Source organism: Paraburkholderia sp. GAS38 (assembly GCF_050434965.1).
Classification (GTDB): Bacteria; Pseudomonadota; Gammaproteobacteria; order Burkholderiales; family Burkholderiaceae; genus Paraburkholderia; species Paraburkholderia phenazinium_A.
Map to the genome: position 1 here is coordinate 286035 of NZ_JBNDJO010000006.1, position 56917 is coordinate 342951.

Below are 56917 nucleotides of genomic sequence, written 5' to 3' on the forward strand. Positions count from 1 at the left end.
GCTCCAGTTCCGCGCCATAGTCGGATAGCGCCAGTATCCGGGGCGGCGGATTGGCCCGCAGGGCGTCGGCCGCCGTGTCGATCATGCGCCGCATCGTGTCGGCAGGGTGAGGGTCGGTGCGCGGCACCGGACAGAGAATCTGCACGGCGTCCGCGCCTTCGATCGCTTTGGCGACGGATGCGCGATCGGTGAGATCGGCAAGGACGATCTCACAGCCGAGGGCGGCAAGGTAGTCGCCTTGCTTCTCACGGCGAACCACGGCGCGCACCGCGCGACCGGCCTGGCGCAGGCGGACTGCGGTGGCGTCTCCAACATTGCCTGATGCTCCAAAAACGACGAACACGGTGTGCTCCTTGTGGGTAGGGTGTCCCCATCATAGAAGGCCATCGCGGGCGCAACGCGCAGGGATGGATGGCCGTGAGCAGATCCGGATGACGGTTTTTGCGCGCTCGGACGACGCGGGCGGCACGTCATGCAAGACCCCGGAAAACGACGCACAATGCAGGCACGTCTGCCGTCAATCGAGAGGGTCCGCCATGAATGCTGTGATTCCGATTCCCAAACCCCACTCGGGCACCCGCATCAGTTTGCGATCGAGCGCGGCCCTGGGCTGGCAAGGCTTCGGCGCGGAACTGGTCAGTGTGGCCGCGGGGGTGCATCGGATTCCGGCGCAGCCGCACCACCGGGTCGGCATTCATGTGGGCGCGCCGGTCAAGGCGCATTGCCTGTGCAACGAGCGGCGCCACGTCCGCCTGCAATCTCCCGGCGACACCGATGTGATTCCCGCAGGGCTCGACGGTCAATGGGCGGACGACGCCAATTGCACGATCTTTAGCGTGTGGTTCGCCGATGCGTTGGTGCGAAAGACCTTCGAACAGATGGCGTTGCGCGCGAGCGAGGCGCACATCCGGCCGCAGTTTCAGATGCGGGATGCGCGTTTCCAGCATCTGGCGTGGGCATTGCGCGCCGAGCTCGAAGCCGACGACGCGTCCGATCCGCTTTACGCCGAAAGTCTCAGCACGGCGATGATCGTGCGTCTGGCCGAGGGGGCGCCCGCGCTGGAGGGTAAGCGCAGCAAGCGGCTCGCGCCGCGGACCGCCGCGCGGGTGGTGGAGTTTATCGAAAGCAATCTGGAGCAGCGTCTCACCTTGAGCGAACTGGCGGCGCTGGCGGACCTTAGCGTGCCGCATTTCAAGGTGCTGTTTCGGCAGACGCTCGGCGTGCCCGTGCATCAGTATGTGGTGCAGCGGCGTGTCGAGCGGGCACGGGCGCTGTTGTTGCAGGGTACGTTAAGCGCGAGTCAGGTGGCGCTGGAGACCGGCTTTGCGCATCAGAGCCATATGGCGCACTGGATGAACCGGTTGTTGGGGGTGACGCCGCGGGAGTTGGTGAGGGGCGCTACGAGTGATGCGGCGGCAGACTCGCAGCGCGGCGGAGCATTGCGGTTGATTCAACCATAGGCCACAGGCACACCGGGGGCGTGTGCGGCCCGGCAAACCCGCATCACCCTCCCTTCGCCGCCGTCAACTGCGCATACACGTCATGCGACAGCTGCAGCAAAACCTTGCGGTCGATCCCGCCCGACACCGCATAGCCATAATCCCCATCCACCCAGTAGAACACGTTCACCGGACCGTCCTGATACAGCTTGAACGCGGTGGTGTTCGAATTCACCTTGCGATGCGAGATGCACAGCGTCACCCGCTCGTCGCCTGGGCCGCGGTACATGAACTGCGCAACCGGACCGTCCGCACCGGGCAAGATGCGCCCGCCGCTCAGCTCAAAACCGCTCTTGTTGAGCAGCGGCGCATGCACATCGGTGCCGAGCTTGTTCGACAGCCATTGCACGAAGTCCCGATCCTGATCGGTACCGACGCTATCCGGCACCTGCACAGCGGGCATATACACCACGTGCGCGATCGCAGCCTGCCGCGCCAGCCCATCCGAGGCGTCCGCGCTGACGGGCCGCGTATCCGAATGATCGCTGCCCATGCCCAGCGGGGATGCCGTCGTGCCCGGCACATCCTTGCCCATCTGCGTGCCCACGCCGATACCGACGCCCAGCACAAGTGCCGCCGCCATCCCGGCGAACTGCGGCCAGTTCGCCGCGTCGAGCCAGCGCCGCTTCGGCGCCGGCGGTTGCAGCCGCTTGGGCACCGGCTCGCTCAGCACGCGGTCGTAGCGATCATGAAACAGGTTGTTCAGCGAGAAATAGTCGCTGACCCGCACGGCCAGTTCCGGGTTCTGCTCGAGCGCACGCTCCACCTGGGCGCGGCGCTCGTCGGACAGCGTGCCGTCCACGTACGCGTGCAGCTCTTCTTCGCTGATCGGAGTGAGTTGTTCGTTCATCGCACCACCTGTAATTTCGCGCTGGGCTGCGTGCCCGCCATCAAAGCCCTAAGCCGCTCGCGTCCGCGTGATAGCCGCGACATCACCGTGCCGATGGGGATGTCCAGCGCGAGCGCCACGTCGGCGTAGCTCATTTCCTCCAGTCCGACCAGCAGCACTACTTCCCGCTGCTCGGTGGGCAAGCGCTGCAAGGCGTAGTCGAGATCGCGCATTTCCAGCGAACGGGTCTGATCCGACGCCACCGCGAATTCGCTCTCGGCGATGCTGTCGTCGTCCACGGACACGTGAACCGCCCGCACGGACGCTTTGCGCGCCTGGTTCGCGAACACGTTGTGCATGATCGTAAACAGCCATGCGCGCAGATCGGTGCCGGCCTGGAACAGTGCCGTGCGCCCCAAGGCGCGCTCCAAGGTGTCCTGCACCAGATCGTCGGCCAGGTCCCGGTTGTTGATCAGCGCCCTTGCGTAGCGCCGCAACCGCGGGACGTGCTCCATTAACTCGTCACGGATGTCCATTGCCCTTACCAGTAAGTGCTTTCCAGCCTGTCGCTGCGCGCCGGGCTGCCCACGCGGGGCAAGAGAACCGCGGGTGGCCCGCGGTTTTCCAGGAGGAGAGACTGCGTCGCCCGCCCACAGGGGCGCACGACGGCGTTTCAGATGCAAACACGGTTGAGCGCATTTTATTCCCGCGCTCAATCGCGAACCTAAAATAAGTCGCTTCTACGGCCTTTGCTCACCGCATCGTCATGAGGTCGGCGGCGCGCATCAGGCCGTGCGCGTCGGCCGCGCCGGCCAGCACGTAACGCTGCTGGCCGGCGCTCCAGCTCAGCAGCCGCAGCGTGCCCACACGCCGCGCACTCCACTGCGGCTGGGCGGTCATCGAGCGCGAGCGGGCCACGAGCAGTACCACGGGCTGGTTCTCGGCGTTCAGGTAGACGTATTCGGTGGCGCGTGCCACCGGGCCCAGCCTGCGGGTTTGGGCGCTGACCAGGTGCATGCCTGCTGCGCTGAGATCGGGGGCGTCCGGGGCGGCGATGAGCGGGGCGGGCGCCAATGTCGCCGCCGCAGGCGCCGTCATTGCACTACGGCTCGCGGCGGTGGCCGTCGTACCGGCCCGCGCCTTGACACCGCCCGCAGACCCGGGTGCCGTACCGGCCGCCGCCTTCACACCACCCGCAGACTCGACCGCGGCGCCGAAATGGCCGCCGCTCGCCTGCGCCAGCGCCATCACCGCGGCGTTGTTCAGCGCTTCATCGGACACCTGCGACGCCGCCATCCAGCCGCTGGCGGCGAGCAAGGCCAGCGCCGCCGCGAGAACCAGTGCCAGCAAGGCGCGCAACGGCCGCAGCCTGGCCGCCCGGAGGCGCCGGCCCAGCCACCGGCCCGGCACACTGCGGGCGAATGCGTTGCTCGAGGCGAGAGCCGGCAAAGGCTCGTCGGTCGGCAGGAAGGCATGCTGGATCTGCTGGTTCAGCTTGCCGTAGAAGGCCACCCGGCGAGCCTCGCCCGGCCGCTTGCCGAGGTACTGGCGCAAATGGGCGGCGCGTTCGGGCGCAAGAAGACCATCGGCATAGGCCTGGATATCGGTCTCGGAGAGCGGCGGGTCGCGCCGCGGGTCGTTCGGTTTCATGTGGGTCGAGCCAAGAGATTGCCTGTTCACCGGCTAACACGATCCTGTAGGCGTTTATTCCATGCTGGTGGATGACGCTCACCCACGAATTCGGCTCCATCAGGAATAAACCTTTGCACGCTGTGTTTGCCGCCAGGTAGACCGCCTCAACAGTCAAAGGAGTTCTTGTGAAACAGCCTTCATTCCCACCGCCCGCAGCCATTTGCGTGCCATGCCGGCTCGCTGCGATCGGCGCCGTCGTGTTGGCCATGGCCGGCGGCTTCGCCTATGTGGCCGGCTGGCTCACGCCGCAGCGCCCGACCACGCATCGCATCGTCAACGCCTTTGAAGCGGACAACGGCCAGCATCCGGGCTTTCGCCGCAATCATGCCAAGGGTGTGTGCGTGACCGGCTATTTCGACAGCAACGGCAACGCGGCGGCGCTCTCCAGTGCCGGCGTCTTCGAGCTGGGACAGACGCCGGTGATCGGCCGTTTTGCGATTCCGGGCGGCAATCCGTCTGCGCCCGACACCAGCGTGCCGATCCGCAGCCTCGCCCTGATGTTCACGCAGCACGACGGCGAGCAATGGCGCACCGGCATGAATTCGGTGCCGGTGTTTGCGGTTCGGACACCTGAGCAGTTCTATCGGCAACTGGTCGCAGCGAAACCCGATCCGGCGACCGGTAAACCGGATCCGGCCGCGCTCAAGGCCTTTTATGCCGCCAATCCCGAAACGCAGCCGTTTCAGGCGTGGTTGAAGGGGCATCCGCCGTCGTCCAGTTTCGCCAACGGGTCGTACTACAGCGTGAATGCGTTCCGCTTCGTCGACGCCAGGGGCGAGGTGCACGCGGTACGCTGGGCCATGGTCCCGGAGACGCCGTTCGCGCCCATTAATGACGCGCAAAAGGCCGCGAAGAATTTTCTGGACGCCGATCTCGATCAGCGCCTGCAAAGCGGTCCGTTGCGCTGGCATCTGATCGTGACAGTGGCCGCGCCCGGAGACCCGACCGACGACGCCACGCAGTCGTGGCCCGCCGACCGGCAGCAGATCGATGCCGGCACGCTTGTGATCGACCACGACGCCTCGCAGGACGACGGCCCGTGCCGCGACGTCAACTTCGATCCCACGGTGCTGCCTGCTGGCATCCAAACCTCGGACGATCCGCTGCTGGCCGCACGCTCGGCGGCGTATTCGCTCTCCTATAACCGGCGCACTCGCGAAGAAGCGCTCAATCCCAACCTGCATCGTCCGCAGCCGCACGGAGACCGCTCATGACGCCGACGCATTCCCATTTCAGCCCCGTCCAGCGCCTGCTGCATTGGACCATGGCGCTCGCGATTCTCGCGATGCTGTTCGTCGGCGTCGGCATGGTCGCGACGGTCTCGCATGCGCACAGCGTGCTGATCGCGCTTCACCGGCCGCTCGGCATCGCGATTCTGCTGCTGGTGCTGCTGCGGATCGCCGTACGGCTCAAGCGTGGCAGTCCGCCGCTGCCGGACGATCTGCCTGTGCTGCAACGATTCGTCGCTAAGCTCTCGCACCTGGTGCTGTATGCGCTGATGCTGGCCCTGCCGCTGATCGGCTGGGCGATGCTGTCGGCGGCTGGGTATCCGGTGACGATGTTCGGCGCCATCCATTTGCCGCCGATCGCGCCGCACGACGTCCGGCTCTATGCGTTGCTGCGGGCGTTGCACACGTACCTGGCTTTAGCGCTGTTTCTGACGGTGCTGGGCCATCTCGCGGCTGCGCTGTTCCATGGGCTTATCCGCCGCGATGGGGTGTTGTCGAGCATGGCGCGCGGCGCCAACTAGCTTTTCACCCGTTCCGAACGCGGATCGTATGGCGCCTTCAGATGGACGGTAGCCGGCAACAACTCACCGGCGACGTCGATCTCATAGCGGCCGCTCGTCAGATACGCCGTATCGGCCACGCCGTCCGGATGGTTGATGTACCCCATCGCCACCGGACAGCCAAACGTATGACCGAAGGCCGCCGAGCTGACGAAGCCCACCGGCTTGCCGTCGCGCAGAATCGCTTCGCCGCCCCACAGCATGCGATCGGCGGCGCCGTCGGCGGTGAGCACGACCATGCGCCGGCGCAGCGGCTCGGCGCGCAGTTTCAGCAAGGCTTCGCGGCCGCGGAATGGAATCGGTTTGTCCAGCTTGCAGGCGAACGCCAGCCCCGCTTCGAACGGGTTCGAATCCGGTGTCAGCTCGCGGCCCCATGCACGGTAGCCTTTCTCGATCCGCAGCGAATCGATGGCGTAGTAGCCCGCGTTCAGGAGCCCGAACGGTTTGCCCGCGGCATGCAGGGTCTCGTAGACGCCCGCGGCGAATTCGACCGGCACGTAGAGTTCCCAGCCCAGTTCGCCGACATAGGTGAGCCGCGTGGCGCGGACGGTGGCATAGCCGATGTCCACTTCGCGGCTCTGGCCGAACGGGAACGCCGCATTGCTCCAGTCGGCCTTCGAGATGCTCTGCAGCAGCTCGCGCGAGCGCGGTCCCATGACCGCCAGCACCGCGTACTGGCCGGTGACGTCGACCAGGGTGCAATGCTGGTCGTGCGGGATCGACTTCTCGAGGTAGTCGAAATCGCGCGTGCTTTGTGCGGACCCCGAAACGATCAGGTATTGATCGTCGGCGAGGCGGGTCAAAGTGAAGTCCGACTCGTAAGTGCCGCGCTCGTTGAGCATGCCCGTGTAGACGGTGGTGCCGGTCGGCACGGCGACGTCGTTGGTGACGATGCCTTGCAGCACGCTCTCGGCGTCGCGGCCTTTCACGAGGAATTTCGAAAACGACGTCATGTCGAACAGCGCCACGCCTTCGCGGCAGGCGCGATGTTCGGCGCCGCTCCAGGGCAGCCAGTTCTGCTGGCCGAAGGCGTACTCGATCTTCGCCTGTTCCGGGCTCGGTGCGAAGAAGTTCGGCCGCTCCCAGCCCATCTTGCTGCCGAAGCTCGCACCTTCGTCGCGCAGCATGGCGTAGAGCGGCGAGCGGCGGAACGGCCGCGCGCTGTCGAGCTCGCGGTTCGGCCAGGGCATGGCGTAGTGCAGCCCCAGCGTTTCCTTGACGCGGTCGTGCAGCCAGGTGTCGTTGCCGTTAAAGCGCGCAAAGCGGCGGATATCCACCGGCCACAGATCCATGGTCGGCGTGCCGGCGACGATCCATTCGGCCAGCGCCATGCCGGCGCCGCCGGCCGAAGCGATCCCCATGGAATTGAAGCCCGCGCCGACGAAGAAGTGCCGCAGCTCGGGCGCTTCGCCGAGGATAAAGTTGTTGTCCGGCGTGAACGACTCCGGTCCGTTATAGAACTGCCGGACCTGCGCGGTTTCGAGCGCGGGCACCCGTTGCAGGGCGTTTTCCATCAGGATCTGGAATTGATCCCAGTCGTCGGGGAGCAACTGGAACTCGAAATTCTCGGGGATGCCGTTCATGCCCCAGGGCTTGGCGTTCGGTTCGAAGCCGCCCATCACGAGGCCACCCACTTCTTCCTTGAAGTAGATGAAACCGTCCGGGTCGCGCATTACCGGCAGATCGGGATGCACGCCGGCAATGCGCTCGGTGACGATGTAGTAGTGCTCCGCCGAATGCAGTGGCACGGTCACGCCGCATAGCCGGCCCACGGCCTTCGCCCATTGACCCGCGCAGTTCACGACGATCTCGGCGTCGATCGTGCCTTCGGCCCCGTCCTTGTTGCGCCACGCGAGGCCGCTCACTTCACGGCCGCCCGGCGTCGGCCGCGTGTGGATGGCGGTGATGCGCGTGTTCTCGACGATCCGCGCGCCGCGCGTACGGGCGCCGCGGGCCAACGCCTGGGTGAGGTCGGTAGGGTTGGCTTTGCCGTCGCCCGGTAGCCAGACTGCGCCGAGCAGGTCGTCGGTGCGCATCGCCGGCCACAGGTCGCCGGCTTCCTGCGGACCGATGACGTCGCACGTCACCCCGTAGGCCCGGGCGACAGCGGCAGTGCGCTTGAGCTGCGTCATCCGTTCCGCCGTGCGCGCCACCGAGAGCGAGCCGCATTGCTTCCAGCCGGTGGCGAGGCCGGTGTCCGCTTCCAGCTCGGCGTAGAGCGCGGTGGAATAGCGGATCAGTTTCGTCATGCTTTCCTGGGCGCGCAATTGCCCCACCAGACCGGCCGCGTGCCAGGTCGTACCGCAGGACAGTTGCCCCTGTTCGAGCAGGACGACGTCGGTCCAACCCAGCTTCGTCAGGTGATATGCCACCGAGCAACCGACAATGCCGCCACCGACGATGACGACCCGGGCGTGTTGGGGAACAGGTGTGGACATGACTTGGACTCTGTCTGGTGAATGTTGATATACGTGGAAATATGTGGCGAATAGTGCAACAAAAGGTCGGAAAACGCAATGCTGTCACGTAAAATTCACTGAATTGCGGAGCGGGAGGAAGCCGAGGGTGAGGCGTTGATAGGCCGTAACGTGGGCCTTGGAGCGTTCCAGCGCGTTCCCGGACTGAACCGTGTTGATTGATTTGGAAATCTGTGGAAATGACTTTCCCTGCGCTAGTCCCTTTGCTAGACTGGCCGCACCTGGATCATCCCGCTCTCCGTATGTTTTCAACCCAACGTCAATCCGAAATCCTGCGCCTCGTGCGGGCGCAGCAGACCTGCACGATCACCGAGCTGGCCGAAGTCTTCGCCGTGTCCGACGAAACTATCCGCCGCGACATCAAGCCGCTGATCGCAGAAGGGATGCTGCTCAAGGTGCACGGCGGGGTGATGCTGCCGGACCGGCTCGACGAGCCGCCGTTTCAGCGCCGCCTGCAGGAGAACCTCGAAGCGAAGCGGGTGATTGCGGCGCGCGTGAGCGAGCTGGTGCGCGACGGCGATTCGCTGATTCTCGACGGCGGCACGACCTGCGTGCATATCGCCAGCGCGCTGTGCGTCCGCTCGCGCCTGACGGTCGTGACCAATTCCGCGGAGATTGCCCGCACGCTCGCGCCGCGCAACGGCAACCGCGTGTTCATCGCGGGCGGCGAAGTGCGCGCCGACGACGCCGCGGCGTTCGGCGAAAGCACGTTGGCGTTCATCCGCCAGTTCCACGTGCGCTACGCGATCGTCTCGGTGACGGCGATCGACGCGCAAGGCCGCTTCATGGATGCGCAACCCGACGACGTGTCGTATTCGCTGGCGGCGTTTGCACAGGCCGAGCGGTGCGTCGTGGTGGCGGACCACGCCAAGTTCGGGCATAGCGCGCTGGTGCACGCGTTCGGCTGCGACGCCGTGGACCTGTTGATCACGAACGAGGCGCCGTCGCCGGCACTCGCGCAGGTGTTTGCCGCCGCGGATGTCGAAGTGAGCTTTGGCGCGCCGGCCTCCGGGGCGCCGGTGGATGATCCGGCGGGCATAACCGCCTGAACTGCGTTTTGCGTTCTGTGCGAGCGGCGGGCGTCGTCATACGCATGCACCCCAATTTGGGATAACCACGCCCCAACGACTATTTTCGACCCATGCGAAAATAGCCGGCTATCAGCGGCAGACGCAGCGCGAAAAGAGCACGGCTGGCCATCGGCGGGGATGCCGGGCTTGTCGGATCCCGCAACCTGCAGCGTCGCCGCACGCCTGAATACGCATGGATGGGTCACCCGGATGTCGTCAGTTTTCTACGATCGAGAAGATATAACGAAGTGGCTCGGGGCCAAGACCGTCGCCAAGGCGCGCGAGTACGTCAGCGCGGTCTCCAACCTGCACTGGGAAAACAACACCCTGAGCGGCGAAGTGCAGGGCACGCAGCGCCATCCCTATGTGGTGGACGTCAAGTTTCACGACATTGGCGACGACCTGTGGGTCGAGGGCGATTGTTCCTGCCCGGTCGGTTTTCAATGCAAGCACATGGCGGCGCTGCTGATGGCGGGTCTGGAAGACGCCGGGGCGCAGTCGGGCGTGCGTCCCGAGCTGGTCAGATGGCTCGAGACGTTCCGCGCCCATGCCGGCTCCGACGCACCCGGCAGAGTCCCTGCAAACGCCGCGGCCAGTCACGCGCTCGCTTACCGGCTGGGCTGGTCGCGCTATCAGCAGCGTCATGAGATCCAGTTGTTCAAGGCCCGGCTCGGCGTCGACGGCGAGATCCGCGCCATCGATGAACCATGGAGCAATGTCGAAGCGGCCCTGATCAAGCCGCCCAAGTTTGTTTCGGACGACGATCTGGTGATCTTGCGTAGCCTGTGGCTCGGCCATTCCCGCGAGAATCACGGGCATTTCATCTTGCGCGGCGCCAACGGCGGCGACGTGCTGCACAAACTGATCGCGAGCGGCCGGCTGTTTCCCGCGCTGACCGGAGACGGCGCCTCGCGAGACGTGCCACGCCCGCTGTCGATGGGGGCGGCGCGCGCGGGGCGGATCGAGTGGGAGGCGCAGTCCGACGACCGGCTGCGGCCGGTGTTGCGCACCGAACCGGCGGCCGCGATGGTGCTGGCGACCGAGCCCGTCTGGTACGTCGACGCGGACGCCGGCGAAGCCGGCATCGTCGAACTCTCGTTGCCGTTCCAGCAATTGCCGGATTACCTGTCGATGCCGCCCATTTCGCTCGCGGAGGCGCCGCTGGTCGCCGCGGTGCTGCGCGAGGTCGCGCCCGATCTGCCCTTGCCGCCTGCGCTCGATACCTCCAAGGTGCGCGTGATCGACACAGAACCGGTGCCGGTGCTGGCGCTCAACACCTTGCCGATGGCGTCGCTGGGCGTCGGCAAGCACGCCCAGCGCAACCACCTGCTGGATTTTGCCGCGGTCAGCTTCGACTACGAAGGCGTCAGCATCAAGGCCGAAAGCAGCGCGACGCTGGTGCCGCTGCCCGGCGGCAGCGTGATCCATATCCGGCGCCGCTACGACACCGAAAAGCAGCGCCTGCTCGAACTGCGCAAGACGGGCTTGCAGGTGGTGCCGGCGAACGGCGTGTATTCGCGGCACGCACTGCCGGAGACGCTGCTGGCGCTGTCCGACGTCGACGCATGGCCCGAGTTCGTCGACGAGGCCTTGCCTGCGCTCGACAGCAAAGGCTGGCGCGTGACGATGGCGCCGACGTTCCGTCATAACGTGATTGAAATCGACGCGATCGAAGGCACCGCGCGCCAGGCCGGCGACGGCTGGTTCGACCTCGAAATGGGCATCACGCTGGGCGATCGCACGGTTCGCCTCGAACCGCTGCTGGCGGGGCTGTTCCGGCGCGACCGGCGCTGGCTGGGCGGCGCGCTCGAAACGATCGACGACGCAGAGGACATCGAACTGACCACCGACCGCGCCGAGCGCCTGCGCCTGCGTGCCGGGCGGCTCAAACCCGTGGTGCGCGTGCTGGTCGATCTGTTCGACGGCCTGGGGAGCTGGAAGGGCGACGACAACATCAGGATTCCTGAGCTTGATGCGGGACGCCTGGCGGCGCTGAACGACACGGGCCGCTGGGAGTTTCAAGGCGACGACTCGATCCGTCAACTGGCCCAGCGTCTGCAGAACGGCGCCGGCGTGAAGGAAGCGGCGGTGCCGCGCGGGCTGCGGGCCGAGTTGCGCGAGTACCAGCATCAGGGGCTGAGCTGGATGCAGTTTCTGCGCGAGCACAACCTGGCCGGTATCCTCGCCGACGACATGGGCCTCGGCAAGACGGTTCAGACGCTGGCCCACGTGCTGGCCGAGAAGGAAGCCGGGCGCCTCGACCGTCCCGCGCTGATCGTCGTGCCGACCACCCTCGTGCACAACTGGCGCGAAGAAGCGCGCCGCTTTGCGCCGGATCTGAAGGTGCTGGATCTGAACGGACCGCAGCGCAAGGAGCGCTTCGCGTCGATCGGCCAGCACGAGCTGATTCTCACCACGTATGCGCTGTTGTGGCGCGATCATGCGGTGCTGTCCGAGCACGAGTATCACCTGCTGATTCTGGACGAGGCGCAGTATGTGAAGAACGCCACCACCAAATCGGCGACGGCGGTTCGCGACCTGCGGGCGCGGCACCGTCTGTGCCTCACCGGCACGCCGCTCGAGAACCACCTCGGCGAATTGTGGTCGCAGTTCGATTTTCTGCTGCCGGGTTTTCTCGGCACGCAGAAGGACTTCACCAGGCGCTGGCGCAATCCGATCGAGCGCAACGGCGACGGCGTCCGGCGCGAACTGCTGGCGCGGCGGATTCGTCCGTTCATGCTGCGTCGTCGCAAGGACGAGGTGGCGAAAGAACTGCCGCCGAAAACCACCATCGTGCGTACGGTGGATCTGGAAGGCGCGCAGCGCGATCTCTACGAAATCGTCCGCACGGCCATGCAGGCCAAAGTGCGTGCGGCCGTGAATTCGCAGGGGCTTGCCCGCAGTCACATCATCGTGCTGGATGCGCTGCTCAAACTGCGCCAGGTGTGCTGCGATCCCCGTCTCGTGAAGCTGGAGAAAGCGGCGCGCGTGAAGGAGTCGGCCAAGCTCGAATTGCTGATGGCGATGCTACCCGAACTGATTGAAGAAGGGCGGCACGTGCTGCTGTTTTCGCAGTTCACCGGCATGCTGGACCTGATTGCGGACGCGCTCGATCATGCGACGATCCCGTACGTCACGCTGACCGGCGACACGACCGATCGCGCCACGCCCGTGCACCGTTTCCAGTCCGGCGAGGTGCCCTTGTTCCTGATCAGCCTGAAGGCGGGTGGTGTGGGGCTGAATCTCACGGCGGCGGACACGGTGATTCACTATGACCCGTGGTGGAACCCCGCAGCCGAGAATCAGGCGACCGACCGCGCGCACCGGATCGGCCAGGATAAGCCCGTGTTCGTCTACAAGCTCATCGCGGCAGGCAGCATCGAGGAGAAGATCGTGCGGCTTCAGGAGAAGAAGGCGGCGCTGGCCGATAGCATCCTGTCCGAGGACGCGGCGGGAACAGTCAAATTCTCGGATGACGATCTTGACGCGTTGTTCGCACCCATGCCGGACATTGCGAGGGCAGCATCATGACTCGCTATGTAGCGCTGCTACGCGCCGTGAATGTCGGCGGCACAGGCAAACTTCCGATGGCCGAGCTTCGCGCCATGTGTGAGTCCCTTGGCTTTGCAGACGTGCGCACCTATATCGCAAGCGGTAACGTGGTTTTCACCAGCAAGCTGGCGGAAAAGGCGCTCAAGACTAAGCTGGAGCGCGCGCTCGAGACATACGCCGGCAAGCCGGTCGGTGTGGTGATCCGCACCGCTGCGGAACTGGCCGCCGTGCTTGACGCCAATCCCTTCAAGTCCGCTGCACCAAACCGAACGGTGGCCATCTTTCTCGACGCGCCGCCGCCTGCGGATACCCTGGCCGGTGTGAGCGGCCAGCAGGCCGAAGAAATCGCGCTCGGAGTGCGCGAAATCTACGTGCATTACGGCGACGGAATCGCGAACTCCAAACTGAAGATCGCGGCCGCCAAGGCTGGAACCGCTCGCAACATGAACACGGTGGCTACGCTCGCCGAGTGGGCCGCTGCGCTTACCCCACCTCCCGCAAAGGCGAGTTCGCCGTCGGCAACCAGATCGTAGAGGTAGCCTCATCGAACTGCTGCGGTCCAGGCTTTGGCGGCCAGACGCGAGGCGAGCGCCACTCAGTCTGCGGCGCCGGATTGAAAAAGTTGTAACACGAACACCACACCGTTGCCGCCCAAGCGCCGCGATAACCCGCGTGATCGTCGCCGCAAAAGCCTTTGCGGCCTTCAGAACATGCCTGCTCGCGCCGTTACTCACAGATCGAAACCGATCTAACAATCTTTAAACGATTTAAATTGAGACTGTTCTTATACTGTCCCGGCAGATTGTAAATATTTGTCGATGTTCGGGCGCAGGGCGTCACGAATCATTATGCAAATTGCATCGCGCTGGGCGGCAATGGCGTGACAGATGCTGTGCCGCTTAACGAGGGATTGGATGTTTTTCAGACCGCGCACGACGCGTATTCCGTTCCGGGCGAACGAGCAGAAACGCAAGGCGGGACAGCGCCTGCAACGTATCGAGCTCGATCTGACAAGCGACCGTCACGCGCGCGCGGCGATCGAAGCCTACGCGGATTCGTGTGCTGCCGACATGCCGTGGCTCGCCGAACTGCTGCGCGAATCGGCGGCGCACGGCACGAACGAACTGAGCGCGTGTGCGGCGACGGTGCGTCGCGTGTTCGGACTCGCGCAGGATTGGGCGGCGGCGCAACCCGACTACGCGCACGGTGCCTGGGAGCATGTGCGGATTCATCTCGAGGCGGCGTTGAACCGTCAGATGAAGCAGCCGGAAGACGAAGAGAACGACGAAGGTGAGCACGAGGCGTAGCGCCTCGCGCGCACCCGGACAGGTAAGACGGGGCCAGTGTAAATGCGTGAGCGAGACCTGCTGTACAACCCGTTGATGGCCCCCAGAGGCCGGATAAAGAACCTGAGAGACAGGCTCACGCGTTTGAGCCGATGCCGGATGGCAGGAGGATGGCATTCGGAAGGGGATGGCCGTTTTCGATTATGATGAAAATGCCTTTTCACGTGATGTGACTGGGCGAATTGCGCGCCATTTTTGAGATATATCGGATACCTGTTTTAAACAGGTGTTTCCGGCGCGACTAATAATCGATAAATAGTGTTGTCGATGGAGGAGTTCGTTACCCGACAGTCAGCGTGCTGAACGTGCGTGTGACCAGAAGGCAAACGGGGCGTCGCAGTCCGGTGTAAGGGGACTGCGCGCCGGATCGACTCGATGACCGGCCATCCAGATACGAATAACGGTGTTGCATTGCGGGGTGTTATGAGAATTGCAGTCCTGGATGACGATCCGGCTCAGGCCGATCTGGTGTGTCAAACCCTCTCGGCCGCTGGCCACATCTGCCATGCCTATGCCGAAGGCCGCGCGCTGGTGCGCCAACTGAGGCGCCAGACTTTCGATCTGCTGGTGCTGGATTGGAACGTGCCGGACATGTCCGGCGAAGAGGTGTTGCGCTGGGTGCGCGAGAGCCTGTCCGAGCGCTTGCCGGTGCTGTTCATGACGAGCCGCAGCCGCGAGACCGACATCACGTCGATCCTCAACACCGGCGCGGACGACTACGTCGTCAAGCCGGTGTCGGCGGGCGTGCTGCTGGCGCGCGTCGGTTCGCTGTTGCGGCGCGCCTACAAGCTCAACACGACCGCCCTCAAGGAAGTGTTCGGCGAGTACGAGTTCGATCTGAGCGCGAAGCACGTGCTGGTGCGCGGCACCGCCGTGGCCGTGACGCAAAAGGAATTCGACCTCGCGCTGCTGTTGTTCCAGCATCTGAGCCGGCCGCTGTCGCGCGCGCATATTCTCGACGTGATCTGGAAGCAGGCCACCGAAATCCCGTCGCGCACCATGGATACACACGTGTCGATGCTGCGTAGCAAACTGGGTTTGCGGCCTGAAAACGGCTATCGCCTGACGCCGATCTACGGCTATGGATACCGGCTGGAGCGCATCGAAAAGGGGGATGCGTGAGGGTGTCTGGGTCCACGCTGCCGGCCCGCTTGCCGGCAGCCGGCGCGCGCCGTGCGCTGGCGGCGCTCGTGCCGTGCGTACCGTACGTCCTCGCGGCGCTTGGGCTCGCGCCCGCGCTGGCCGACGCGCAGAAGGGCAAAAGTACGCCCATCGTCACCGTGCCTTATACGACCGCCGCGGGCGATACGCTGTACGCCATCGCCGCGCGCTACCTGCGCGATCCGCACGACTGGACAGTGCTGAGCCGTTTGAACAAGGTGCCCGCGCCGCGCCATCTGCAAGCCGGGCTTCAACTGAAACTGCCGGCCGCGCTGTTGCGTCAGGACCAGGAGTCCGCGCGCGTGCTGGCGACCAGCGGTCCGGTCGAGCGGGCCTTCCGCACGGGACCGTACACGCCGCTGGCGCCCGGCATGATGCTGGGCGAAGGCGATCGCGTGCGTACCGGTCATGACGGTTTTGCGACGCTGGAACTGGTGGACGGTTCGCACGTGAGCGTATCGCAGGACGGCATGGTCGAGATCGGCAAGCTGCGTCAGACAGTCTTGACGGGCGCCTCCGATCGCGTGCTCAACCTGCAGCACGGCGAGGTCGATAGCGAAGTCACGCACGCCACGAAGAAAGACGACCGCTTCCAGATCCGTTCGCCGTCCGTGGTCGCAGGTGTGCGCGGCACGCGCTTCCGGGTGAATTACGATGCCGGCCAGCAGCAAACGGCCGTCGAAGTGCTGGAGGGCGCAGTCGGCGTGGATCCGGGCAGCGCGCCGGCGCCGGCCCCGGGCGTGCCGCTGCAGGCCTCGGAGCAGCTCGTGTCGGCGCACTTCGGCAATGTCTCGGGCGCAAGCGGAGCCATCGGCGCGCCGATCGAATTGCTGCCCGCGCCGTCCTTGAGCGACCCCGGCAAGATCCAGGACGGCAAGACCGTCGCGTTCGATCTCGTGCCGGACAGCCACGCGGCAGGCTATCGCGTGCAGATCGCGCGCGACGCGGACCTGCTCGACCTGATCCGCGATCTGCCGGTGAGCGCGCCGCATGCCGACTTCGGCGACATGCCCGACGGCACCTACTTCGTGCGTATCTCGGCGGTCGATCACAACGGCCTTGAAGGCCTGCCGCAGATCTATGCGTTCGAGCGGCGCCAACTGGGTCTGGCCGCCTCGGCGACGCCGCGCCCCGGCACGCGCGACTATACGTTCCGCTGGTTCGCGAGCCGCCCGGGCGTGGAGACGCACTTCCGTTTTGTCCTCGGCGCCACGCCGGACCTGCGCAACCCGATCCTCGACCGTCCCGACCTGCCGGCCGGCGAGATCGTGGTGACGGACTTGCCGCGCGGCGTTTATTATTGGACCGTGATCGCCGAGCAGTTCGAAAACGGCCGGTTCTATGAGAAGGGCAGTTCGATCCGCTCGTTCACGCTTGCCCGTTAGAACTCTAACCTCCACGCATGAGCCTTGATCCGCGTGCACGACTTGGGCGGCCGGCTGGCCGACGCTTCCTGTTCGAATGGGGCGCGCTCGGCTGCCTCGGCATTGCGGTCGTCCTGCTGAGTGCGCTCGGCCGCTGGACGTCGGGCATCGATCATCTGGTCTACGACCGCTTCCTCGCGCTGCGTTCGCAGCCGGCGCTCTCCGATATCGTGGTGGTCGAAATCGACAACGCCAGCGTGGCGCGGCTCGGTCACTGGCCCTGGCCGCGCAGCGTGCATGCGAGCCTGCTCGCGCAACTGGCCAAGGCGAAACCGGCGGCGGTGATCTACGACGTCCTGTTCACCGAGGCCGCCGCGGACGACGCGCAACTCGCCCACGCCATCGCCCTGAGCCCGACCTATCTGCCGGTGCTGCTGAGCCCCGAGGACAGCGACGGCGAGCGGGCCGTCATCAAGCCGGTGGCGCCGCTCGCGGCCGCCGCGGCCGGGCTGGGCCACATCAATCTGGAAGTGGACGGCGACGGCATCGTCCGCAGCGTCGCGCTGTTCGAGGGCGACGCGCATTCGCGCTGGCCGCAGTTGATGGTGCCGGTCTGGCGGGCCATCAGGCAAGGCGCGCTTCAGCTCTCGCCGCCGCTCACGAGCCTTGCCGGCGTGCGCGATCGCACGCTGGAGAAGCTCGACGAGGCGCGTTTTCTGATTCCGTTCGGCCTGAATGCCGCGCGCTATGCGCATGTGTCGTTTGCCGATGTCGTGGCGGGCGAGGTGCCGCCCGAGCAGTTGCGCGGCCATGTGGTGCTGATCGGCGTGACCGCATCGGGTCTGTACGACCGCTTCGCGACGCCGGTGTCGGGCGAGCTGGGGCCGCTGCCCGGCGTCTATATTCATGCGAACGTGCTGGATACGCTGCTGACCGGCCGCGCCATCGATCCCGTTACGGCAGTGCCGCTGGTCCTCGTGTCGCTGGTGCCGCTTGCCGCGCTGCTGGCCGGTTTCCTTGTGCTGTCGCCGCGGCGTTCGTTGTTGCTGACCGCCGGCCTGTGCATTCTGGTGGCCGGCGGCAGCGCCGCCTTGCTGTACGGCGCGCGGCTCTGGATGTCGCCGGCGCCGGCGGTGGTCGGGATGATCGTGGTGTATCCGATCTGGAACTGGCGGCGGCTCGAAATGACCATGGCCTATCTGCGCAAAGAGTTGCAGCGGCTCGCCGACGAACCGCATCTGCTGCCGGAAACGCCGCAGCGCCGTCGCGAGTTCGGCGGCGACGTGCTGGAACAGCACATGGCGCTGATGGCGCAGGCCGCGCAGCGCGTTCAGGACATGAAGCGCTTCGTCTGGGACAGCCTCGATAGCGTGCCCGAGCCGATTCTGGTGAGCGACGTGCACGGTGTCGTGCTGATCGCCAACCATGCGGCGACCGCGCACTTTGCGCGGCTGGGTTCGCTGATGCCGCAAGGCCGCCTGATGCGCGAGGTGCTGGGCGATCTGGCCTTCGTGAAGACCATCGATGCCGGCACCGAGGGCGACGCGGAACACGACACGCGGGCGCGCACGCACTGGCCGGCGATTCTCGATCCGGCGCGGCTCGAATTCGCCGACCTGATGGCGCAAGGTATCGAAGTGCGCGACCTGGCCGAACGCGACCATCTGCTGCGCTACGCCCGGTGCACCAACGAAGAAGGCGAGGTGACCGGCTGGATCGCGGGCCTTGTCGACGTGTCGGCCTTGCACGCGGCGGAGCGGCAGCGCGAGGATGCGTTGCGGCTGCTGTCGCACGACATGCGCTCGCCGCAGGCCTCGATTCTGGCGCTGGTGGAAATCGAACGGGCGCGGATCGAGTCGGACCACGTGCATGAGCTGCTCGAGCGCATCGAACGGTACTCGCGGCGTGCGCTGACGCTCGCCGACGATTTCGTGCAACTGGCGCGCGCGGAGTCGCAAGCCTATGTGCTCGAACCCGTCAGCCTCAGCGAATTGACCATCGATGCCAGCGACGAAGTCTGGCCGCAGGCGCACGCCAAGCAGATCCAGATGGAGACGACGGCCGAGGGCGACGACGGTTGCTGGATCTGCGCCGACCGCTCGCTGATGACGCGAGCGCTCGTCAACATCATGAACAATGCCGTCAAGTACAGCCCGCCCGAGTCGCGCATCATCTGCACGATTGGGCCGGTGACCGGCCTGCCGGCGCGTGTGCAATGTACGATTCGCGATCAGGGCTATGGGATTCCGCTGGAACAGCAGAGCCGGCTGTTTCAGCGCTTCCGGCGCTTTCACGAGGCCGAGCAGCCGGACACCGGCGGCGCGGGTCTCGGCATGGCCTTTGTGAAAACCGTCGTGACGCGGCATGGTGGCGATGTGCAGGTGGTCAGCGCACCGGGCGAGGGCACCGCCTTCACGGTGCTGCTGCCGGCCCTCGACGACACGCAGCTTGCGCAGGCCTGATAGGCAGGCCGCATTTTTTGGCATATTTAGACGCGAAACAAGGGAAAGGGACGACGATGAGAGCCACGCTGATATGCGCTGCGCTGATCGCAGCAAGCCTGGGCGTAAGTCTGACGGGATGTGCCGGTGTCAGCACGGATGTGCGGGCGTCGCCAACGGCTACCCCGATGGAAGGCGAGCACAGTTATACACTGGCACGCTCGCCGTTGCAGGACGGCAACCCCGATCATACGGAATACGAAACATTGATCCGGACCGAACTCGGCAAGTATGGATTTGCCGACGTTGCCCAGCAACGCGCGCACTATCTGCTGTCGATTGCGTATGACACCCGGCTTGCGGGCGTCGGCGTCGGCTCGGCGGATTGTGCGCAACAGGCGGGTTGCGGCAGCCCCGGCGAAGCCTCGTTTTCGCTGTTTGGCCGCCGCTCGTACAAGCACTCGCTGACGCTGCGCTTCTTCGAGCAGACCAACGGTCACGAGGTCTACAAGGTAAGCGTCGTGAGCCAGGATCATGACGCCGATCCGCTGCACGCGATTCCGTATCTGGTGAAAAGCGCGCTCGCGCAATTCCCCTTTGCCGACCATCCCGACTGGCGCGTGAAACTGCGCGCCGACGCGACGGGCGGCGCCCCGACGGTGGTGTCGGTGAAGCCGGTGCAACCCTGATGGGTCAGGACTGTGCGCCGGTGTTCGACGCGCCGTGACGCCCGGCGCTCAGTTCATGGCAAGGTCGACCGATGCGCGGCGCCGTTCTTCGACCATTGCTTCGATCAACGAAGCAAGGTCGTCGGTAGCGGGATCGCGAACCCCCGATGAGCGGTGCAGTTCGAGATCGGCCGGCGGCAGCGGCGGCAAGCCTTCCGCCGCGCCGAGCACACGCCACGCCGCCGGCAGCGTGCAGCGGTCGATGATCGTCACGGCGGCGCCGTGGTTCACCGCCACCTTGATGCCGGTCGGGCTCTGGCTCGTGTAGATCACGTGATAGGGCCGGTCGAGCGCGGCCAGTGCTTCCAGACCGCGCTGCCGGTAGCAGCAGGTCTCCGGAAACAGCGCGAGCGGCACCGAGGCCCTGGCGTCCAGCACGAAGTCCTCGTGAGCCGCCCACACCACTTCCTCCCGCCCCAGATGCCGGCCGCCCGTCTGCGAGCCGTGCCGCACCACTAGCGCCAGGTCCAGTTCACCCGCTTGCAGGCGTTCGAGCAATTCGAGCGACATCCGGCAATGGATGTGCGGTCGCGCGCCCGGCCGCAGCTCGTAAAACTTCTTCAGCAGATCCGGTAACCAGAGTTCCGCGTAATCCTCAGGCAGTCCAAAACGGATCACGCCCTCGCGGCTGCTCCGGTTTAGTGCGGCGATCGCCTCGTTTTGCACCTGAATAATGCGCCGGGCGTGGATCAGAAAGTTTTCGCCGTCACGCGAGAGTGCAAGGCGCCGGCTATTGCGCAGGAACATATGCGTCTCGAGCCGCTCTTCGAGCGTGCGGATCCGCAGGCTGATCGTGGATTGCGTGCGATGCAGCTGTTTCGCCGCGGCCGTAAAGCCGCCGCTGTCCACGACGGCGACGAATGCACGCACCAGTTCGGGGTCCAGTGAGCTGAGTTTGGACCAATCGGGTCCGCTGATGGCAGCCATCGGAATTACTCGCTTTCCAAAGGAATTTGGTGATCGAAATATGGGGACGTCGATGAGCTGATTGTTGTCGAAAACAATTCGGCTCACAAATCCCCGTTCAAACCACGAATCTGGAGCCACACCGTGTCAGCCAGCCTGCCTCTTGCCGACGCCGAATGTACCGATCTGAGCGATATCGTCGATACCGAGCGTTATCCGTTGCACGATCCGGACCACCCCCGCATGCGCGAGCTGGTGGCGAGCTGCCGGGCCCACCTTGCCGGCAACGGTAGCGCCGTATTGCACGGTTTTTTACGGCCGGCCGCCTTGGCGCAGGCGCGTGCCGAAGGCGTCGCGCTCGCCGGCAAGACCTACTTTTCGAGTCGTAAGGTGAACGCATATTTCACGGCGGACGATCCTTCGTTACCCGAAGCAGATCCACGCCGCGTCTTCATGGACCGCACCAGCGGTTTCGTCACGCGCGACGTCATTCCGGCGGACGCCATCATTCACCGGATCTATGTGGCGCAGGCGATGAAGCGCTTTGTCGCCACCTGTCTCGGCGAGGAACGCGTGTGGGAATACGCCGATCCGTATGCGGGACTGGTGCAGAACGTGATGCCGCCGGGCACCGAGCAACCGTGGCACTACGACACCAACGAATTCATCGTCTCGATGATGACGCAGCAGCCCGACGCCGGCGGCGACTTCGAGTACTGCCCGAACATCCGTTCTCCTCAAGGTGAGAACTATGGTGGTGTCGGCGCTGTGGTGCGCGGCGAAACGCGCGAACCGATCAACGTGATCACGTTGCAGCCCGGCGATCTGCAGCTCTTCAAGGGGCGCTTCTCGTTGCATCGCGTGACCCAGGTGAAGGGCGCAATCGACCGTCATACCGCTATCTTCGCCTACTCGCAAAAGCCTGGCGTGATTGGCCGCCTCGAGCGCACGCGCCAGCTCTACGGCCGCGTGTCGGAAATGCATCTGGAAGCCGAACAGCGGCTGGTGCGTGCCGACAATCTGGTCGATTGAGGCGACCCGTAAGCCGAGACTACAGCTTGAAGATTGAAGCTGCATTGAACCTGCAATTGCTGTTGCTCCTGACTCTTATAACGTACCCCACACACACCATGACGATTCTTCGCCCGACTCATCGCCCGGAAGACTGCGAACCGACTGCGCAGGAAATTGCGCAGATCCAGCGTGACCGGCTCGCCGCCGTGCGCCGCGAACTGAAAAAGCGCGATCTGACCGCCGCGATCCTGTTCGACCCGACTCATATGCGCTATGCCACAGGCTCGCGCAACATGCAGGTGTATTCGATGCGCAACCCGGCACGCTATGTGTTCGTGCCGGCCGAGGGCAAGGTGGTGCTGTTCGAATACGCGGGCTGCGATTTTCTCGCCGACGGACTCGATACGGTGGATGAAGTGCGTCCCGCGACGGCGATCTCCTATTACTTCTGCGACGACATGCTGGGCCGCGTGACCGAACGCTGGGCCGACGAGATCGACGATCTGGTCAAGCAGTGCGGCGGCGGCAAGAAGATTGCGATTGAAAGCGCCACCTCGGCGGCGGCGTTCGCGCTGCAGGCGCGCGGCTATCAGATCTCCGATGCCCAGGAGCCGCTCGAACGGGCCCGTGCCATCAAGGTGCCCAACGAGATCAAGATGATCCGTTCGTCGCTGCGCGCCGCGGAAGAGGGCGTGCGCAAGCTGGAGGCGGCACTCGTGCCCGGTATCAGCGAAAACGAACTGTGGTCGCATCTGCACAAGCACATCATCGAAACGGATGGCGATTATGTGGAGACGCGTCTGATCAGTTCAGGTCCGCGCACCAACCCGTGGTTCCAGGAAAGCAGCCCGCGCAAGATCCAGGCGGGCGAACTGGTCGGACTCGACACGGACGTGGTGGGACGTTTCGGCTACTACGCGGATTTCTCGCGCACCTTCCTGTGCGGCGATGGGCCGGCCACGCCTGCGCAAAAGAACCTCTACCGGCTCGCCTACGAACAGGTCCATTCGAACATGGAGAACGTGCGGGCCGGCACGACCTTTCAGGAGTTCATCGCCAGGGCGTGGAAGATCCCCGGTCCCTATCAGGCGCGCCGTTACTTCGCGCTGGCGCATGGCGTCGGCATGACGGGCGAGTATCCGTACATCGTCCACCGCGAAGACAACGAGGCGAAGGGGTATGACGGCGTGATCCAGCCGGGCATGACGCTGTGCATCGAGAGCTATATCGGCCATGAAGACGGCGGCGAAGGCGTCAAGCTCGAAGAGCAGGTTTACGTACGCGACGACGGCCAGGTGGAATTGCTGTCCGACTATCCGTTCGAAAAACGCCTGCTCGCCTGATTCATACCTCGCAGCGTCACGCGCAACGTTTCCTGCTTTCGAATTCAACGTATGTCCAAAGCTCAAGGATGAACGACCATGCAATTCAGACGACTCCGGGTGGCGCTCGTCGCCGCCGCGCTGACTTTGACCGGAACGGCAGCTCACGCAGCCGACAACTGGTGTACGCAAGGCAAGACCGTGCATTTCGCGGGCATCACGTGGGAAAGCGGCTCCTTCGCCACGGAGGTGCTGCGGCAGATCATGGAGAAGGGCTACGGCTGCAAGACCGATGTGGTGCCGGGCAGCACGGCCGCCACCGAGACGGCGCTGGCGCATAACGACGTGCAGGTGTGGGCCGAACAATGGACCGGCCGCAGCGAGATCACCGCCAAGGCGGTCGCAACCGGCTCGGTGAAACTGGTGGGCGACACCTTGCCCGGCGGCACCAAGGAAGGCTGGTTCGTGCCCGAGTACGTGATCAAGGGCGACGCGGCGCGCGGCATCAAACCGGTCGCGCCGGATCTCGTCTCGGTGACGGACCTGCCGAAATACAAAAGCGTCTTCGCCGACGACGAGGAACCGGACAAGGGCCGTTTTCTCAACTGCCCGACGGGTTGGGATTGCGAGCGCGTGAATACGCGCCTGCTGAAGGTGTTGAACCTCGACGCCACCTATACGAACTTCCACCCCGGCACCGGCGCGGCGCTCGATGCCGCAATCGCGTCCGCGTACCAGCGCGGTGCGCCGATTGTCTTCTACTACTGGGGACCGGCCGCATTGATGGCGAAATACAAGTTCGCCCAACTGAAGATGCCGCCCTTCAACGATGCCTGCTGGAAGACCTTGCGCGACGAAAGCAGCACGCAGCAATGCGCCTCGTCGTACATGGTGTCGCATGTGACGGTGGGCGTGTCCACGCCGTTCTACGACTCGGATCCCGACCTGGTGACGATGCTCAACAAGGTCAGGTTTCCGATGGACTTCCTGAACAGCACCATTCTCGAGATGAGCACGAAGAAGCTCGACGGCGCCGCGATGGCCACGCAGTTCCTGCGCGATCACCCGGAAATGTGGAAGCAATGGGTGCCCGCGGATGTGGCGTCGAAGGTGCAGGCGAATCTCGGCGCCTGAGTGCGTGATGAGCGCGGTGCCGCTGCACGCGCCGGAGTGAGGCTTTGCTGAAGGGAGTCGGTCATGAATGGGTTTTTTCTGCATCTGTCGATGGTCGATGTCGTCAACGACAAGGTCGGCGCACTCGTTCAGAACTATGGCGATGCGTTTCACGCGTTCAGCCTGCTGGTGCTGAAGTACTTGCTGGTGCCGCTCGAAAGCGGGCTGCGCGTGTTGCCGCCATGGCTCGTGCTGGTGGTGGCCGGCGCGATCACATGGCATGCCACACGGCGCATGGGTGTCGCCGGTTTCTTCGTACTGCTGCTGTATGCGATCGGCTGCTTTGGGTTGTGGGACAAACTGATGGAGACGCTCGCCCTGATGCTGGTGGCGACGGTGCTGTCCATCGCAATCGGTGTGCCGGCAGGCATTGTCTGTTCGCAGAGCAGCATGTTGCGACGCATCCTGTTGCCCGTGCTGGATGTGATGCAGACGCTGCCGAGCTTCGTCTATCTGATACCCGTGTTGATGTTGTTCGGCCTCGGTAAGGTGCCGGCGATTTTTGCCACCGTGATCTACGCGCTGCCGCCGCTGATCCGCTTGACGGATCTGGGCATTCGCCATGTCGACGGCGATGTGATCGAAGCGGCCCGCGCCTTCGGTACGACGCGCTGGCAATTGCTGGTGGGCGTGCAGTTGCCGCTGGCGCGGCCCAGCATCATGGCGGGTATCAATCAGACCACCATGATGTCGCTGTCGATGGTGGTGATCGCGTCGATGATCGGCTCGCGCGGCCTCGGCGAGGATGTGCTGGCCGGCATCCAGACGCTCGATGTCGGCAAGGGCATGCAGGCCGGCATCGCCATCGTGATTCTGGCGATCGTGATCGATCGGGTCAGCCAGGGATATGGCCAGGAGCGGCGTGCGCGGCGCGTGGCGGCGGCCCAGCGCGACGCCCGCGTGCAGGCACGCAAGCAGAAGCGCGAGCAGGCGCTGGCACGTGAGGCGCAGCCGGATGGCGAACTTGCAAGCGACGCACGCCATTGAAAACGCAACTGAACACGCCAACAGGAGCGGCAACATGAAAGCGATTCAGGTGAGGAACGTCTACAAGATTTTCGGACCGGCGAGCGCGCACGCACGCGTGCTCGATCTGTTGCGCCAGGGTGCGTCGAAAGCGGACGTGCTGGCGAAAACAGGCTGCAACGTCGGGCTGAACAACGTCAATCTGACAATCGAGCCGGGCCAGATTTTCGTCATCATGGGCTTGTCCGGGTCGGGCAAGTCGACGCTGGTGCGGCACCTGAACCGCCTGATCGAGCCGAGCGCGGGCGAGATTCTGGTGGACGGCAAGGATATCCTGAAGCTCAATTCGAACGGCTTGCGCGAGTTGCGCCGCTACCGGATCAGCATGGTGTTTCAGAACTTCGGCTTGCTGCCGCATTCGACGGTGCTGGAAAACGCGGCGTATGCGCTGCGAACGCGCGGCGAATCGCGCGAGGTGGCGTATGCCGCCGCACGCGACTGGCTGAAGAAAGTGGGCCTCGACGGTTATGCGGAGAAGTTTCCGGATGAACTTTCAGGCGGCATGCGGCAGCGGGTGGGCCTCGCCCGCGCACTCGCGGCGGATACGGACGTGGTGCTGATGGACGAGGCGTTTTCCGCGCTGGACCCGTTGATTCGCACGGAAATGCAGGACCAGTTGCTCTCGTTGCAGGCGACGCTCAACAAGACCGTGGTCTTCATCACGCACGATCTCGACGAGGCGCTGCGCCTAGGTACGCAGATCGCGATTCTGCGCGATGGCGAACTGGTGCAGCAGGGTAGTCCGCAGGACATCCTGCGCCATCCAGCGAACGATTATGTGCGGCGGTTTGTGGAGCGGCGCAGCGAGCGGAGCGAGGTGGTCGCGTAGGGCGAGCGGCGAGCGGCTACGCACCGCCGCACCTCACCTCACCGGATCACTCCGGCTCGTTCTCTTCAGGCCAGCGGTTTTCGAACACGCAATCGGCGAGCGGCACGCGGCTCGCCCAGCGCTCGGTTTCGAGCATCGGCTCCGCATAGAACCGATCCACGTGACCGAGGCACAGGATCGCCACCGGACGCGCGCCTTCCGGCATATGCAGCAGGGTGCGCACGGCGTCGACGTCGAACAGCGACACCCAGCCCATCCCAAGGCCTTCGGCGCGCGCCGCCAGCCACATGTTCTGGATCGCGCAGGCCACCGAGGCGAGATCCATCTCCGGCAACGTACGGCGTCCGAAGATGTGTTTCTCGCGGCCATCCATCAAGGCCATCACCAGCAGCTCGCCGCACTCCAGCATGCCTTCCACCTTGAGCTTCATGAACTCGTCGCGCCGTTTGCCGAGCGCGTCGGCGGTGGCGAGCCGCTCGCGGTCCACCGCCTCGTGCAAGGCCATGCGCAGCGCCGGATCGGTGATGCGCGCGATGCGCCACGGCTGCATGAAGCCGACGCTCGGCGCATGGTGCGCCGCTTCGAGCAGGCGCTGCAGCACGGCCGGGTCGACGGGGTCGCGCACGAAGTGCCGCATGTCGCGCCTTTCATGGATGGCGCGGTAGACCGCGTCGCGGTCGGAATCGTTAAAACACTTCGCCATGGAACAGGGCGGCCGCGAAGGCCGGGTTGGAAGGCCAGTAGGCATGCATATAGGTGGCGACGATCGGGCCGGCGCGGAATACGGCCTCGCCGGGCGCGTCGGCTTGCGGGCGGGTGGCCGTCCGCTGTGGCGTGAGCGTCGTCGTCAACTTCGAATAGTGAAACGTATGACCGGTCATGGCGCCATGGAGGCCGTCGAGCTGTTGCATGCCGAGTGCGGTAAAACGCGTTTGCATCGTCGCGTGGCCCGGCAGCAGACCGAGCATGGACGTGGTCGCGCCTTGCGTGTCGGTGAGTTGCTCGAGCAGATAGAGCATACCGCCACATTCGGCGACGATGGGTTTTCCGGCGGCCGCATGTGCGCGGATCGCATCCGCCGTACGTGCATTGCGCGAGAGCGTCGCTGCATGCAGCTCGGGATAGCCGCCGGGCAGATAGACGGCGTCAGCGGATTCCGGCACAGGCTGGTCGGCCAGCGGCGAGAAGTAGCTGACCTGTGCGCCCAGTGTTTCGAGCAGCGTGACGTTGGCCGGATAGATGAACGAGAACGCGGCGTCGCGGGCAATCGCAATGTGTTTGCCGTCGAGCAACCGCGGCAGAGCATGGTGCGTGGTTGCGGGCGCAGTAAATTCCACCGCCGGCGGCAGTTCGGCGAGCGGGGTTTGCGCGAGCGCATCGGCGGCGCGCTCGAGCCGCGTGTCGAGATCGTCGACTTCGCCCGCCTGGTGCAGGCCGAGGTGCCGTTCGGGCAGTTCGATGGCGTCGGCGCTGGCAATATGCCCGGTCCAGCGTAGCCCGGACGGCAGCGCTTCCTGCAACATCTGCGCGTGGCGCGCCGAGCCGACGCGATTGGCGAACACGCCATGAAACGGCACACCGGGCCGGAAATGCGCGAGACCGAACGCGAGCGCGCCGAAGGTCTGCGCCATTGCCTTGGCGGAAATCACGGCGACCACCGGCACGCCGAACGCACTGGCGAGATCGGCGCTGCTCGGGGTGCCGTCGTAGAGACCCATCACGCCTTCGATCAGGATCAGGTCCGCCTCGGCTGCCGCTTGCGCGAGCAGTTCACGGCACGCCTGTTCGCCGACCATCCACAGGTCGAGCGACAGCACCGGTGCGCCGCTGGCGCGGGCGAGGATCATCGGGTCCAGAAAGTCCGGGCCGGTCTTGAAGACGCGCACGCGCCGCCCTTGCCGCCGGTGGTAGCGGGCGAGGCCGGCGGTGATCGTGGTCTTGCCCTGACCGGAAGCCGGCGCGCTGATGAACAGGGCGGGACAGGACGGCATGGCTCAGAATTCCACGCCGCGCTGCGCCTTGACGTGCTGCTCGCGATACGGGTGCTTGACGATGCGCATTTCCGTGACCAGATCGGCCGCTTCGATCAGCGCGTCCGGCGCGTGGCGTCCGGTGATCACCACATGCAGCATCTCGGGACGTGCGTTGACGACCGCCAGCACTTCCTCGAGCGGGAGGTATTCGTACTTCAGCACGGTATTCAGTTCGTCGAGAATCACCATCTGATACTCGCCGCTTTCGATCATCCGGCGCGCTTCGTTCCAGCCTTTGCGGGCGGTCGCGATGTCGGCATCGCGGTTTTGGGTATTCCACGTGTAGCCGTCGCCCATGGTGACGAAATCGCAGGTGGCGATTTTGCCCAGAAAGTCGCGCTCCGACGTGTGCAGCGCACCCTTGATGAACTGCACGACGCCAAGGCGCATGCCGTGGCCGAGGACCCGCACGGCCATGCCGAACGCAGCAGTGGTCTTGCCCTTGCCGGTGCCGGTGTTGACGATCAGCAGGCCCTTTTCGATGGTCGCTTCGGCCTGCTTTTTCTCGTGGCCTTCGCGACGCCGTTGGGTCATGCGCAGATGGGATTCGGGATCGGTTTTCACCATTTCTCAGGTTGTCCTTCTGGCAAGGGGGTTGGGTTTATTTTTGAATGAAATCAATCTTGTGGGCCGCTTTTGAGCACTTTATTCCGTGCTATCTACAGGTGCAATTGTCAGATGACAGTGCTTAATTTTCACCATGAGCAGCGGAGTTGCCCATAGGGGAAGCATCACACCTCGCACGACGAAGAGCGGCGTAGTGTACACCGCGTAGATCCGCCTCAAGCGCACCGGGAAGGATGTACATAGTGAGTCAAACGCGTTTGAGAGGAAGGCCCCGGCGGACGTCCAGGCAAACCTGGCCAGCTCCCATCTCTCCTCCGCATATCTAGCTTGCAATTCCGTATCCAATTGGATACTATCATTGGTAACGGTTCGGTCAAACCCCAACCGAGGTAGCAACAACATGCGTGGCTGAAGCAATGAATACGATAAATCAAACTGACGAGTTCCGAGCCTGGCTTACCGGCCTTGCCGACAAGGTGCTCAAGGGTGCAGTGGTCAGCCGGATTACGCGGGCGGCAAATGGGGTATTTGGCGATTGCCATGATGTTGGTGACGGCGTGTGGGAGATGCGAATCCATGTAGGCGCCGGGACGCGAGTGTATTACGTGAGAGACGGACTGACGGTCTATCTGCTTCTTGATGGTGGTGGAAAGAAGGGGCAGAAAGCGGACATTGCTGCCGCAAAAGCATTGTGGAAAAAAATCCAGAAGGAGCGGAAGAAATGAGCAAAACCAACATCACCCCATTTGACGCATCGGAATATCTCGACAGCGAAGAAACCATTGCTGCGTACCTGAATGACGCGCTGGCATCCGGGAATGAAGATGTGGTTCTCGCTGCGTTTCGAGACGTTGCCAAGGCGCGAGGCATGGCAAAGGTTGCGGCCGATGCTGGGGTACAACGCGAAAGCCTCTACAAGTCCCTCACTGAAGGAGCGAAGCCCCGCTTTGAAACGATTCTAAAGGTCGCGGGAGCCCTCGGCGTCAGATTCGTGACAGAGGTGATCATTGCCGACTCCGACGAGGTGGTGGCCGCAGAGGTCATCAAGTCAGCAAAATCAGGCACGTTCAAGACCGCTAGAAGGCACGCTCGGGCCGAGGGAGAGAGTCCCGCGCGAAAGACCCGGCGAACATCAAAGCCGGCACATGCGTAAGACGTGCGCATCATGCGCCACGCCGTCAGCTTGAGTCCGGTCCATGGATGGCTCTAGGGGAACAGTCCTTATCGCGTGTTAAGTGAGTTGAATTGAAAAGATTCGCTTCTCGCCGTGCCGTCTGCACTCGTTGCGATCGCAACGGTCACGCCGTCGAGCACCGTCTTCGGCACGATCAGGCGGCCGGCTGGTGCCGCTAGCAAGGCGCACGGCTCGCAGACACCGTCGACGCCGAGACGCGCCCGCACAACGGCGGACGGCGTCGGCAGATCGCGCACGGCAGCGACTTCGGCGCGGCTGAAGCTCAGCAAGGGCAGCGCGTAGCGCGCGCAAAACTCAAGCAGACCGGGTTCCTGAGCTTTGGATTCGATGGTCGCGATGCAGCGAATCGCTTCGAACGGGTAGCTGCCCAGCGCCTGGCGCACGGCGGCCAGGATCTGCCCGGCCGCGGTGTGCTGCCTGCAGCCGATTCCGATGCTCAGCGGAGTGCCCAGCGGGGTGGTCTGTATCACGCGGTGCCCCCTGTTACGCATCCTGTTTCCCGTTCGACCGCCCGTGCGCGACCCCGCGCCGGCACCCAATGCGCGCATACGATAGCACAGGCCACAACCGGGGCCGCCTGCCCGGCTTCCTTGACGCGCGGGGCTTGCGGGCCTAAACTCCCACGCACTTTGGTGCTCGCGCGCGCAGTCCTGCGCACGCAGTTAAACGGGAAACAGGGTGTCCACTTTCAACAGACCGGACCAACCTGTGCTGCCCCCGCAACGGTAAGCGAAGGCATCGCGCAAGCGGTGCAGAGCCGGCTTCAGTGCCTGCGCGCAAGATCGCGCAGGCATGCAACCACTGGGCGAGAAATCACTCGTCTGGGAAGGGGAAGCGGCGCTTTCGCCAGCCCGGATACCGGCCAGGGAAGAGGGTTGGCGCCGCGGGGATGCGGCGTGTCGTCCACGGCTTCGTTATAGGGCTTCATGAGCTGGCTTCATGCGCTGCCCGTCGCCGCCACGTCGTTTTCCGTCCCCGTGTTTCGTCTGTTCAATTCCCGTGCCCATGAATCGGCCCACTCTTTCGACGGAATAACCATGCAGAACTCCATGCGCAAGATCCCCGTCACCGTTGTGACGGGTTTCCTCGGCAGCGGCAAAACCACGCTGTTGCGGCACATTCTTCAGCACGCAGGCGGCAAGCGCATTGCGGTGATCGTCAACGAGTTCGGCGAACTCGGCATTGACGGCGAGATCCTCAAAGGCTGCGGCATCGGTTGCGACGAAGAAGGCAATGAGACCGAAGGCCAACTGTACGAGCTCGCCAACGGCTGCCTGTGCTGCACCGTGCAGGAAGAATTCTTCCCGGTGATGGAAAAGCTGGTGGAACGCCGCGACCAGATCGATCACGTGCTGATCGAAACCTCGGGTCTCGCGTTGCCGAAGCCGCTGGTGCAGGCCTTCAACTGGCCGGCCATCAAGAACAGCTTCACGGTGGACGCGGTGGTCACGGTGGTGGACGGCCCGGCGGCCGCAAGCGGCCAGTTCGCCGACAACCCGGTGGCCGTGGACGCCCAGCGCAAGGCCGATCCGAATCTCGATCACGAGTCGCCGCTGCATGAGCTGTTCGAAGATCAGTTGTCCGCTGCCGACCTGGTGATCCTGAACAAGACGGATCTGCTCGACGACGCCCAGCAAGGCGCGGTGGAGGCGTTGATCCGCGAGGAGATTCCGTCGCAGGTCAAGGTGGTGCGCGCGCATAAAGGTCAACTGGATCTGCACACGCTGCTCGGTCTCGAAGCGGCGTCGGAAGCGACGATCCATCTGCGTCACGATCATCACGGCTCCGCGGAAGACGCGGACCATCATCACGACGAATTCGATTCGGTGGTGGTCGAGGCGCAGGCGCCGTCGCGCGAGGCGGTGATTGCCGCACTGCAAAGCCTCGTCGAAAGCAACACGATCTATCGCGTGAAGGGCTTCGCCGCGTTGCCCGGCGCGCCGATGCGCCTGGTGATCCAGGGCGTGGGCCGGCGCTTCGACAGCTATTTCGACCGGCGCTGGCAAGCCGGCGAAACGCAGCGCAGCCGCTTCGTGCTGATCGGCGAGGATCTCGATCAGGCCGCACTGCAACGTGCCTTCGACAGCGCCTTGAAGACCGAAGCGCAACAGGCGTAATCGATCATGCATCTGCTGCGCACCACGCCGGGTGGCTTCGTCGACGACAGTCAGGGTGTCATCCGCATCGATCAAAAGCCTGCCGAGATCGTGGTGCTCAGTTCCGCCGATACGACGCTGTCGCTGCTCGCCAGCGTCGTGCCGCGCCTGGGCGAGGGCTTTCCGAGCGTGCGGCTCGCGAATGTCACTTACCTGCGGCAACCGGCTTCAGTCGATTTCTACGTCGAAGACGTGTTGCAGCATGCGCGGGTCGTGGTGGTCGATCATCTGGGCGGCGAAGCCTACTGGCCGTATGGGATCGAGCAGGTCGTGGCGCTAGCCGCGCGCAAGCATCAGGTGCTGGCGATGTTCTCCGGCGATTTGCAGGAGGATCCGAACCTGCTCGCGCGCAGCACGGCCGATGCGGCGCTCTGTCATCAGCTATGGCGCTATCTGCGCGAAGGCGGCGCGCAGAATGCCGAGGCGTTTTTGCGTTGCCTCGCTCACCGTTCGCTCGGCTGGGGACGTGAGCCGGCGCCGCCGCGCGTGTTGCCGGCGGCCACGCTTTATCACCCTGAGCACGACACACCGACCATCGCCGAGTGGCAGGCACGCTGGCGCGCCGACGCGCCGGTGGTGGCGATCCTGTTCTACAAGGCGCATTTGCAGGCTGCCAACACAGCGGTATTCGACGCGCTGATCGAAGCACTCGAAGCGCAGGGCCTCAATCCGCTGCCGATTGCGCTGACCTCGCTCAAAGACGCCATGAGCCGCGAGGTCCTGCAACAGTTGTGCGCGCAACATGACGTGGCGCTGGTGCTGAACACCACCGCGTTTGCAGCGACCGCCATCGACGACCCCGAACCCCTCGCACTCGCCGGCGACGCGCCGGTGCTGCAGGTGATCCTGAGCGGCGGCAATCGCGCCGACTGGCTCAAGGACAACCAGGGGCTCAACTCGCGCGATATCGCCATGCATATCGCGCTGCCCGAGGTGGACGGCCGCATCATCACGCGGGCAATCAGTTTCAAAGGGCTTGCGTACCGTTGTCCGCACACCGAAGTGGACGTGGTGCGTTATCAGCCCGATCACGAGCGGATCGGTTTTCTCGCGGAATTGAGCGGCCGCTGGTGCCGCTTGCGAACGCTCGACAACGCCGACAAGAAACTCGCCCTGATCCTCGCCAACTATCCGATGAGCGAAGGGCGCATCGGCAATGGCGTGGGGCTCGATACGCCGGCCTCGGTGGTGGGCATCCTCGCGATGCTGGCCGAGCAGGGTTACCGTGCGGGCGACCTGCCGGCGGACGGCGACGCCTTGTTGCGCAAGCTGACCGAGGGCGTCACCAACGATCCCGTGGTGCGCGATCTGCGTCCTGCTTTACAGAGCCTCGCGCTTGACGACTACCTGACGCATTTCGCGCGCCTGCCTGCCGAAGCGAGAGAGGCATTGAATGCGCGCTGGGGTCCGCCGGAACAGGATCCGACGCTGCGGCGCGGCCGTTTCATGATCTCGGGCTGGCGCTGCGGCCAGGTGTTCGTCGGCATTCAGCCGTCGCGCTCGCGCGAGCAGGGCGATTACGCCAGCTATCACGACGCCGATCTCGTCCCGCCGCACGCGTATCTGGCGTTCTACTTCTGGCTGCGCCACCAGTTTGGCATCGACGCGGTGGTGCACGTCGGCAAGCACGGCAACCTCGAATGGCTGCCGGGCAAGAGCGTGGCGTTGAGCAACGCCTGCTGGCCAGATCTGATTCTCGGGCCGCTGCCGCATCTGTATCCGTTCATCGTCAACGATCCGGGCGAGGGCAGCCAGGCAAAGCGCCGTGCGCAGGCAGTGATCATTGACCACCTGATGCCGCCGCTCACGCGTGCCGAAAGCTATGGGCCGCTGCAGGACCTCGAACGCCAGGTCGACGAGTACTACGAAGCATTGATGGTCGACCCGCGCCGTTCGAAACTGCTCAGGCGCACGATTCTCGCGACCATCGTCGAACACCGTCTGCACGACGAACTCAGTATCAAGGCGCCGGACGGGCAGGATGCCGAAGACGAACTGCTCACGCGCGTGGATGCCTGGCTGTGCGAGCTGAAAGAAGCGCAGATTCGCGATGGCCTGCATACCTTCGGCCGTTCGCCCGAGGGCGTGCAGCGGCGCGATACGCTGCTGGCGCTCGGGCGCTTTCCGGTCGGCGATGGACGCGGCAGTAAAGCCGGGCTGTTGGATGCGCTGGCGCGCGATCTAAAGATGGACCATCTGTTCGATCCGCTCTCGGCGGATTGGGCCGCAGTGTGGGACGGCCCACGCCCACACGTATTGCAACAGGTCAGCGATGCGCCGTGGCGACACAACGGCGACACCCGCGAGCGCCTCGAATTGCTTGCGAGCGAGATGCTGGGGACGATATGCGGCGACGAGTCCGGCTCGAAGCTGGACGCGAACTCAAACGCCGAACTGCCGCCCGCAGGCACCTTGCCGCAGACCGAACTCGTGCTCGAACGCCTGCGCACCGATGTATTGCCGCGTCTCGACGCCTGTGGTTTGGAAGAAATGCGGCACCTTCAGCGCGGACTCGAAGGCAAGTTCATACCGGCAGGGCCGAGCGGTTCGCCCTCGCGCGGCCGGCCCGACGTGCTGCCCACCGGACGCAACTTCTACTCCGTCGACACGCGCGCGATTCCAACTCAGGCTGCCTGGGCGCTGGGCCTGAAATCCGCGCAGCACCTGATAGAGCGCCATCTGCAGGAGCATGGCGATTATCCGAAAGCGATCGGCCTGTCCGTGTGGGGTACCGCGACCATGCGCACCGGTGGCGACGATATCGCCCAGGCCATGGCGTTGCTCGGCGTGCGGCCTAAATGGGCGCCGGGCAGTCATCGCGTGACCGACTTCGAGATCATGCCGATCGACGTTTTCGACCGGCCGCGCATCGACGTCACGCTGCGCGTTTCCGGCTTCTTCCGCGATGCGTTCGCCAACGTGATGCACCTGTTCGACGCCGCCGTGCAGGCCGTCGCCGAGCTGGACGAACCCGAGGATCAGAACCCGATCCGCGCGCGCGTGCTGCGCGAACGCGATGCCTTGATCGCGCGCGGCATGGACGCCGCCGAAGCGCGCCGACGCGCCGGCTGGCGCGTCTTCAGCGCGCGGCCCGGCGCGTACGGCGCCGGCTTGCAGGAGATCATCGACACCCAGCAATGGCAAACCGACGCCGATCTGGCGAACGCCTACCAGGCGTGGGGCGGCTACGCCTACACCCAGAAAAGCGCCGGCGAGGAAGCGCGCCAGGCGTTCGGCACGCGGCTCGCCGCCATGGACGTGGTGCTGCAGAATCAGGACAACCGCGAGCACGATCTGCTCGATTCGAACGATTACTATCAGTTCCAGGGCGGCATGGTCGCCGCCGTGCGGCATCTGGCGGGCAATCAGCCGCATGTGTATCACGCGGATCATAGCAATCCGAACGCGCCGCGCGTGCGCACGCTGCATGAGGAAATTGCCCGCGTGATTCGATCGCGCGTGGTCAATCCGAAGTGGCTCGACGGCGTGAAGCGTCATGGCTATAAAGGCGCGGCGGAAATCGCGGCAACAGTCGACTATCTGTACGGTTACGATGCAACGGCGCGTGTGATTGCCGATCATCAATACGCGCTGGTGACCGACGCGTATCTGAACGACGCCGACACGCGCGCATTCCTGCAGCAGCACAATCCGCACGCGCTGCATTCGATCTGCGAGCGTCTGCTCGAAGCAATGCAACGTGGACTATGGCAGGCGCCGGGCGACTATCGCGCGCAAGTGGAACAGCATCTGCTCGCGAGCGAGCAGTTCATCGAAGGAACACGACCATGAACGCAGCGACCGAGCTTCGCAACACGCCGGCGGCGCGGCCCGCATTTCCGTTTGCCGCGCTGGTCGGGCAAGCGTCGTTGCAGCAGGCCCTGTTGCTCGCGGCGATTGACCCGGGTCTCGGCGGTGTGCTCGTCAGCGGCCCGCGCGGCACGGCCAAATCCACAGCGGCGCGCGCATTGGCGGAACTGCTGCCCGAAGGACAACTGGTAACCTTGCCGCTCGGCGCGAGCGAGGACCGTTTGATCGGCACGCTCGACATCGAAAGCGCGCTGCGCGACGGCGCGCTGCGTTTTTCGCCGGGCTTGCTGGCGAAGGCGCACCGCGGCGTGCTGTATGTCGACGAAATCAATCTGTTGCCCGATGCGTTGGTCGATGCCTTGCTCGATGCCGCCGCGAGCGGCGTGAATACCGTCGAGCGCGACGGCATCTCGCACAGCCACGAAGCGAGCTTCGTGCTGATCGGTACCATGAATCCGGAGGAAGGCGAGTTGCGGCCGCAACTGATCGACCGCTTTGGGTTGATGGTCGAACTGGAGAACTGCTTCGATCCGCTCGTGCGGCAGCAGATCGTCAAGGCGCGGCTCGGCTTCGATCTGGATCCGCAGGCCTTCCGTGCCGCCTACGCGGAGCAGCAGGCGCAGCATGTGCAACGGATCCGCGCCGCGCGCGCTGCGTTGCCGGCGCTTGGCTTCGATGACGCCGTGCATGCGTATGTCAGCGCGCTGTGCATTGCGGCGGCCGTCGACGGCCTGCGCGCCGATCTGGTGATGTTGCGCGCCGCGCGTGCGCTGGCCGCGCTCGAACAGGCGACGGCGGTGACGACGGCGCATATCGATCAGGTTGCCGAAGCAGTTTTGCATCATCGCCGGCATAGCCGGGAAACGCCGCCGCAGGGCGACGCGGCCGCGCAAACTCCGCCACACGACTCGGCTAGCGCAAGTGCTACGCCGCCTGACGAGAGCAACGCAGCAGCCGAGGCCTCCGCCGCGACCGGCAACAGCGAATGGGGCTATCTACCGCCCGAGCCGACCGGCACGATCCCGGTCAAAGGCGTGATCCCGCTCAACGCAAAAAAACGCTGAGCCATCGGGAGGGCGCCGCCGCTGACTTGCGCAGCGGTTTTCGATGGCGGAAAGGTGCGGGTGGGCCAACGCGCGACAAAGGGCGAGGGCAGAGCGAGCGCATCGCATGGCCACCGACGCTCGCCGCAAAACGCCAGGCGCCTCTGCATGCCGGCCACCTGCGCTTCGTACCGAGGGCGCCGCGAGGCGGTGTGCTGCACTGCTTCCTGCTCGACTGCTCCGGTTCGATGCTGGCGGGGCAGCGCCTCGCGCTCGCCAAAGGACTGCTGCTCGCGTTGTTCGACCGCGCGAGCAAGGCACGCGCCGATGCGGCGCTGGTGTGTTTCGGCGGCACAGGGGTGGACGTCCGCTTCGGCCCCGCCGTCCCGCGCTGGTGGAACGAACGCTGGCTGCAGCCGCTGGGCGGCGGTGGCGGCACGCCGTTCGCCGCGGGGGTGCATAAGGCCGCGCAACTGCTGGAACGCGCGGCGCGCCGCAAGCCTTTGCAGCAACGCTGGTTGTGGGTGCTCACCGATGGCCGCAGCGGCGACGTGCCGGTGCGGCCCAACGAGGTCGACCAGGTGGTGTTTGTCGATTTCGAGCGGGGCGCGATCCGCTTAGGGCGCTGCGAGCAACTCGCGCAGGCTTGGGGCGCGAGCTGCGTCCGGCCGGAATATCTGATCGGCTAGGCACTGAGCGTGCGTTCCGCTATCGCCATTGCGGGCCTCGCACGGGCCGCTTTTACGCGTTGATATTTGGGGGAGCGCATTACCGCAGCGCGACGGCGTTCACACGGCGGCGCTCCCGGTCCCGCGCCCAACAAGCCCCTACTTGATCCCGTTGGTCCAGTAGAGCACATCATCCTGACGGTCGAACACGAACACCTTCATCGCCATCTGCTGCGCCGCATCGAGCCGGTCGAACTCGAGACCGTGCGCCACAGGCTCGCCGGCCGCGCCTCTCTGCACGTTTCGGATCACGGCGCTGGTTTCGATGGAGGTGTCGAGGTCTTTCGACTTGAGGTGATACGCGACGCGCAGGCGGTCGCCAATCTGGCCCAGTGCCCACGATGCCGTGAGCGACATGCCGAGCGCGCTGATCCCCTTCGCGAGGCCGAGCCCTTCATACGTGTCGCCGGTTTCGCCGATGCCATAGCGCACGGCGAGCCGCGCGCGTACCCGGATCGACTTGCGCTCGCGCAGACGGCGGATCACGCCGGGCTTCGACAGAACAATGTAATCGAACGGCAACTGACACACCGCTTCGACCGTGCAGACAAAGCGGAACACCGCCTGACTGGCGATCGCGACGATCTCCACGTTTTCACCGACGCCGAGCGGCAAGGCCTTTCCTTCGAACAACGGCGGCGTGGCAAACAACGACTCGTTCGGTGCGAAGCCAATAATGCGGCAAGGATGCATGGGCGCCGCGCTGCCGATTTGCTGGCGTACGCCGATCAGCGCACCGATGGTCAGGTGCATATCTTTGACCGACAGCGGCTCCGACGTGTCGGGCGCGACGGCCCCATCCGCTGCGGGTGTGGGCGTATCGCTGACGTCGCCGCGTTGCGGGCGGAAATGGTCGAACAGGAACTTGCGTTCCTCCAGGCCGACCAGAATCGCACCGGCGTCGAACAGCAGCGTGCCGTCGCTGTCGACGATCGGCCAGTCGAGCGGCGTGCCGACCGGAACGGTGTCGAGGCTCAGCGCGGCCGACGCTGCCTCAACGGGTGATTCCACGGTATCTTCGTTCATTGGGTTTTTAGTAGCGAAGTAATGGGCGGATTAGTGATATTAACGTCAAAGTTTCGGAAAAGCTTAATGGTCTATTTGCGTTTGTCGAAAATACCGTGCGAGTGGTTTTATGCCGGCTTATTCGGATCATGGATACCGCGCCAGACACCTCAGCGTCCGAAACCGCCAACGGCCTTGAGCATGAAGACCAAGGTGAGCCTCATTCGACGGCCTTGATCCGTTCAGCTCACCAGTTGTTCGCGCATCCATTCATAAAACGCGCGGATCTCCGCTTCGCGCGGATGGTTTTCGCGCCAGCTCACGAAGTACTCGAGGCTTGCCGGCACGCAGACCGTGCCGATCTGCACCAGCGTGCCTTGTTCGATTGCATCGCGCACCAGCAGGCGCCGCGCCGTCACGGCGCCCTGACCGGCAATGGCCGCCTGCAGCAACGAGTCGGGATTGTCGAAGATGGGGCCGAACGTCGGCTCCTGCAGGGGCAAGCCGGCGGCCTCCAGCCAGTCGCGCCAGGCACGGTGGGCGAAGCGCAGCATCGGCAGCTTGCGGGTATCGGCGACGCGGAAATTGGGAATCTGCGCCAGCAACGACGGACTGGCGACGGCAATCAACTGGTCGTCGATCAGCTTGTGAGAGACGAAACCCGGCTCGTCGACCCGTTTGTGCCAGATGCCCAGATCGGCGGTGTACGGATCCGGCGGTACGAGCTGGGCATGCACCCGCAGCATCAGCTCGATGTGCGGTTGCTGCGCCGCGAAGCCGTTGAGCCGGCGGATCAGCCAGTTGCCGGCGAGGTCCGACATCACGCTGACTTCGAGCCGCACCGCGCCGCCACGGTCGCCTGCCCGCGCTTCCGTGAGGGCGTCGTCGATCTCCGCAAGGCCGAGCCGCACCCGCTCGGCCAGCCGCGCGCCCGCGCTGGTCGGGATCATGCGCGGCCCCACCCGGCGAAACAGCGGCGTGCCGAGCGTATCTTCGAGGTTGCGCAGATGATGGCTGATCGCGCTGTGCGTCAGATTCAATTCGTCGGCGGCCCGCGTAAAACTGCGATGCCGGCTGGCTGCTTCGAGGGCGCGGAGCGCCTGCAGGGGAGGGAGCGGTTTGGCCATGATGTCAAATTCTACTCACAATCCCGGCAAAAACGTTTCGTTGGCCGGCGAAAGCGCGAGCAGGGACAATGGATCTCCGATTCATTTGCTCGAGTTTTTCACCATGTCGAAAGGGTTGCGCGTATTCGCCTTGTTTGCCTGCGGGTATTTCATTTCCTATGTCTATCGCGGCATCAATATCGAATTCGCACCGTTTATGGCGCGTGACATCGGTTTGTCGGCGGCGGATCTCGGTCTGCTGACGAGCCTCTATTTCCTCGGTTTTGCGGGCGCGCAACTGCCGGCGGGCGTGCTGCTCGATCACTTCGGTGCCCGAAGAGTCTCCGCGCTGTTATTGCTGGTCGCCGCCGCCGGCGCGGCCGTGTTCGGCATGGCGCACGGCCTCGCGACCTTGATGGCGGGGCGGCTGTTGATCGGCGTCGGGGTGTCGGTGTGCCTCGGCGGTGCGTTCAAGGCGCTGGCGCAGTGGTTCCCGGTCAGCCGCTTGCCGCTGCTCAATGGGCTGGTGATGGCGGTGGGCGGCTTCGGCGGCGTCGTGGTGGGCTCGCCGTTGAACTGGCTGCTGCACTTTACCGACTGGCGTCTGGTCTGTTTCGGTCTGACCGCGGTGACGGTGTGCACGTCGGCTGCAATCTGGTTCGGCGTACCCGACGCGGTGCAGACGCATCGGCAAGCGGGACTCGTCGAACAGTTGCGCGGCGTGGGGCATGTGCTGCGCAGCCGCGTGTTCTGGAAGATTGCGTCGCTGTCGGGTATGGCGCAAGGGGTCTTCTATGCGATGCAATCGCTGTGGATGGCGCCGTATATGCGCGACGTCATCGGCCTGACCGCGCATGCCACGGCGACGCTGGTCTCGGTGGTGGCGCTGGCGATGATGGCGGGCTGCGTGGGATTTGGCGCGATCGCGCGTCGGCTGGAGCGGTTTGGCGTGAGTCTGGCCGCTTTTTCAGGGGTGGGCATGCTGCTGTTCATTGGCGTCCAGGGCGCCATCATGGCCCGCGTGCCGGTGCCCGCGGTGTGGCTGTGGGCCGCTTACGGGGTCTTCGGCGGCTCGGGGATTCTCAGCTATGCCGTGCTGGCCGAACACTTCCCGAGCCATCTGATAGGCCGCGTCAACACGACGCTCACGCTGGTGATGTTCGTGCTGATCTTCCTGTGCCAGACCGGCGTCGGCGCGGTGTTGAGTCTCTATCCGGCGCGGCTGATGGCCGATGGCGCGCACTATCCGGCCGAGGCGCATATGAGCGCCTGGGCAGTGCTGCTGGCGTTGCAGATTCTCGGTGCGGTCTGGTATTTCTGGCCGCAGGCGAGGCGGGTGACGGAAACGGTGCGGGGAGCGGAGGCGGGTTGACGATCCAGGCGAGAGGGTCCGCCCGCTCGCCGGCGAGATCCCGCTCAGGCTTCAGGTGCGCCTTGCGGATACCACCGCGGCGTATACACCCACTCTCCCTGAGCGCCACGCGCAAAGCCACGCGTCGTGGACGACCCGAGAATGAGCATCGTGCGCATATCGACATCGTCTGAACGCAACTCGCCTAGCGTGGTACTCCTAAGCGAAGCCCCCGCTCTGCCGATATCCCTTCCCAGCACGACCCTGGTCGCCGGCGCACGATATTCCCGCACGATATCGAGTGCCTTGTCCAACTGCCAGGGCCGCGCGCGCGAGATCGGGTTATAGAACGCCATTACCAGATCGGCTTGCGCCGCGTGGCGCAAACGCGTTTCGATGATCGACCACGGCTTGAGGTTGTCCGACAAAGACAGCATGCAGAAATCGTGGCCAAGCGGGGCGCCCGCTTGCGCGGCCGTCGCCATGGCGGCCGAAACGCCGGGCACGATGTTCAGTTCGACGGCGCCCCAGCGCGCATCCCCGGACGCATCGAGTGCTTCAAGCACCGCGGCGGCCATCGCAAACACCCCGGGATCGCCGGACGACACCACCACGACCGCACGCCCCGCACTCGCCAACTCGAACGCATGTCGCGCCCGCTGCATCTCTTCGCGGTTGTCCGTGCCATGCACTTGTTGATCGGCGCGGAATGGGCCCGCCATCTTCACGTAGGTTTCGTAGCCGAGAATGTCAGTCGCCTCGCCAAGCGCCGTGCGTGCGGCGGGCACCATCAGTTCCGCGCTGCCGGGGCCGAGGCCGAGGACGGTGAGACTGCCACGGCGCTGTCCGACCGTATCCGGATCGATGGGCGTCCGGCTCAACGCGAGGGCGATGTCCTCGTGGGCGTCGTCCTGTAGCGTCGCATAGGGCACGCGCATGGCGGCTTCAAGCAAGCGCCGCGCGGTCGATGTCGTGATCGTGTCGTCGTGATGCGCCGCGCGTGTGATGCCATCTGTGCCGGCTTCGACAAATCTCAGCGGCACGCCCAACGTATCAGCCGCTTCGACAAGCGCGCCATCGCCCATCCGCGCCACTGGTGCAAGCAGCGCCGCGAGCGAAAGCGGCGCCAGGTCGTGCGCCTGCAATGCGGCATGAACCTGTCCGGCGATAAGCTTGCTATCACCGCTCACCGCTGCGACCACACTGCGCGGATGAATCACCAACTCATTCGCGCCGCCATCCCAGGCCTTCGGCGTCACGCGAATCGCGAGCCTTGCTTCGCTCGCGCGCGGCAGTTGCGCATCGTCGAGCCACGGGGCATCGCCTTCGATGCGCGTGCTTTCTCCAGCCAGCAGATCCGACACGAAGCGCTTGCCTTGCGTGAGACTCGCCAACGCGTAACCTTCCGGCGGATTCAGCACGCAGGTGCCGAAGCGCAACTCGCCGCTCGTCGTGATAGCCGGCGCGACCTCGAGCGCAGCGGCTATTTCACGCGCCATCACATTCACGCCCGCCAGACCGCCGAGCAAGGGCACCACGGCGCTGCCATCTTCGGCTACGGCTAGCACAGGCGGTTCGACGCCTTTGTTGGCAAGCAGCGGCGCTACGCAGCGAATCACAATGCCTGCCGCACACAGCGCGACAATCGGCGTGCCGCGCGCATACAGGTCGCGCAGATGCGCGGCGAGTTCGGCGTACGCCACGTCCGCCTCGACGCGGCCCTGCAAGCCATGCACCCGAGCCCCCGGATAGCAAGCCTGCACGCGCCGGGCCGTAGCGAGCGCGCCGGCGCCGAGAATCACGATGGCTGGCGGCGTCATCCTTGCCATTTTTCCCCCGGCACGACGAGCAGCGAAAAATACGGCGAGGCCATCGGATCGACTTCGGCGAGCGGCACGATGCGCTGGTTCGCCATCGTCGCGCGCTCGATGTACAAGGCCCGCTCCGCGAGTCCGAGTTCGCCGAGCACGCGCCGCACCTTGTCGAAATTGCGGCCCAGTTTCATCACGACGGCGGCGTCCGCATCGGCGAGGCGTCGTCGCAACTCCTCCTCCGGCAGCACACCGGACAGCACCGACAGGCTCTGATTGCGATACACCAGCGGCGCGCCGAGCACCGCCGCGCCGCCAAGCATCGAGCACACGCCGGGCACGACTTCCGCTTCGAAACGTGCCGCAAGCCGGTCGTGCAGGTACATATACGAGCCGTAGAAGAACGGGTCGCCTTCGCAGATTACTGCGACGTCGCGGCCCGCGTCGAGGTGCGCGGCGACGATTTCAGCCGCGGTGTCGTAGAAGTCGGCAATGATCGATTCGTAGCATAGCGGCGGTTCCAGCGCCTCCGTCGTCACGGGGTAGACGAGCGGCAAGTGCTGCTGTGTCTCGCTCAAATGCGCCTCGATGATGCCGAACGCATTGCCTTTCTTGCCCTTGGCGACGAAATAGGCGACCACCGGCGCGGCCTTCAGCAGGCGCAGCGCTTTCAGCGTGATCAACTCCGGATCGCCGGGGCCGACACCGAGTCCGAACAGCCGGCCGGAACGATGCTGATGAGCGCTCATTTATTCGGCCTCCGAAGCGAGTGCATTGACTGCGGCGGCGGCCATCGCGCTGCCGCCACGCCGTCCCTGCACGATCACGTAGGGCACGCCGCGGCTGTGTTCGGCCAGCAGCGCTTTCGATTCCGCCGCGCCGACGAAGCCCACCGGGAAGCCGAGAATCAGCGCGGGGCGGGGCGCGCCGGCGTCGAGCATCTCGAGCAGATAGAACAGCGCGGTCGGCGCATTGCCGATCACCACCACGCTGCCCGCCAGATGCGGGCGCCATAGTTCGAGTGCCGCCGCCGAGCGGGTATTGCCGAGTTCGCGCGCCATCGCCGGTACTGAAGGATCGCCGAGCGTGCAGATGACCTCGTTGCTAGCAGGCAGACGCGCACGCGTGATGCCTTCTGCGACCATGCGTGCGTCGCACAGAATCGGCGCGCCGCCGGCGAGCGCCGCGCGGCCCGTTGCGCCGGCGCCAGTGGAGAAACGCAGGTCGTCGACCACGTCGACCATGCCGCAGGCGTGAATCACACGCACGGCGAGTTTTTCGAGGTCCACGGGAATGCGCGAGAGGTCGGCCTCCGCGCGAATCGTCGCGAAGGATTGGCGGTAGATCTCCTGACCGTCGCGGATGTAATCAAGCATCAAAAGGGCTCCGAGCCAGCCGCGCGAGGGCGTCGGCGGCCTGTTCAATCGTCAGATGGTGCGCGACGCACTGGCCGAAGCCGGGGTGGTCGTCGTCGCGTCGATAAAGGTCGTAGTGGCGCGGCGCCACCGCCAGCAGCGTGTACGGCGCACGATGCGCCGCCGCGCATGAGCGTGGGCAGCCGCTTAGATGCACTTGTTCGACGGTGGGGGGCAACAGCGCGGCGAGGCGTAATGCGTCGGCCTTGGTGTCGGCCTGGCTTTTCGCGCAACCGGTCGAGCCGGCGCAGGCGATCAGCCTTGCGAGCGGCTGGGTGGCTTCGCAAGCGAGGCCGAGTGCGGCAAGGCGGGTGAGGACGGAGGCGGTCGAGTGCGCGGCGATGTCGGGCAGCAGCACGCTTTGCCATGGGGTCATGTGCAAGGTGGCGTCGCCGGAATCTTCGGCGATGGTTGCAAGGGCGCGCAACGTTGCTGCGTCAAGCCGGCCGAGCGGCGGCTGGCCGCCCGCTTGCCACGTGCCCGCCATACGCTGCGGATGGGCGCCGAGGCGCAGCGAGGCGTCGGCGGGCGCGCGATGCCAGTCGGCGAGTGCGGGGTCGCGGTTTAGCGGGAAATCGAGGTACGTCTGGGTGTGCTGCAAGACGGCTTCTACAGGGTGGGCCGCGAGCAGGTGCCGCATGCGCGTGTCGTCAGGGGCGGCCAGGTCGAGGAACGTTTGCAGCAATGCGTTCACCAGCGCGGGCACCCGCGAGGGCAGGACGGCGGCGAGTGCGGGGGTGCCGGGTTTCGCATTGCGTCCGCGGTCATCCGCTCGCGCCACCGGCGGACAGCCGGCCAACCCGAACGCGAAACGCACACCCTCAGGTGCAGCCGTCGCTGCTAGCCAGACATCATGCGGATGGTCGAGCATCGCCAGTTGCTCGCCGCCGTCCAGCAGCAGCGCGAACTTCGGCGACAGCGCAGCGAAACGCGGCTCACTTTGCAATAGCGCGAGGATCTGCGCAGCGAGCGCGCGAGTGTCGAACAACGCCTGCGGATCGCGGCCGGCGCTCGGGCTGATCATCAGGTTGCGCACGTCGTCTGCGGCGGAGGCGGCAAGCAAGGTGGTTGTAGTGGACACAGTAGGTGCAGTAGACGCATCGAGCGCAACAGCCGCTCCGTAGTTCGCCGCATCAATCAACCCCGCCGTGGGCCCGAGCCCCGCATTCACCAGCGTCTCGATCAACGCCGCCTCATGCCCTGCCATCACCCCACGTATCTGCAGATTCGCCCGGTTGGTGACCTCGATCACGCCCGCCGCGTGCTGCTCCGACGCCTCGGCAATCGCGCGCGCCTCGGTGGACCGCAACACGCCGCCCGGCAGCTTGACGCGGCAGATGCCGCCATCGAGCGCCGCGACGATGCGCAGCAGCCCCGGGCAAGCCGAGGGGCGGGCAGTAACAGGCGTGACGAAGGAGGATGAAGCGTGATTCAAGAGAGCACCGGGTTAGCGTCGCGCGACGGTCCGAGCTCGCTGCATACCGTTGCTGGGGCGGCCACACTGGCTCTGTGTGCCCTCTTCGGCCCCGAAGGGCGCCGACGACACGGTATTATGCCTTTTTTCGAACAGCACAACGACGCTGCGGCCTTGATTGGCGCGCCGCAGCCGATCAATTCAAGATCACGTATGAGGAAGGATTCATGCCGGCATGGCTGACCGTGGTAGGCATCGGCGATGACGGCTTTGCCGGTCTGGGGCGAGCGGCACGCCGCGCGCTGCTCGACGCGGCCGTGGTATTCGGCGGCGAGCGGCATCTGGCGATGCTGCCCGCCCGTCTCGCCGCGCGGCGCGAAGCGTGGCCGCGTCCCTTCGATATCGCTCCGGTGCTGGCCCAGCGCGACACTCCGGTATGCGTGCTCGCCAGCGGCGACCCGATGCTGTTCGGCGTTGGGGCGACGCTCGCGCGTCACTTGCCCGCTGGTGAAATGCGCGTGCTGCCGGCGCCGTCGTCGCTGTCGCTGGCGGCAGCGCGCCTCGGCTGGCCGTTGCAGGAGGTGACGGCGGTTTCGCTGGTAGGCCGGCCGCTCGCTACGCTGAACGCGCATGTGCATGGCGGGGCGCGGCTTTTCGTCTTGAGTGCGGACGGCGCCACGCCGGCTGCTCTGGCGTCATTGCTCACATTGCGCGGCTTCGGCGCGAGCCGCATGATCGTGCTGGAACACCTGGGCGGCGAGTGCGAACGCCGTCTCGATGGCCGCGCTGATGCATGGTCCGGCGAGACTGTGGCCGCGTTGAACCTGGTCGCGCTGGAATGCCGTGCTCTCGACGGCGCGCCGCGTCTGCCGCTCACCCCCGGTCTGCCCGACGATGCGTTTCGCCACGACGGCCAGTTGACCAAGCGCGACGTTCGCGCCATCACGCTCGCGCGTCTTGCGCCGATGCCCGGCGAACTGCTGTGGGATGTCGGCGCGGGCAGCGGCTCGATCGGGATCGAATGGATGCGCACGCATCCGGCTTGCCGGGCGATCGCCATCGAAGGCCATCCGGAACGTCAGCGCTTTATCGAACACAATCGCGACGCGCTTGGCGTGCCGGGTTTGCAACTGGTCGCGGGGAGGGCACCCGAGGCGCTTGACGGCCTTGCCGCGCCCGAGGCGATTTTTATCGGCGGCGGCGTGACCGTGCCGGGCGTCCTCGATGCCTGCTGGGCGCAGTTGCGGCCGGGTGGCCGGTTGGTCGCGAATGCGGTCACGCTGCAGGGCGAGGCGGCGCTCGTCGCGTGGCGTGCGCAGCGTGGCGGCACGCTTACGCGCATTGCGCTGGCCGAAGCGCAGCCGCTGGGTGGTTTCGATACATGGCGGCAGGCGTTGCCTATCACGTTGCTGGAAGTGGGCAAGCCGAGTGGTGAGCCGGGGGATGAGCTTGCGGCAGAGTCAGCATCCGGTCACGCCGGCGGCGTCGGACGAGACGCCGGGCGAACGAAGCCATGACCCGCATTCTCCTGCTCGGCGGCACCGGCGACGCCTTGCAAATCGCGCGTCGACTCGGCCCTGACCACGTCTACAGCCTCGCCGGACTCGGCAAGGTGCCGACGGATCTTGCCTGCACCGTCCACGTCGGCGGCTTTGGCGGCGCTGACGGACTGGCGCGCTATCTCGACGACGAGCGTATCGGCCTGCTGGTGGACGCCACGCATCCGTACGCCGCGCGGATCAGCGCAAACGCTTTTGCCGCGAGCCGTGCCGCGCACGTCCCGTGCTGGGCGCTGCGCCGCCCGGCCTGGCAACCGCAGACCGGCGACGACTGGCGCATGGTCGACAACTGGGCCGAGTTGACCAGTGCGCTCGCCCCGTTCTCGCGTCCGCTCTTTACGCTGGGCCGCGAACCGCTCGCGCATCTCGACGAGATCCCCGCGCACCAGCACTGGACCGTGCGCTGTCTCGAAGCCCACCCAGGCAACGCGCAGGCGCGCATCCTCGATGCACGCGGGCCGTTCACTGTCGAAGGCGAACGCAGCTTGTTCAGCGCGAGCCGGATCGACGTCGTGATCAGCAAGAACAGCGGCGGCAACGCCACCGAAGCGAAACTCGAAGTCGCCCGCGAGCGCAGCCTGCCGGTCATCATGCTGCGGCGTCCGGACTTGCCCTCGGTGGAGCGCGAATTCACGCGCGCTGCCGACTTGCTGGATGCACTGCAAACCTTAATATCCTGACTGTTTCGCGCGTGCCTTGCCATGACGAATCGCATCGGGCACGCGCATCGGATCATCGAATCACGGAGTTGGCATGACGGTGTTTTTTATCGGCGCGGGTCCAGGCGACCCGGAGCTCATCACGGTGAAAGGGCAGCGCCTCGTGCGCAGTTGCCCGGTCATTCTGTATGCGGGATCGCTGGTTCCGGCCGCCGTGCTGGACGGACACACCGCCGGTCAGGTCGTGAATACGGCCGAGCTCGATCTGGACGAAATCATCGCACTCCTGAGAGAAGCGCATGACGGCGGCAAAGACGTGGCGCGAGTGCATTCGGGCGATCCGTCTTTGTATGGCGCGATCGGCGAGCAGATCCGCCGCCTGCGAGAATTGCGGGTTCCCTATGAGATCGTGCCCGGCGTGACGGCGACGGCCGCCTGTGCGGCGGCGCTCGGTTGTGAGCTGACCTTGCCAGACGTGTCGCAGACGCTGATCCTCACGCGTTTCGCCAGCAAGACGAGCATGCCGGAAGGCGAGCAGTTGGGCGATCTGGCGCGCCATCGTGCGACGATGGCGATTCATCTCGGCGTGCGGCATCTGGCGCGGATCGTCGATGAACTGCGGCCGCATTACGGCGACGCTTGCCCGATCGCGGTGATCTACCGCGCAAGCTGGCCGGATGAGGAGAAGATCACGGGCACGCTTGCTGACATTGTCGGCAAGGTGCAGACCACGCAGATCGAAAGAACCGCGCTGATTCTGGTTGGGCGCGTGCTGGATGCGGAGGGCTTTGCGGATTCGACGCTGTACGCGAAAGCGGGCAGCTAGACGGGGCGAGGCGACCCGAAGGCAGCCCCGCCCGCATTCTCAATGCACGTGGGTCTGTGCCTGAGGCTGGCCGCTCGAACGCGGCTGCGTGACCGCGCTCACAATCACGAACACGATGATGTTCAAGGCCAGCGCGACGAAGCCGATGTTCACGTCCTTGGCGACATCGGGCAGGAACGGGAACAACTGGCCCATGCTGAGATGCATCAGCGTGGTCACCGCCACCACGGCCACGCCTGCCAGAATCCCGCAGAACGCGCCCTGCTTGGTGGCCCGGTTATGCGGTGCGAGACTGCACACCATGGCCGGAAACAACTGCGTAACGAAGCTGTAACCCATCAGCAGCAGGGCCACGATGGTCTCGCCGCCATGCAGCGTAAAGGCCACGGCCACCAGCGCCACGACCGGCACCAGCATGCGCGCCAGCTTTGTGACGGCCGCGTCGGTTGCGTCGCGCTTCAGCAGGCCCCGATAGACGTCGTTGGCGAGCAGGGTCGAGGCCGTGTTGAGGATCATCGAACCCGGCACCAGCGCGGTCAGCACGCCGGCCCCGCCGATCACGCCCACGAACCACGGATCGAAAGTCTGCAGCGACAGCCTGAACAGCGACAGATCGATATCGCCGCCTTTCAGGCCCGGCACTTTCAGCACGGCCGCAAAACCGACGAAGAACACGAACAGCAGGATCAACTGATAGAGCGGCAGCACCATCGCGTTGCGGCGGAAAATGCGTTCGTCTTTCGCCGTGAAGATCGAGCCGAACGTATGCGGCCACATGAAAAATCCGAGCGCGGTGAGCAGCACGGTCGACTGGAACCAGGCCACGCTCGAACCCTTGGCGGGGAAGGTGAGGAAGCCGGGTTTGGCGGCGTCGATGGTCCGGAACATGTCGCCCAGTCCGCCGTAGTAGTGGATCGGCAGATAGATGCCGAGAAACAGCACCACCGCCAGGATCAGCGTGTCCTTTACCACCGAGTTCCACGCCGAGCCGCGCACCCCCGAAACGATGACGTAGCACGTCACCACCGCTGCGCCGATCCAGACCGCCGAGGTCGACGAGATCGCGCCGTACGAGGTGGTCGCGACGATGATGCCGAGCCCCTTCAGTTGCAGCACGAGATACGGGATCAGCGCCGCCACGCCGACCAGCGCGACCAGCACGCCGAGCGCCGGGCTATCGTATTTGCGCGAGAAGAAGTGCGGCTGCGAGATCAGCCGCTGGGCTTTCGCAAAGCGCCAGATGGGCGGCAACATCCAGTACGACAGGATGTAGGCGAGCGACCCGTAAGCGAGGATGTAATAGACCGGCGCGCCCTTGCCGTAGGCGAACCCGCTGCCGCCGAGAAAGGTGAAGGTGGTGTAGATCTCGCCGGCCATCAGCAGGAACACGAACGCGGTGCCGAAGCTGCGGCCGCCGACCGTCCATTGTTCGAGACTCATGTCGTGGCCGCGCTTGGCGCGCAGCCCGAGATACAGCGCGAACACCGTGACGGCGGCGATGATAACGAGAGCGCTGCTCATGATCGGGCCTCATCGGTATCGACGGCGGTCTGACGGTTGGTGGGGTCGAGCCGGTAGATCACCGCCATGATGATCGAGATCAGGATCACCCACAGCACGATCCAGCCAAGCACGAACGGCATGCCCAACACCAGCGGCTCGACGCGGTTGACGAACGGAACGCCGAGCAGGATGCCGATGAACGGCAGCGCGGCGAGAAAGCGAAGGAACATGTGGAGCGACTCCTCGAACGGATCGATGCGTTAGGTGAAGCCTGGTCTTCCGTCCCGACTTTATGCCAGATAGGTCCGGTCCGTAAAGGTCGTCAAAAAGATGTAGGCCGTTTGACCGTAGTGGGGCGCAGGCTTGCGCGGTGGGGTTGCGCCAGGTCTGCTGAATCGTTCTGCCATGCTGCATTGCGCCACGATTGCGCCGCGCGGATAGTGTCGTACGAATGCCGCGCCGCGATATCATTAGGCGTGCGAGTATCCTGGAGCCACGGGTAGGCGCAGCAACGGGTGCCGCATACACGGCGCCGGTGGATCGATCTGGACGGGGCGCTGGCTTCGTCCAGCCAGACAATCACCGACGGCTCATCGCGTTCCAGCCGGAACCCATCAGCCGTCGTTCGAGGCGGATCGCAAAACATGGTGGAAAGTCTGATCGCGGACATTCTGTTTGGGTTCACCGGGTTGATCAGCATCATCAATCCGTTCGGCATTGCCTTTGTTTTTCTCGACCGGACGGCGTCGCTCACCACGGAAGAGCGCACGGCGCTGGCGCGCAAGATCGCCATTAACGTGCTGTGCGTGTTGCTCGTCGCGTTCTTTTTCGGCACACCCGTGCTGCATTTCTTCGGCATTTCCATGGAGGCGCTGCGGATTGGCGGTGGCCTCGCCGTCGCGGTGAGCGGCTGGAACATGCTCAATGCGCCCGATACGCCGCCTGCCGACACGCCCGTCAAGCGCGTCGACGCGGACAATGCCACCTCGAAGGCGTTCTTCCCGCTGACGGTGCCGCTGACCACCGGGCCTGGTTCGGTGGCCACCGCGATTGCGCTGAACGCCAATCGCACCCACAAGCTGTCGGAGTTCGTGCTGTCGAGCATCGCCTCGGTGGCGATCTCGCTTATCGTGGCCGTGGTGGTCTATATCACCTATAGCCGCGCCGTCATTTTTGCCCGCTACCTGGGCGTTGAAGGCACCAAGGTGGCGATGCGGGTGTCGTCGTTTCTGCTGCTGTGCATCGGCGTGCAGATCATCTTGACCGGCTTTTCCGAGTTTCTGATTCCGATTGCGCAGCTGCCGCCGAAGTAGCATCGAACACAGCCAAGGAGACCCCCCATGTGCCGCTGGTTGGCCTACACCGGAAACCCCGTCCAGCTCGAGACGGTGCTGTTTCGCGCCAAACACTCGTTGATCGATCAAAGCCTGCATTCGCGCCTCGGCCAGACCACCACCAATGGCGACGGCTTCGGCATCGGCTGGTATGGGCGTCCCACCGACATTCCCTTTCGCTACCGCTGCATGCAGCCCGCGTGGAGCGACCGGAATCTGCGCGAGGCGGCCCGCGCCATCCATTCGCCGCTGTTTGTCGCGCACATTCGCGCGGCCACCGACACGCCTGCGCAGGAAACCAACTGCCACCCGTTTCGCTACGGCCGTTGGCTGTTCGTCCACAACGGCCTCGTGCGCAATTACCCCGCGGTGCGGCGCGAACTGATGATGGCGATCAAGCCCGAGCTGTTCCCGTCCATCGAAGGTTCGACCGATTCCGAGGTACTGTTCTTTCTCGCGCTGACCTTCGGCCTCGAACTCACGCCGGTCACCGCGCTGGAGCGGATGGTCGCCTTCGTCGAAGCCACCGGGCGCAAAAACGGCGTCGAGCAGCCGCTGAACATGACCGTGTGCGCGACGGACGGCGAACAGATCATCGCCGTGCGCTACTCGAGCGAACGCGAATCGCGCTCGCTGTTCCACAGTTCGTCGTTCCATCATCTGCGCGAGCTGTATCCGCACGATTCCCGCATTGCTGCGGCCGGTGACGACGCGTTCCTCGTCCTGTCCGAACCGCTGGTAGATCTGCCCGGCTGGTGGGAAGAGATTCCGGAGAGCACGGCGGTGGTGGCGCGCGGCGGCGAGATCGAACAGTACGCGTTCAATCCGCACCTCGGCTGACGGCGCGTGCGTGGGGGCGCTCGCCCACGTTGAACGCGGCCACCGCCGCTTGCAACTGACGCGCCTGATCGTCGAACGACTGCGCCGCCGCGGCCGCCTGTTCGACGAGGGCGGCATTCTGCTGGGTGACGTTGTCCATCTGCGTCACGGCCAGGTTGATCTGCTCGATGCCCGCGCTTTGCTGGCCCACCGCCGAAGCGATCTCCTGCACGATGCTGGTCACGCGGGCCATTGCCTCTTGCGCTTCCTGAATCGTTGTACCGGTTTTCTCCACCAGTTCCGCGCCCGTGCCGACCTTGCTCACGGCGTTGTGAATCAGGCCGCGGATCTCCTTCGCGGCGCCTGCGCTGCGCTGCGCCAGATTGCGCACTTCGCTCGCCACCACCGCGAAGCCACGTCCTTCTTCACCCGCGCGCGCCGCTTCGACGGCAGCGTTCAGCGCGAGGATGTTGGTCTGGAACGCGATGCCTTCGATCACCGCAATGATGTCCACCATCTTCTGCGATTCGCCTGAGATGTCGCGCATCGTCGCGACTACTTCCACGACCATCGCGCCGCCGCGGTCGGTGATCTGCGCGGCGCTGGTCGCGAGCTGGCTTGCGCTGCGGGCGTTTTCCGCGGTGTGATGCACCATCGACGTCATCTGCTCGAGGCTCGAGGCGGTTTGCTGCAACGCAGCGGCCTGGCTTTCGGTACGCGCCGACAGGTCGGCATTGCCGCCGGCAATCTCGCGCGCGGTGACGGCGACGTTGTCGGCGACGCCGCGAATCTCGCTGATCGTGCGCCGCAACGCATCGCGCATCTGGCGGATCGTCTGCATCAGGCTGTCGGTGTCGTTCTTGCGGGTGCGGATGGCGATCGCGAGGTTGCCCGATGCAATCGCCTCCGTGACCTCGGCGGCGTAGTGCGGATCGCCGCCTATGGTGCGTTCGATGCTGCGGTTGGTGAACGCAACCAGCAGCGCGAGCAGGGCCGCCAGCACCAGGAAAACGCCGCCGGCTGCATAGAGCGAGGTGTGAAACGCGGCATCGATGTCGTCCACATACGCGCCGGTTGCGATGATCCAGTCCCACGGCGCATAGCGCACCACGTAGCCGAGCTTGTCGACCGCTCTCGCCGGCGTGACGTTCGGGCGCGGGAACACATAATCGACGAAGCCGCCTTGCGGCGCCTGCGCGGTCGCGGCGAAGGTCACGTAATGATGGCGGCCGTCGGCGTCGGCCGCCTCGCTCAGGTCCTTGCCGTCCATCTTCGGCTTGATGGGGTGCATCACCATCTGCGGCCGCGAGTTGATGACGAGAAAGTAGCCGTCCTCACCATAGCGGATGTCGCGCAGCCGGGCGAGCGCCTGCTGGCGGGCCTGCTGATCGGTGAGGGTGCCGGCCTGCGCCAGCGCGGCGTACTCCTCGACGATGGACAAACCGATATGCGCCACGTTGACCAGATCGTTCTTGCGCTCCTCAATGCGCGTCTGGTACGACAGGTAAGCCGCCGAGACCGACACCAGCAGCAGGGCGGTCAGGCTGACCAGCAGCGGCAGCCAGAGCTTTTGCTTGAATCCGAGCTTGCGCATCCACACTCCGTGAGAGGCTTGTCCATAGCGTGGGGCCGCACTTCACCGGCGCAGGCGGCCTTCACCTGTTTATCGGCATCTTGGGGGTGTGGGTGTCTAGAGTGAAACCCTTGGGTGGGGGAAGCGTGGGTGGAGTGGGTATGCGGCGGGGACGCGCTCCTGTCCCGCTACCGCCTCAACAACATCGAACTCAGCACGGAAAACACCGTCGACGGCAGTTCCGCCAACCGGCTCACCACGACGTTGTGCGGATAAAACGCTTCCACGGCATCGGTCAATACACCGACGCCCACCAGTTCGATCCCGGTCTTCTGAATCGCCGCGACCCGTTGGCGCAGATCGCTGCGCAACACCAGCGGGTCGCCGTCGCCGGTGGCCGGATAGCCGTCGGAGAACACCATCAGGATGCGCCGCTCGGCCGCATGATCCGCGAGCCGGGTGGCGGCCCAGGCGAGCGCCTCGCCGTCCGGGTTCTCGTGCCCGCAGTCGATGCCTGTGAGGCCGCTCAACTCCGCCGAGCCGAAGCGTTTGTAGATCTGCAGATCGAGCCGTTCGACGAGCCGGTTGTAGCGGCGCAAGTCCACGCCGGCCGCGCGTTGCCGTTCGTAGAGTTGCTTCATTGGCGGCGATTCGATCGAGCTGTAGCCGAGCACTTCGCAGTCGAAGCCCAACTGCGTGAGCGCATCGCCCAACGCCGCCGCACACAGCCGCGCCAGTTCGATCTTGCGGCCGGCCATCGAACCGCTGCGGTCGATCAGCAAGGTGACGGCAACGTCGCGCCCTTTCGTGGCGCGCTTCACCTTGAACGGCGTGCGATAGCCCGGCGAGGTGGCGAGTTTGGCGAGCGACGGCCGGTCGATTTCGCCGCGCTCCTGCTCGCGCCGCCAGCGCGTGCGCTCGTCCGCGCTCAATGCGCGCTCGAGTTTTTCCTTGAGCTGGGCGGTTTCCGCGCGCGCCTCGTTGCGCAGTTCGCGCCATGCCGTGGCGTCGCCGCGACCGGTCTGGTCGTTGACGACGTCGAACTCGGTGGCAAGCGGAATCGACATCACCATGCGCGCGGTGGCGCGCAGCGTGTGCGTGGTGGCATCGGCGCGTGCTGCGGATGGCTGCGCGTCGGCGAGCGCGTGCCCCATGCCGGCGCCGTTGAGGGCTTCGGCGGCGCCGCTCGGGTCGGTGGGCGAGGGCGCCGCGCTCTCTTCGCTCGCGCGGGTGCCGTCGCTTTCGAACGGATCGAACGACGAGCGTAGCGGGTCGGTATCGATGTCTTCGGCGGTGCCCACCGAGAACATCATGTTGTTGACCTCACCGGCCGACAGCGCCCGAACCCGCGCAAGAATCTCCTGCGCCGCGGCGATGCTGTCCGCGGTGGAGCGGCTGTGGGCCGCCCGCTCAAGAAGATCCTGCGCGGCGCCTAGCGCGGCTGCGAGTGACTGGCTCGTTTCGTTGCCTGCAACAGGCTCATCCCATAGCGCGCGTTCCACACGCCAGATGAAGCGGTCGCGCCAACGCAGACGCGTCCAGCTTTGCTGCATGCGCGCTGCGGCATGCGCCCTGAGCTTGCCGATAAACCAGCGCGCGCCGGGATACTCTTCGAGCAACTGCGCGCACACGCGCCGGTCTTCGATGACCTGGGCGAGATTGCTTGCCCCCCCTCGCGGCAGCGCTTCGAGTTGCGCGAGCGTGGAGTGTTTGGCCCGCGCGACGAGCAGGTCGAGATAGCCGACCAGCACATCGGTTGACAGACTCTCGCCCACCTCGTAGTCGGGAATCACGATGCGGCCACGCTCGACCCGCGGTCCATCCGGACTGAACACGACTGTCACGCCGTACTGCCCCGTGAGAACGCGCGCGATCTTGCTGAGCGCGGACTCGAATTCGAAGCCCCGGGCGTCGCGCGCCGTATGCATCGCGCTCACCCGGCGGGGGCGATGTGATGGCGAATGATGCCGCGGATCAGCGTGGCGTCTTCCGGGCTGACCTTGGCGTAGATGGCGGGGCCGGCGGCACGCTCGGGGTCGCCGGTGCGCAGCATCAGCTCGGCCCAGTCGAGCAGCCGCCGCGTGGAGAACGCGCTCGACAGATCCTCGCGTGCGAACGCCGCCCGGCAATCGGCGGCGATCGCCGCGAGCGTGGCGGCCAGCGTGGGCGTCATATGCGGAGCGAGTGTGCGCACCAGCACGTCGGCCTCTTCGGCAGGCGACAGATAGTCGAGCAGATACACGCGCCAGCGGTCGAGGAACGCCTCGTTCATCAGATTCGCGCCCTGATACAGATGGCGGAACTGGCTCATCGCGCCGACTGCGTTAGCGGTGGCGAACAGGCGAAATGCCGGATGCGGTGCGACGACCTCGTTGCCTTTCTCCTTCAGGGTGAGACGGCCATGTGGTTCGAGCACGGCGGTGAGAGCCGCGAGAATCGACGGCTCGGCGAAGTCGATCTCGTCGACGATCAGCCAGAGTCCCTCACGCATCGCGGTGGGCAGCACGCCGTCCACCCACAGCGTCTCGCCGCCCTTGACGGTCCAGAAGCCGACGAAGTCGCCCACGGTCGTCTGGCCGTTCATGTTCGAGCGCACCACGCCATGCTGCGCACGCGCGGCGACCTGTTCGATCAGACTGGTCTTGCCCGCCCCCGTATGGCCGATCAGCATGACGCGCTTGTTCTCGACGATATCTTCGACGATGTCGTTAAAGCGTTCCGAGAACAGATAAGCCGGATTGACGCGCGGCACCAGCGGGCCGGGCACGCCGCAAGGCACCTCGATTTCGCCT

The 56917-nt window shown here is 65.2% G+C and carries 49 protein-coding genes and 1 riboswitch (2 of these 50 only partly in view); of the genes, 28 read left to right on the forward strand and 21 right to left on the reverse strand.

The features are described from left to right. Positions 1-343 carry the 5' end (the start) of an NAD(P)H-binding protein gene (locus P3T42_RS17150; RefSeq protein ID WP_429306708.1) on the reverse strand. The gene continues 557 nt to the left of window position 1, outside the view, so 343 of the gene's 900 nt are visible here — the first part of the coding sequence; it begins with the start codon at positions 341-343; the stop codon falls past the left edge of the window. 193 nt (positions 344-536) lie between these two features. Between P3T42_RS17150 and P3T42_RS17155 the strand changes: the two genes are divergently transcribed. Next, positions 537-1460 carry a helix-turn-helix domain-containing protein gene (locus P3T42_RS17155; protein ID WP_429306709.1) on the forward strand — a complete coding sequence of 308 codons (924 nt, stop codon included), beginning with the start codon at positions 537-539 and terminating at the stop codon, positions 1458-1460. Between the two features lie 43 nt (positions 1461-1503). Here the strand turns inward: P3T42_RS17155 and P3T42_RS17160 are convergent, their stop codons facing one another. The 3 genes from P3T42_RS17160 to P3T42_RS17170 form a co-directional block, all read right to left on the reverse strand. Beyond that, a complete protein-coding gene (locus P3T42_RS17160; RefSeq protein WP_429306710.1) occupies positions 1504-2349 on the reverse strand; it encodes an anti-sigma factor family protein in 846 nt (281 codons plus the stop codon). Further along, positions 2346-2864: an RNA polymerase sigma factor gene (locus P3T42_RS17165; RefSeq protein ID WP_074295595.1), complete on the reverse strand. Its 519-nt coding sequence runs from the start codon at positions 2862-2864 to the stop codon at positions 2346-2348. Before P3T42_RS17165 ends, P3T42_RS17160 begins: the two co-directional genes overlap by 4 nt. Before the next feature lie 217 nt (positions 2865-3081). Next, entirely contained in the window at positions 3082-3978 is an 897-nt protein-coding gene (locus P3T42_RS17170; RefSeq protein WP_429306711.1) for an anti-sigma factor family protein, read from the reverse strand. Between the two features lie 167 nt (positions 3979-4145). Here P3T42_RS17170 and P3T42_RS17175 point away from each other — a divergent pair, with 167 nt between their 5' ends. Then, a complete protein-coding gene (locus P3T42_RS17175) occupies positions 4146-5234 on the forward strand; it encodes a catalase family peroxidase (protein ID WP_429306712.1) in 1089 nt (362 codons plus the stop codon). Next, the gene (locus P3T42_RS17180; RefSeq protein WP_429306713.1) at positions 5231-5770 is read left to right on the forward strand and encodes a cytochrome b; all 540 of its coding nucleotides are present in this window, start codon (positions 5231-5233) and stop codon (positions 5768-5770) included. Before P3T42_RS17175 ends, P3T42_RS17180 begins: the two co-directional genes overlap by 4 nt. Here P3T42_RS17180 and P3T42_RS17185 read toward each other — a convergent pair. Continuing rightward, positions 5767-8247, reverse strand: a complete 2481-nt coding sequence (locus P3T42_RS17185) for a GcvT family protein (protein WP_429306714.1) — start codon at positions 8245-8247, stop codon at positions 5767-5769. The two genes, P3T42_RS17180 and P3T42_RS17185, sit on opposite strands and share 4 nt — an antisense overlap. Positions 8248-8528: 281 nt before the next feature. Between P3T42_RS17185 and P3T42_RS17190 the strand changes: the two genes are divergently transcribed. The 8 genes from P3T42_RS17190 to P3T42_RS17225 all read left to right on the forward strand — a co-directional run bounded on the left by P3T42_RS17190 (position 8529) and on the right by P3T42_RS17225 (position 19909). Next, positions 8529-9335 (forward strand): DeoR/GlpR family DNA-binding transcription regulator, encoded by an 807-nt coding sequence (locus P3T42_RS17190; RefSeq protein WP_429306715.1) that lies wholly within the window; start codon positions 8529-8531, stop codon positions 9333-9335. Positions 9336-9566: 231 nt separating this feature from the next. Next, positions 9567-12887 carry an SNF2-related protein gene (locus P3T42_RS17195; protein WP_429306716.1) on the forward strand — a complete coding sequence of 1107 codons (3321 nt, stop codon included), beginning with the start codon at positions 9567-9569 and terminating at the stop codon, positions 12885-12887. Continuing rightward, entirely contained in the window at positions 12884-13441 is a 558-nt protein-coding gene (locus P3T42_RS17200) for a DUF1697 domain-containing protein (RefSeq protein ID WP_429306717.1), read from the forward strand. Before P3T42_RS17195 ends, P3T42_RS17200 begins: the two co-directional genes overlap by 4 nt. Positions 13442-13822: 381 nt before the next feature. Further along, complete coding sequence (locus P3T42_RS17205; protein ID WP_074295565.1) at positions 13823-14215, forward strand: hypothetical protein; 393 nt, start codon at positions 13823-13825, stop codon at positions 14213-14215. A gap of 462 nt (positions 14216-14677) precedes the next feature. Then, positions 14678-15376 (forward strand): response regulator transcription factor, encoded by a 699-nt coding sequence (locus tag P3T42_RS17210; protein WP_074295564.1) that lies wholly within the window; start codon positions 14678-14680, stop codon positions 15374-15376. 56 nt (positions 15377-15432) lie between these two features. Next, the gene (locus P3T42_RS17215; RefSeq protein WP_429306789.1) at positions 15433-16800 is read left to right on the forward strand and encodes a FecR domain-containing protein; all 1368 of its coding nucleotides are present in this window, start codon (positions 15433-15435) and stop codon (positions 16798-16800) included. Between the two features lie 17 nt (positions 16801-16817). Then, positions 16818-19241 carry a CHASE2 domain-containing protein gene (locus tag P3T42_RS17220; protein ID WP_429306718.1) on the forward strand — a complete coding sequence of 808 codons (2424 nt, stop codon included), beginning with the start codon at positions 16818-16820 and terminating at the stop codon, positions 19239-19241. Positions 19242-19297: 56 nt separating this feature from the next. Continuing rightward, on the forward strand, positions 19298-19909 hold the full coding sequence (locus P3T42_RS17225) for a DUF4136 domain-containing protein (protein ID WP_429306719.1): 612 nt from the start codon (positions 19298-19300) through the stop codon (positions 19907-19909). 48 nt (positions 19910-19957) lie between these two features. On the opposite strand, the gene P3T42_RS17230 is transcribed toward P3T42_RS17225, so the two are convergent. Next, entirely contained in the window at positions 19958-20875 is a 918-nt protein-coding gene (locus tag P3T42_RS17230; protein WP_074295560.1) for a LysR substrate-binding domain-containing protein, read from the reverse strand. 123 nt (positions 20876-20998) lie between these two features. Here P3T42_RS17230 and P3T42_RS17235 point away from each other — a divergent pair, with 123 nt between their 5' ends. The 5 genes from P3T42_RS17235 to P3T42_RS17255 all read left to right on the forward strand — a co-directional run bounded on the left by P3T42_RS17235 (position 20999) and on the right by P3T42_RS17255 (position 26218). Beyond that, positions 20999-21886, forward strand: a complete 888-nt coding sequence (locus tag P3T42_RS17235; protein WP_074295559.1) for a HalD/BesD family halogenase — start codon at positions 20999-21001, stop codon at positions 21884-21886. Positions 21887-21984: 98 nt separating this feature from the next. Next, a complete protein-coding gene (locus P3T42_RS17240) occupies positions 21985-23211 on the forward strand; it encodes a M24 family metallopeptidase (RefSeq protein WP_429306720.1) in 1227 nt (408 codons plus the stop codon). 78 nt (positions 23212-23289) lie between these two features. Then, the gene (locus P3T42_RS17245; protein ID WP_429306721.1) at positions 23290-24324 is read left to right on the forward strand and encodes an ABC transporter substrate-binding protein; all 1035 of its coding nucleotides are present in this window, start codon (positions 23290-23292) and stop codon (positions 24322-24324) included. 63 nt (positions 24325-24387) lie between these two features. Continuing rightward, complete coding sequence (locus P3T42_RS17250) at positions 24388-25350, forward strand: ABC transporter permease (protein ID WP_083640332.1); 963 nt, start codon at positions 24388-24390, stop codon at positions 25348-25350. A 34-nt stretch (positions 25351-25384) separates the two neighbouring features. Then, positions 25385-26218, forward strand: coding sequence for a quaternary amine ABC transporter ATP-binding protein (locus tag P3T42_RS17255; protein WP_429306722.1), 834 nt, complete (start codon positions 25385-25387; stop codon positions 26216-26218). A gap of 46 nt (positions 26219-26264) precedes the next feature. Here P3T42_RS17255 and bluB read toward each other — a convergent pair whose 3' ends face one another. From bluB to cobO, 3 genes are read right to left on the reverse strand one after another with little or no spacing between them, the layout of a single operon-like run. Next, positions 26265-26921: a 5,6-dimethylbenzimidazole synthase gene (gene bluB / locus P3T42_RS17260; protein ID WP_429306723.1), complete on the reverse strand. Its 657-nt coding sequence runs from the start codon at positions 26919-26921 to the stop codon at positions 26265-26267. Next, positions 26905-28209: a cobyrinate a,c-diamide synthase gene (locus P3T42_RS17265; protein WP_429306724.1), complete on the reverse strand. Its 1305-nt coding sequence runs from the start codon at positions 28207-28209 to the stop codon at positions 26905-26907. The genes bluB and P3T42_RS17265 overlap by 17 nt, the downstream gene beginning before the upstream one ends. A gap of 3 nt (positions 28210-28212) precedes the next feature. Next, the gene (gene cobO / locus P3T42_RS17270; protein WP_074297335.1) at positions 28213-28815 is read right to left on the reverse strand and encodes a cob(I)yrinic acid a,c-diamide adenosyltransferase; all 603 of its coding nucleotides are present in this window, start codon (positions 28813-28815) and stop codon (positions 28213-28215) included. A gap of 419 nt (positions 28816-29234) precedes the next feature. Between cobO and P3T42_RS17275 the strand changes: the two genes are divergently transcribed. Together P3T42_RS17275 and P3T42_RS17280 are read left to right on the forward strand one after the other, a co-directional pair. After that, positions 29235-29543, forward strand: a complete 309-nt coding sequence (locus tag P3T42_RS17275) for a type II toxin-antitoxin system RelE/ParE family toxin (RefSeq protein ID WP_429306725.1) — start codon at positions 29235-29237, stop codon at positions 29541-29543. Continuing rightward, on the forward strand, positions 29540-29971 hold the full coding sequence (locus tag P3T42_RS17280; RefSeq protein WP_429306726.1) for an addiction module antidote protein: 432 nt from the start codon (positions 29540-29542) through the stop codon (positions 29969-29971). The genes P3T42_RS17275 and P3T42_RS17280 overlap by 4 nt, the downstream gene beginning before the upstream one ends. Positions 29972-30039: 68 nt before the next feature. Here the strand turns inward: P3T42_RS17280 and P3T42_RS17285 are convergent, their stop codons facing one another. After that, positions 30040-30483: a cobalamin biosynthesis protein gene (locus tag P3T42_RS17285; RefSeq protein WP_429306727.1), complete on the reverse strand. Its 444-nt coding sequence runs from the start codon at positions 30481-30483 to the stop codon at positions 30040-30042. 143 nt (positions 30484-30626) lie between these two features. Next, a riboswitch (cobalamin riboswitch) is annotated at positions 30627-30894 on the forward strand. 156 nt (positions 30895-31050) lie between these two features. Between P3T42_RS17285 and cobW the strand changes: the two genes are divergently transcribed. The 4 genes from cobW to P3T42_RS17305 are packed head-to-tail and all read left to right on the forward strand — an operon-like array spanning position 31051 to position 37711. Beyond that, positions 31051-32130 (forward strand): cobalamin biosynthesis protein CobW, encoded by a 1080-nt coding sequence (cobW, locus tag P3T42_RS17290; RefSeq protein ID WP_074295551.1) that lies wholly within the window; start codon positions 31051-31053, stop codon positions 32128-32130. A 6-nt stretch (positions 32131-32136) separates the two neighbouring features. After that, the gene (gene cobN, locus P3T42_RS17295; RefSeq protein WP_429306728.1) at positions 32137-35961 is read left to right on the forward strand and encodes a cobaltochelatase subunit CobN; all 3825 of its coding nucleotides are present in this window, start codon (positions 32137-32139) and stop codon (positions 35959-35961) included. Next, the gene (locus tag P3T42_RS17300) at positions 35958-37043 is read left to right on the forward strand and encodes an ATP-binding protein (protein ID WP_429306729.1); all 1086 of its coding nucleotides are present in this window, start codon (positions 35958-35960) and stop codon (positions 37041-37043) included. Before cobN ends, P3T42_RS17300 begins: the two co-directional genes overlap by 4 nt. Positions 37044-37069: 26 nt before the next feature. Beyond that, positions 37070-37711, forward strand: coding sequence for a vWA domain-containing protein (locus P3T42_RS17305; RefSeq protein WP_429306730.1), 642 nt, complete (start codon positions 37070-37072; stop codon positions 37709-37711). 138 nt (positions 37712-37849) lie between these two features. Here the strand turns inward: P3T42_RS17305 and P3T42_RS17310 are convergent, their stop codons facing one another. Both P3T42_RS17310 and P3T42_RS17315 read right to left on the reverse strand, forming a co-directional pair. After that, entirely contained in the window at positions 37850-38776 is a 927-nt protein-coding gene (locus P3T42_RS17310) for a flagellar brake protein (protein WP_429306731.1), read from the reverse strand. Between the two features lie 221 nt (positions 38777-38997). Beyond that, entirely contained in the window at positions 38998-39882 is an 885-nt protein-coding gene (locus tag P3T42_RS17315; protein WP_074295547.1) for a LysR substrate-binding domain-containing protein, read from the reverse strand. Between the two features lie 103 nt (positions 39883-39985). On the opposite strand from P3T42_RS17315, the gene P3T42_RS17320 reads away from it, so the two are divergent. Next, positions 39986-41233: an MFS transporter gene (locus P3T42_RS17320; RefSeq protein ID WP_429306732.1), complete on the forward strand. Its 1248-nt coding sequence runs from the start codon at positions 39986-39988 to the stop codon at positions 41231-41233. A gap of 44 nt (positions 41234-41277) precedes the next feature. On the opposite strand, the gene cobJ is transcribed toward P3T42_RS17320, so the two are convergent. From cobJ to cobG, 4 genes are read right to left on the reverse strand one after another with little or no spacing between them, the layout of a single operon-like run. Further along, complete coding sequence (gene cobJ / locus P3T42_RS17325) at positions 41278-43032, reverse strand: precorrin-3B C(17)-methyltransferase (RefSeq protein WP_429306733.1); 1755 nt, start codon at positions 43030-43032, stop codon at positions 41278-41280. Further along, the gene (locus tag P3T42_RS17330; RefSeq protein ID WP_429306734.1) at positions 43029-43772 is read right to left on the reverse strand and encodes a precorrin-2 C(20)-methyltransferase; all 744 of its coding nucleotides are present in this window, start codon (positions 43770-43772) and stop codon (positions 43029-43031) included. The genes cobJ and P3T42_RS17330 overlap by 4 nt, the downstream gene beginning before the upstream one ends. Next, positions 43773-44399 (reverse strand): precorrin-8X methylmutase, encoded by a 627-nt coding sequence (locus P3T42_RS17335; protein ID WP_429306735.1) that lies wholly within the window; start codon positions 44397-44399, stop codon positions 43773-43775. After that, positions 44392-45873 carry a precorrin-3B synthase gene (gene cobG, locus P3T42_RS17340; RefSeq protein WP_429306736.1) on the reverse strand — a complete coding sequence of 494 codons (1482 nt, stop codon included), beginning with the start codon at positions 45871-45873 and terminating at the stop codon, positions 44392-44394. The genes P3T42_RS17335 and cobG overlap by 8 nt, the downstream gene beginning before the upstream one ends. Before the next feature lie 206 nt (positions 45874-46079). Between cobG and cbiE the strand changes: the two genes are divergently transcribed. The 3 genes from cbiE to cobM all read left to right on the forward strand — a co-directional run bounded on the left by cbiE (position 46080) and on the right by cobM (position 48896). Then, positions 46080-47369, forward strand: a complete 1290-nt coding sequence (gene cbiE, locus P3T42_RS17345; protein ID WP_429306737.1) for a precorrin-6y C5,15-methyltransferase (decarboxylating) subunit CbiE — start codon at positions 46080-46082, stop codon at positions 47367-47369. After that, on the forward strand, positions 47366-48091 hold the full coding sequence (locus P3T42_RS17350; protein ID WP_429306738.1) for a cobalt-precorrin-6A reductase: 726 nt from the start codon (positions 47366-47368) through the stop codon (positions 48089-48091). The genes cbiE and P3T42_RS17350 overlap by 4 nt, the downstream gene beginning before the upstream one ends. Positions 48092-48164: 73 nt before the next feature. Next, positions 48165-48896: a precorrin-4 C(11)-methyltransferase gene (cobM, locus tag P3T42_RS17355; protein WP_429306739.1), complete on the forward strand. Its 732-nt coding sequence runs from the start codon at positions 48165-48167 to the stop codon at positions 48894-48896. Between the two features lie 39 nt (positions 48897-48935). On the opposite strand, the gene P3T42_RS17360 is transcribed toward cobM, so the two are convergent. Further along, on the reverse strand, positions 48936-50417 hold the full coding sequence (locus P3T42_RS17360; protein ID WP_074295540.1) for a sodium:solute symporter family protein: 1482 nt from the start codon (positions 50415-50417) through the stop codon (positions 48936-48938). After that, positions 50414-50629 (reverse strand): DUF3311 domain-containing protein, encoded by a 216-nt coding sequence (locus P3T42_RS17365; protein ID WP_429306740.1) that lies wholly within the window; start codon positions 50627-50629, stop codon positions 50414-50416. The genes P3T42_RS17360 and P3T42_RS17365 overlap by 4 nt, the downstream gene beginning before the upstream one ends. Before the next feature lie 414 nt (positions 50630-51043). On the opposite strand from P3T42_RS17365, the gene P3T42_RS17370 reads away from it, so the two are divergent. Together P3T42_RS17370 and P3T42_RS17375 are read left to right on the forward strand one after the other, a co-directional pair. Beyond that, positions 51044-51712: a MarC family protein gene (locus P3T42_RS17370; protein ID WP_074295538.1), complete on the forward strand. Its 669-nt coding sequence runs from the start codon at positions 51044-51046 to the stop codon at positions 51710-51712. 27 nt (positions 51713-51739) lie between these two features. Then, entirely contained in the window at positions 51740-52573 is an 834-nt protein-coding gene (locus P3T42_RS17375) for a class II glutamine amidotransferase (protein WP_074295537.1), read from the forward strand. Here P3T42_RS17375 and P3T42_RS17380 read toward each other — a convergent pair. The 3 genes from P3T42_RS17380 to P3T42_RS17390 form a co-directional block, all read right to left on the reverse strand. Further along, entirely contained in the window at positions 52554-54146 is a 1593-nt protein-coding gene (locus P3T42_RS17380) for a methyl-accepting chemotaxis protein (RefSeq protein ID WP_429306741.1), read from the reverse strand. The two genes, P3T42_RS17375 and P3T42_RS17380, sit on opposite strands and share 20 nt — an antisense overlap. Before the next feature lie 167 nt (positions 54147-54313). Then, complete coding sequence (locus P3T42_RS17385) at positions 54314-56053, reverse strand: cobaltochelatase CobT-related protein (RefSeq protein ID WP_429306742.1); 1740 nt, start codon at positions 56051-56053, stop codon at positions 54314-54316. Positions 56054-56058: 5 nt separating this feature from the next. Then, positions 56059-56917, reverse strand: the 3' portion of a protein-coding gene (locus P3T42_RS17390; protein ID WP_074295535.1) for an AAA family ATPase. 398 nt of this gene lie beyond the right edge of the window; only the last 859 of its 1257 coding nucleotides appear in the window; its start codon lies off the right edge, out of view — the gene reads right to left on this strand; the stop codon is at positions 56059-56061.

What these genes read in the sequence shown, in the direction of transcription:
- P3T42_RS17155 (WP_429306709.1), top strand. Translation starts at nt 537, where the DNA reads ATGAATGCTGTGATTCCGATTCCCAAACCCCACTCGGGCACCCGCATC.
- P3T42_RS17160 (WP_429306710.1), bottom strand. Translation starts at nt 2,349, where the DNA reads ATGAACGAACAACTCACTCCGATCAGCGAAGAAGAGCTGCACGCGTAC.
- P3T42_RS17165 (WP_074295595.1), bottom strand. Translation starts at nt 2,864, where the DNA reads ATGGACATCCGTGACGAGTTAATGGAGCACGTCCCGCGGTTGCGGCGC.
- P3T42_RS17170 (WP_429306711.1), bottom strand. Translation starts at nt 3,978, where the DNA reads ATGAAACCGAACGACCCGCGGCGCGACCCGCCGCTCTCCGAGACCGAT.
- P3T42_RS17180 (WP_429306713.1), top strand. Translation starts at nt 5,231, where the DNA reads ATGACGCCGACGCATTCCCATTTCAGCCCCGTCCAGCGCCTGCTGCAT.
- P3T42_RS17185 (WP_429306714.1), bottom strand. Translation starts at nt 8,247, where the DNA reads ATGTCCACACCTGTTCCCCAACACGCCCGGGTCGTCATCGTCGGTGGC.
- P3T42_RS17190 (WP_429306715.1), top strand. Translation starts at nt 8,529, where the DNA reads ATGTTTTCAACCCAACGTCAATCCGAAATCCTGCGCCTCGTGCGGGCG.
- P3T42_RS17195 (WP_429306716.1), top strand. Translation starts at nt 9,567, where the DNA reads ATGTCGTCAGTTTTCTACGATCGAGAAGATATAACGAAGTGGCTCGGG.
- P3T42_RS17200 (WP_429306717.1), top strand. Translation starts at nt 12,884, where the DNA reads ATGACTCGCTATGTAGCGCTGCTACGCGCCGTGAATGTCGGCGGCACA.
- P3T42_RS17205 (WP_074295565.1), top strand. Translation starts at nt 13,823, where the DNA reads ATGTTTTTCAGACCGCGCACGACGCGTATTCCGTTCCGGGCGAACGAG.
- P3T42_RS17210 (WP_074295564.1), top strand. Translation starts at nt 14,678, where the DNA reads ATGAGAATTGCAGTCCTGGATGACGATCCGGCTCAGGCCGATCTGGTG.
- P3T42_RS17220 (WP_429306718.1), top strand. Translation starts at nt 16,818, where the DNA reads ATGAGCCTTGATCCGCGTGCACGACTTGGGCGGCCGGCTGGCCGACGC.
- P3T42_RS17225 (WP_429306719.1), top strand. Translation starts at nt 19,298, where the DNA reads ATGAGAGCCACGCTGATATGCGCTGCGCTGATCGCAGCAAGCCTGGGC.
- P3T42_RS17230 (WP_074295560.1), bottom strand. Translation starts at nt 20,875, where the DNA reads ATGGCTGCCATCAGCGGACCCGATTGGTCCAAACTCAGCTCACTGGAC.
- P3T42_RS17240 (WP_429306720.1), top strand. Translation starts at nt 21,985, where the DNA reads ATGACGATTCTTCGCCCGACTCATCGCCCGGAAGACTGCGAACCGACT.
- P3T42_RS17245 (WP_429306721.1), top strand. Translation starts at nt 23,290, where the DNA reads ATGCAATTCAGACGACTCCGGGTGGCGCTCGTCGCCGCCGCGCTGACT.
- P3T42_RS17250 (WP_083640332.1), top strand. Translation starts at nt 24,388, where the DNA reads ATGAATGGGTTTTTTCTGCATCTGTCGATGGTCGATGTCGTCAACGAC.
- P3T42_RS17255 (WP_429306722.1), top strand. Translation starts at nt 25,385, where the DNA reads ATGAAAGCGATTCAGGTGAGGAACGTCTACAAGATTTTCGGACCGGCG.
- bluB (WP_429306723.1), bottom strand. Translation starts at nt 26,921, where the DNA reads ATGGCGAAGTGTTTTAACGATTCCGACCGCGACGCGGTCTACCGCGCC.
- P3T42_RS17265 (WP_429306724.1), bottom strand. Translation starts at nt 28,209, where the DNA reads ATGCCGTCCTGTCCCGCCCTGTTCATCAGCGCGCCGGCTTCCGGTCAG.
- P3T42_RS17275 (WP_429306725.1), top strand. Translation starts at nt 29,235, where the DNA reads ATGAATACGATAAATCAAACTGACGAGTTCCGAGCCTGGCTTACCGGC.
- P3T42_RS17280 (WP_429306726.1), top strand. Translation starts at nt 29,540, where the DNA reads ATGAGCAAAACCAACATCACCCCATTTGACGCATCGGAATATCTCGAC.
- cobW (WP_074295551.1), top strand. Translation starts at nt 31,051, where the DNA reads ATGCAGAACTCCATGCGCAAGATCCCCGTCACCGTTGTGACGGGTTTC.
- cobN (WP_429306728.1), top strand. Translation starts at nt 32,137, where the DNA reads ATGCATCTGCTGCGCACCACGCCGGGTGGCTTCGTCGACGACAGTCAG.
- P3T42_RS17300 (WP_429306729.1), top strand. Translation starts at nt 35,958, where the DNA reads ATGAACGCAGCGACCGAGCTTCGCAACACGCCGGCGGCGCGGCCCGCA.
- P3T42_RS17310 (WP_429306731.1), bottom strand. Translation starts at nt 38,776, where the DNA reads ATGAACGAAGATACCGTGGAATCACCCGTTGAGGCAGCGTCGGCCGCG.
- P3T42_RS17315 (WP_074295547.1), bottom strand. Translation starts at nt 39,882, where the DNA reads ATGGCCAAACCGCTCCCTCCCCTGCAGGCGCTCCGCGCCCTCGAAGCA.
- P3T42_RS17320 (WP_429306732.1), top strand. Translation starts at nt 39,986, where the DNA reads ATGTCGAAAGGGTTGCGCGTATTCGCCTTGTTTGCCTGCGGGTATTTC.
- cobJ (WP_429306733.1), bottom strand. Translation starts at nt 43,032, where the DNA reads ATGACGCCGCCAGCCATCGTGATTCTCGGCGCCGGCGCGCTCGCTACG.
- P3T42_RS17330 (WP_429306734.1), bottom strand. Translation starts at nt 43,772, where the DNA reads ATGAGCGCTCATCAGCATCGTTCCGGCCGGCTGTTCGGACTCGGTGTC.
- P3T42_RS17335 (WP_429306735.1), bottom strand. Translation starts at nt 44,399, where the DNA reads ATGCTTGATTACATCCGCGACGGTCAGGAGATCTACCGCCAATCCTTC.
- cbiE (WP_429306737.1), top strand. Translation starts at nt 46,080, where the DNA reads ATGCCGGCATGGCTGACCGTGGTAGGCATCGGCGATGACGGCTTTGCC.
- P3T42_RS17350 (WP_429306738.1), top strand. Translation starts at nt 47,366, where the DNA reads ATGACCCGCATTCTCCTGCTCGGCGGCACCGGCGACGCCTTGCAAATC.
- cobM (WP_429306739.1), top strand. Translation starts at nt 48,165, where the DNA reads ATGACGGTGTTTTTTATCGGCGCGGGTCCAGGCGACCCGGAGCTCATC.
- P3T42_RS17360 (WP_074295540.1), bottom strand. Translation starts at nt 50,417, where the DNA reads ATGAGCAGCGCTCTCGTTATCATCGCCGCCGTCACGGTGTTCGCGCTG.
- P3T42_RS17365 (WP_429306740.1), bottom strand. Translation starts at nt 50,629, where the DNA reads ATGTTCCTTCGCTTTCTCGCCGCGCTGCCGTTCATCGGCATCCTGCTC.
- P3T42_RS17370 (WP_074295538.1), top strand. Translation starts at nt 51,044, where the DNA reads ATGGTGGAAAGTCTGATCGCGGACATTCTGTTTGGGTTCACCGGGTTG.
- P3T42_RS17375 (WP_074295537.1), top strand. Translation starts at nt 51,740, where the DNA reads ATGTGCCGCTGGTTGGCCTACACCGGAAACCCCGTCCAGCTCGAGACG.
- P3T42_RS17380 (WP_429306741.1), bottom strand. Translation starts at nt 54,146, where the DNA reads ATGCGCAAGCTCGGATTCAAGCAAAAGCTCTGGCTGCCGCTGCTGGTC.
- P3T42_RS17385 (WP_429306742.1), bottom strand. Translation starts at nt 56,053, where the DNA reads ATGCATACGGCGCGCGACGCCCGGGGCTTCGAATTCGAGTCCGCGCTC.